The sequence below is a fragment of the Heliomicrobium gestii genome, assembly GCF_009877435.1.
Lineage (GTDB): Bacteria > Bacillota > Desulfitobacteriia > Heliobacteriales > Heliobacteriaceae > Heliomicrobium > Heliomicrobium gestii.
The window spans coordinates 1-57671 of the sequence record NZ_WXEX01000006.1 but is presented as its reverse complement, the minus strand read 5'-3'; the positions used below and the strand labels follow the sequence as shown (position 1 = coordinate 57671).

Sequence of the window (57671 nt, the reverse complement as noted above, 5' to 3'; positions counted from 1 at the left end):
AATACGGCTATGGCGGCTACCGCTATGACGGGCGCTGGCGGAAGGTGGCCGAACGGATCGCCGAGACCTATGCCCTGCGTCCGGGGCAAGCGGTGCTTGACGTGGGCTGCGGGAAAGGGTTTTTGCTCTACGAACTGACCCAGGTCGTTCCCGGCCTCGTCGTGAGCGGCATTGACATCTCCGGGTATGCCGTCGCGAACGCCAAGGAGGAGGTTCGTCCCTTCCTGCAAGAGGGGAAGGCTCAGGAACTCCCCTATGCCGACGATGCCTTCGACCTCGTCATCAGCTTTGGCACGCTGCACAACCTGCCTGTCTATGACCTGAAAAAGGCGGTGCAGCAGATCCAGCGGGTCACCGGCCGGCATGCTTATATCATGGTCGAAGCCTACCGGAACGAGCAGGAGAAGATCAACCTGCTCAACTGGCAGTTGACCTGTGAATCCTTCTATTCCCCCGAGGAGTGGGCCTGGCTCTTTGCCGAGTGGGGCTACCAAGGGGATTACGGCTTTATTTACTTTGAATAGGGACGAGAGGAGGCCCCTTTGCATTGAATCAGCGTGTGGTTGCCGTTCCGGCATGCAAGTTGTGCGGTCAAGATGACTTGGAGCGGGTATTGGAACTGACGCCCACCCCCGTTGCCGACGATTATCATCCCCGCAGTCATATTCACATCCCCCAGGACACCTATCCCCTCGATGTCTGCCTGTGCAAAAGCTGCGGCAATGTCCAGTTGGGGCACATCGTCAATCCGGAATCGATCTATAAACAGTACAACTACATGACCCAGAGCTCACCGGGATTGCTGGAGCATTTCCGGGGCTATGTGACGGAAGCCCTGGGCAAGGCGCAGCCGGAACCGGGGAAACTGGTCGTCGACATCGGCAGCAACGATGGCACCCTGTTGCGGGAATTCCAGGCCAAAGGGATGCGCGTCTTGGGGATCGACCCGGCCGAGGCGATCGCCCGCAAGGCGACCGAGGAAGGGGTCGAGACCATTGGCGACTTCTTTACGCCCGCGCTGGCCGACCAAATCGTGGAAAAATACGGGCAAGCCCATATCATCACGGCCAACAACATGCTGGCCAATGTGGAAGATGTAAAAAGTGTCATTGAAGGGATCCGCCGTTTGCTCGCGCCGACGGGCGTTTTCATTTTTGAGACCGGTTATGTGGTCGATCTGGTCCAACATGGCGTATTCGACAACATCTATCATGAGCACCTGTACTACTTCTCGGTGAAACCGCTGGAACGGTTCTTTGCGGAGAACGGCCTTGCCTTGTATGATGTGCAGGCGATCCCAACCAAGGGCGGCTCCATCCGGGGATTTGTCCAGCACGCCGCTGGCGGTCGACTGCGCACAGAGGCCGTGCAGCGATTCCTGGACCGGGAAGCCGCTGTAGGCATCCACCAGCCGGAAGCGTTTCACCGGTTGGGCGCCAAACTCGATGAGGTCCGGGAGCAACTGCACCGCCTGCTCGGAGAGATCCGGGAACAGGGGAAAACGGCCATCGGCTATGGCGCTTCCCACAGTGTGACGACCCTGATCTACCATTTCGGCCTCGGCGACAAGCTCGACTATCTGGTCGACGACAACCCCCGGAAGATCGATCTCTTCAGCCCCGGCTATCGACTGCCGGTGTTGAATCCCAGCGTCATCTACGAACGCAACCCCGATTACATCGTCATCCTGCCCTGGCGATTCGCCGATCTGATCATCGGCAAACACCAGCGCTACCTCGAGCAGGGCGGGCGGTTCGTTGTGCCCCTGTCCGAGTTCCGCATCGTGGAATAGACAGAGGGGACAGCGATGATGAAAGTGGGGTGTTCCTATGAATGCCATCCGTTGGTGGCGCACGAAGTTAGGGGACAATGAGGGGCAACGGATCGTCGCCAGCATTGAACAGGAGTGCCTCAGCCAAGGCGCGGTGACGGCGGAATTGGAGCGGCAGGTTGCGGCTTCGATGAACGTTTCCTATGCCGTGGCGACGACAAGCGGGAGCATGGCGTTGCTGATGGCTCTGCTGTCTCTGGGCATCGGTCCCGGCGACGAAGTGATCGTCCCCAACCGGACCTTTATCGCCACAGCCCATGCCGTCCTCTTGTGCGGCGCGACCGTCGTCTTGGCCGATACGCGGCAAGACCTGCCGTTGATCGACCTGGAACAAGCGGAACAACTCATCACCAAGCGAACGAAGGCCATCATGCCGGTTCATCTCTGCGGGCGGGACGCCGGCATGGCCGAGATCCGCCAGTTCGCGAAGGAACGAGGCCTTTTTGTCGTCGAAGACGCCTGCCAGGCCATGTTTTCACGCAACGGCGACGGTTTTTTGGGCACCCAAGGGGATATCGGCTGTTTTTCCCTCGGTGTGACCAAGCTGCTGACGACCGGCCAAGGCGGCCTCCTCGTCACCAATGACGAAGCGCTTTACCAGCGATTGAAGCTCCTGCGGATCCATGGGGTCAAAGACACCTTTGAGGCCGCCTATGGGCAGTTTGGCTTCAACTTCCGTTTCAACGATATTTTGGCCTCCATCGGCCTGGAACAGATGGCCCATCGCGCCGAAAAGGTTGAGCGGGTCAGGGCGATCTATGACCGGTACCGGGAGGGATTGCAGGATCTTGAGCCGGTTCGCCTGCTGCCCGTCCGCGAAACAGAGGGGGAGATCCCCCTGTATATTGAAGTGCTGTGCCAAGACAGGGAACAGGTGAGGCGGTATCTGGCCGAACAGCAGATTGAATCGCGTCCCTTTCTCCCCAACCTGCACCTGTCGCCCCATCTTCATGCTCAGGGGAAATACCCTAAGTCGCAACGCTTTCATGAGCAAGGTCTATTCCTGCCCAGCGGCCCTGCTCAGCCGATGGAGAACATTGATCAGGTCATTGCCTGTTTGCGGGCGTACGCCAAATCGTGTTAGGAGGGCGACTGCGCCATGACCAGCCAAGCCGATTTTTATAAACAGGAAGCCTTCAATCCCACTTCCTTTGACATTTCCGATGAAGAGACGTACCGGGATCATGCGCGCAAACGGATGAACCTGTATGTGAACCGGTTGAAGCTGCCACAGGCACTGTGGAAGGATCGCCAGGTGCTGGAGGTCGGATGCGCCTCCGGCGAAAACGCCCTTGTTCTCGCCGAACTGGGCGCTCGCTTCACCTTCGTGGAAGCCTTGCAGCCCTTTGTCGATCGGTTAGTCGCCTTGTTCCGAGAGCGAAAGCGAGAGCACCAGATCAGCGAGATCATCGTCGATGAAATCCAGAATGTCCAGTTACAGGACGACGCCTACGATGTGATCATCGCCGAAGGGTTTCTCTACACGATGCCGGACAGAAGTGCCGTGCTCAACCAACTTGTCGCGGCGTTGCGCCCGGACGGCCTGTTCTGTCTTTCCACCTTGGACCCTGTCGGCAACTTTGCCCAGTATTTTCGGAAAGTGCTGCTGGCCCAGTTGTGCCGCCAAGCAGGGGTGACCGACCTGGAAGGGAAACTGGCCATCGCGGAGCAACTCTTTGGCCGCGATTATGCCGCAATCCCCCACTCCCGCCCCTTTGCCTCGTGGGTGCGCGACAACTTCCTGAGTCCCAGCTATGACCGGCACTGTTTCTGGAGCATCGAGGAGATCCTGAAGAGCGTCGAAGGAGACGTCCGCGTATACAGCTCCTGGCCGCGGATCGAACACGCCAACGACAACACCTGGTACAAGCGGGTAGACAGCGCCGATGGGGAGATGCAAAGCAACCTTCAAGCCTATACGCTCCGCCTGCCCGGCTATTTGCACGGTCAAACCCTGGCAGACGGCTTTCCCCTGCCGTCCATGGAGGAAGCGGCGCGTTTTTCGGAAGCGGCCACGAAGACGATGGATGCACTCTCTGCCGTCCTGCATGGCGAAGGGTTGACCATGGACGCCGCCATGCCCGCCCTGGACGAGTTGGCCCTTGCGGCAAAAGCGCTGCCTGATCATGATGTATTGCTGCCGATCATCGAAGACGCAAAAAACATCGCCAGAGAAGCCAGCATTGAACGCTATGTCCAGGCGTCGCGCCTGCGGCAGTGCTGGGGAGTCGGTTATCCCTATTATGTACTGCAAAAAACGAGGTAACGCCCTGGCGAGCCTTTTCTAGCGCATATGGAGGGAACGGCAATGTATCCTCGAAGCGAGCAAAATGACCAGCTGGCCGGCCGGATCGGGCTGACCGATCTGAGTCAATGCGAGTTGTTTCCCAAGTACTTTGAGATTGAGACGGTAAACCTGTGCAACGCCCGCTGCATCATGTGCACCATCGACAAATGGGAGAAAAAAGCCAGCCCCTTTATGTCCATGGAACTGTTCCACAAGTTTGCCGAGGAAGTGGGACAGTACCGTGATTGGATTGAGACGATCTGTTTGAACCGTGACGGGGAACCCACCTTGGACAAAGACCTGCCCCTGCGCGTCAAGATGTTGAAGGACGGGGGGATCAAACGGGTCACCATGTCGACGAATGGCCAGCGCCTTGATGCCGACTTGGCGGAACGCCTCCTGGCGGCTGGGCTGAACGACATCATGATCTCCATCGACGGCTGTACAAAGGAAACCTTTGAAGGCATCCGGCGGGGCTTGCAGTTTGAGACGGTCGTTGAAAACGCCCAAAACTTCATTCGCTTGCGGGACAAGGGGAACCATCTCTGCACGGTCCGCATTCGGATGGTCGTCATGGAAGAAAACCAGCATGAGGTGGAGCCATGGCTCGCCTTTTGGTCTCCCCTGCTCCGAGCGGGGGATAAGGCTTACGCCATGCCGGCCCACACCTGGGGAAACCAGTTGTCCCCGGAAGAGGAAGCCGAGATCAGCCGCTTCAGCGCCCATCCCTGCATCTCCCCCTTTTCATCAATGGCGATGCATGTCGATGGAACGGTGGGCATCTGCGCCGTTGATTACAATGTCAAATTTCCGATGGGGGATTTCCGGCGCCAGTCGATCAAGGAGATCTGGAACGGCGAGGCGTTCCGGAATGTCCGCTCCTTTCACGCGACCCAACGCCGAAACGAGATCGATTTCTGCCGCGGTTGCCATATCTGGGACCGGCAGTATCATTACGCCGATAAGGAATAAAGACACGGGGGACTTGGCAGCATGGACGTCTATGGGTTGATGCTCAGGCTGATTGAACGGGAGTATACAAAGAAGAGAAATAGATATGAAACAATCAGCAAGCAAAGACCGATTGCGATCTTTGGGACGGGAAGCGCCGCTTTGACCTACATCGAAACGTTTCCGTTACATATCGATTTTTTTCTCGACAATGACGCGAAAAAATGGGGGACTGTGATCGCCGGAAGGACGATCGTGAGTCCCTCTGATCTATCGGCCTCCGGACGGGAAAAACCCTTTGTGGTGATCGCCTCTTCCTACTTTACAGAAATCTCAGAACAACTGCGGCGGTTGGGCTTCATCGCAGATGTCGATTACATCAACGGGCTGGAAGACTTTGTGCCGATCCATGCCGACCTGGGAAAGGGCATTGAGGATGTCGCTGAGGTGGTGGAACGCCTCGTCAATGACAAAACCGTCATTCGCTTGTTTCGCCCCCTGACGGGAATGGCGAAATGGTTGCTGTCCATCGCAGGGATATCTGTCGATATTCGCTGTTTATGGACAAGAGCGATCGGACACCTGGCCTTGAACTCGGAGCTGTATTTTCGGAAGAAAACGATAACCGCCGGTAAAGCAGGACAACTCGATGTGTTGATCAGCCCGCAAAGGATCATCGCCAACCGGTATCTTTACGAGATGATCAAAAGAAAAAAAAGGGTTGTGGAAAACCCCTTCGCCATACTCTTTTGGATTTTGCTGACCAAAAAAGAGAACAAAAAATGGTCCTTTTACGATTACGTCATCCCCTATCTTCGGGAACATGCGGTGCTGCGAGAGGCGCCGCAGCCGCAGATCATCCAGTTCAATCCCGATGAAGAGCGAAAGGGCAGGCAGATCCTCGCCGAGATGGGCCTTTCACCGGCAGAGGCCTTTGTCTGTTTTCATAGCCGCGACAGCGCCTATCAAAATCAAACCTATGATAAGAACACCTATGATTGGAAAACAGCCAATTCGCGGAACAACAGCATTGAAAACTACCTGGCCGCAGCCGATTATCTGACCGGCTGTGGGCTTCCCGTCCTGCGCATGGGCGCCGTCGTGGAAAAAGCGCTCGCCACCGGCAACCGGCGCATCATCGATTACGCGTCGACCTGCCGGACCGAATTTGGCGATATTTATTTGCTATCGCGATGCAAATTCTTGTTGGGTTCCGATTCCGGGCCGACTTCCCTGGTCTGGGCAGCCAGTGTGCCCGCCGCTGTGGCCAATCAGACCATCATCCTCACGCCGCCCTTTGGCCCCAAGGATCTGTTCATCTTAAAAAAACTCTGGCATAACCGGGAGAAGCGTTTTCTCACCTTTAAGGAACAGATTGAATGGGAACTCCAGCTAAAAAATTACCTGGATCAGTTGTATGAACGGGAGATCACGCCCATTGAGAACAGCCCCGAGGAGATTCTCGACTTGGCCACTGAGATGAACGAACGGATCGACGGCAGATGGGTTCCAGCCGAAGAGGATGAGCAGTTGCAGCGAGCCTTCTGGGATCTCTTTCCCAAGGACAATCCCTGCCGGCATCATACAGCTCGTGTCGGCGCCCGTTTCCTTCGCCAAAACGTGGATTTGTTGAGAGGGTGAGAGGATGACCCACAAGCTGCTGGTCATCGGCGCTTCGGGATTGATCGGAAGGCATGTCTTTACCCTAGCGCAAAAAGAAGGGTTCGATGTGATCGGGACCCGATGCTCCAACGGGAACCCCGCCTTTCGCCCCTATAACCTGCTCGAAGACGATATCGCAGACGTAATGCCGGCGTCTTTTTTGCCCACCTCGGACGCCGCGTCCTGTCATGCGGTGATCTGCGCCGCAGTCCCCAAGATCGACTACTGTTTCACCCACCGGGAAGAGAGCAGGCAGATGCATGTGGAGCGAACCCTCCGACTGGTCAAGCGATTGGACGCCTGGGGCGTAAAGACGATCTACATTTCTTCCGATACGGTATTTGACGGGGTGCGGGGCTATTATGACGAATCGATGCCGCCCAATCCCATCTGCGAGTATGGGAGGCAGAAGGCAGACGTTGAAGCCGCCTATGAGGAGTTCTTTCCGAACCACCTCGTCCTGCGCCTCAGCGTGATCGTCGGGGACGATCCTGCCGAAGGGCACATCCTGTCGCGCTGGCATCAAAGCCGGGTCGCGACCGGGCAGATCACATGCATCGAAGGGCAGATCCTATCGCCGACCTATGTGGGCGATGTGGCGGAAGGTGTGATTCGCTCCATTGAGGGAAACCTGAGCGGCCTCTATCACCTGGCAAACAGCGAGTTCTTCACCGGTGAGGAGTTGGCGCGACAGTTTCTCTTCGGCCTCGGCGAGAGCGCGAAGGTCATCCCGAAAACGCCCGGCGAGATCGGTTTGCTCGATCGACGTCCGCAAAAAACCTACCTTAACGGGAGTCGCTTTCGTCAGGCCACAGCCATGTCCTTCACCTCGATGAGTGAGGTTTTCCGGCGATTTCGACAGCGCGCCGGCGCAGAAGAGGGTCAAATCAGTCTTCTTTAGATGTGAGGGGTAGCGATGAACGCCTACGCGCCGATCGCCTTGTTTGTCTATAAACGGCCCAACCACACCCGCAAGACGCTGGAATCGCTCCGGCGCTGCCCTGAGGCAGCGGAAAGCGAACTCTTTGTCTTTTGCGACGGCCCGAAAGCAGAGGATGACGGAGCGGCCATTCAAGAGACGCGGCAGGTCGTCCGAGAACAATCCTGGTGCAAAGAGGTCACCGTCATCGAATCCGACCACAACCGGGGGCTGGCCGCTTCGGTGATCGGCGGTGTGACCGAGATTGTCAACCGTTTCGGCCAGGTGATCGTCCTGGAAGACGACTTACGCCTTTCACCGGCCTTTCTCCGGTTCATGAACGCCTCCCTGGCTCGATACAGCGATGACCCCAAGGTGATGCATGTGTCCGGTTATATGCATCCTATCGATGTGGCATGGGCCAAAGATGCCTTGTTTCTCCCGATCATGTCCTCTTGGGGCTGGGCCACCTGGAAACGGGCCTGGGATCGCTTCGATCCCGACTGTGCCGGTGTGGAACGGCTCTTCCTCGATCACGGATTGCGCAGGGCCTTTGACATCGATGACGGCTATTCCCAGACGACCATGCTGTTGCGGCAGCTATCGGGCCAAATCGATTCCTGGGCGATCCGCTGGTACTGGTCCATGTTTACCCATGGCGGGGTCAGCCTGTTCCCGAAGAACAGTCTCGTCGTCAACCGGGGGATGGACGGAACGGGGACCCACTGCGCCGCCATCGACAGCGTCCAAGAACAGCGCATCGATGGCGGCGCGATCGGGCGGAAGGAGACCATCGACTTTCCCGAGACGACGGAATGGGACCCGGTGATCTTCGAACAGGTGAGCGCCTTTTTTCGCCGGACCTATGGGCACTACTGGACCGGCGATCTCGATATCGCGTCCTTGCGGACGCAACTGCTGGGACGGCCGGTGGCGATTTTCGGCTCTGGCAGCCTGGGAAGGCAGTTGTACACGCTCCTGAAGAAGGTGGGCGTGCCTGTCAACTGTTACGTCGACAATGACCGGTCGAAATGGAAGGAGACCTTGGACGGACTCCCGATCCAAAGCCCCGACGCCGTGGGGAGAGAGACCTTCTTTTTTATCGCCTCATCATGGAAGCAGGAGATCGCGGCGCAACTGACCGGCGCCGGCTATTCTGAAAAGAAGGATTTTCTTTGTTGGAACTGACACGATGGCACTCCTTTTTCTTGTGATATCTTGCGATTACGCTGACGTTCGGGGGCTGACGGGATGAAAAAACGCATGATCGACCATGTGCGCTTGTTGCTGGAAGGCAAAAACAAAAAAGTGGTCCTCTTTGGAACCGGCAGCGCCAGCCATAAAGTGGTCGCCTTATTGAAAGGCATCGGCTATGACATCCGGTTTTACGTGGACAACAACGAGACCAAATGGGGGCAAACCATCGGCGGCCTGCCCGTTGAAAACCCGGAGAAGCTGATCTCCCTCCCGTGCGATGAGTACATGATTTTCGTCTGCAGCAGCTACTACCCCGAGATCTCCCGGCAATTGAATGGGTATGGTCTCCTGGCGGAAGAGCACTATGTGAACGGCCTCGCCATCTATGAGGAAATGGCAGGACGGGATTCAGGCGAAAAGGAACGGCTGCTTGCCAATTCCATGCTGTTAGGGAAGCTGAATGCCGAGCGCGTCAAAGGGCTAAAGAACGTGGGCGCCTTGCGGGAAGCCGAGTTCAAGGTCTTTTCCCAATCGGGCGAAGACGGGATCATCCAGTACCTGCTGGCCAACACGGAGATCGACGACGAGGTCTTTGTGGAGTTCGGCGTCCAGGACTATACAGAAGCCAATACGCGCTTTTTGTTGCAAAATGACAACTGGAGAGGCCTGGTCCTTGACAATGATCCCTCTTATGTGGAGTCCATCCAGAACGACGCGATCTGTTGGAAGCACGACTTGTCGGTCCGTTGCGCCCATGTGACCAAGGATAACATCAATCAACTGATCGGCGATGCCGGCATCACCGGCGACATCGGCCTGTTGAGTGTCGACATCGACGGCAACGACTACTGGGTGTGGCAAGCCATCGAGGTCATCTCGCCGCGGATCGTCATCTGCGAATACAACAGCGTCTTTGGCGATACGCTGCCGGTCACCGTTCCCTATAACGAACAGTTTAACCGCACGACGGCCCATTACTCGAACCTCTACTTCGGCGCGTCCCTCCCTGCCCTGTGCCTGCTGGCAGAGGCGAAGGGCTATGACTTTGTCGGCTCCAACAGCATCGGCTCCAACGCCTTCTTCATCCGCAAGGATGTGCCTCATCGGCTCAAGGCGCTGACCGCCAAAGAAGGCTATGTGTGCAGCAAGTTTCGCGAATCGAGAGACGAGCGCGGGAAACTGAGCTATCTCTCCGGCGATGCCCGGCGCAAGGCGATCGAGCACCTCGATGTGGTCCATGTGCAAAGCCGGCAGGTGGCGCCGCTGTCGCATTTCATAGAAACCAGTAAGCCATAGACGGAAGAAGCAACGAGGCAGGATGTTACTATGCAAAAATAGGGCGGTGAATGGCTGTGGTGATCGACCGAATCGATGAGCATCAAGCCGTGATAAGCAAAATGAAGGAGAGCATCGAGCAACCGCTCTTGCAACTGGCAGCCGTGGCGACGGACACGCTCAGGCGGGGGAAGAAGATCGTCCTGCTCGGAAATGGCGGCAGCGCCGCCGATTGTCAACACATCGCCGCCGAACTGGTCGGCCGGTTCCAGCGACAACGGCGGGCCTTGCCAGCCATCGCCTTGACGACGGACACGTCGATCCTGACGGCGGTGGGCAACGACTTCGGCATTGAGGCGATTTTTGTCCGCCAAGTGGAGGCGCTCGTCCAGGAGAAGGACCTCGTTATCGCTCTTTCCACGAGCGGGAGCAGCCCCAACGTGCTCCTCGCCGTCGAAGCGGCGCGGGCGAAACAGGCCATAACGGCCGGGCTGACGGGCGCAAAAGGCGGGGCGCTGGCCGAGCTTTGCGACCTTGCGATCCAGGCGCCCTCCGATGTGGCGGCGCGCATCCAGGAGGCCCACATCCTGATCGGCCATATCCTCTGTGAGTTGATTGAAAAGGAATTTGCCGATGGTCGATGAAAAAGCAAAGCTGCTCCGCTTATTTTCCGAATCGACGCCCCGGACGATCGCCGTCATCGGCGATGTCATGCTGGACCGGTATTTCTTCGGCGACGTGCGGCGGATATCGCCCGAAGCGCCTGTGCCGGTCGTCAATGTGGAACGGATGGAGGAGACCCTGGGCGGGGCCGCCAATGTGGCATTAAACCTGTTGAAGCTGGGCTCCGTTGTCTGGATGGCCGGCGCTGTCGGCGACGACGCCGACGGCGCGAAGCTGTTGGCGGCCTTGCAGTCTGCCGACATCGACATCACCGGAATGGTGAAGAGCAAAAAACCGACGATCACCAAGGCGCGCGTCGTTGGGGGCGCCCAGCAGATGGTGCGCCTTGACTTTGAACAGACGACGCCGATAGAATCCGGTGAGGCCCAGGTCATCCTCGACTGGCTTGCCGGGTTGCTTTGCCGCCAGTCTATCGACGCGGTGCTCATCTCCGACTATGCGAAAGGAACCTGCACACCGGAGTTGTGCCAATCCCTCATCGCCCTGTGTCGCCCCAAGGGGATACCCGTCCTTGTCGATCCCAAGGGGCATGACTGGCATAAGTATCGGGGCGCCGATTATGTGACGCCGAATGTGAAAGAACTGGGCGACGCCTATGGGATTGCCCTGCCCAACCGGGACGACTGCCTGGTCCAGTATGGCGCCGGCGCGGTCCGTGAGTTTGGTGTCGACAATCTGCTGATCACCCGTTCGGAAAAAGGGATGACCATCATCGGTCCGGAGGGGGTTCATCATATTCCGACGCAGGCGCGGGAGGTCTATGATGTCTCCGGCGCCGGCGATACGGTCATCGCGACCACCGCCTGGGCCATCGCCAGCGGCGCATCCTTCCCGGAAGCGGCCACCCTGGCGAACATGGCCGCCGGCATGGTGATCGCCAAGCGAGGCACCTACGCCATCAGCAGGCAGGAACTCGTCGACCGCCTGCTCAACGAGGAGACTGCTGCGGAGGCGGCGGCCGGTTCTGTTGGCGACAAGGTTTTGACGAGAGAGGAAGCGGAACGGCGCGTCCAGCAGTGGAAAGCGGCGCAACTGCGCGTCGTCTTCACCAACGGCTGCTTCGACATCGTCCATCGCGGCCACATCGCCTACCTGGAAAAAGCGAGACGGTTGGGCGACCGCCTGATCATCGGCTTGAATTCGGACCGTTCTGTCTCGCGGATCAAAGGGGACAAACGGCCGCTCATCGCCGAAGGAGACCGGGCCTGGCTGTTGGCGGCCTTGCAGTTTGTCGACGCCGTCGTGCTGTTTGACGAGGACACGCCGCAGGAACTGATCAAACGCTTGCGGCCCGATTTTCTGGTCAAGGGCGGCGATTACTCGGTGGAAACCGTCTCCGGAAGGGAATATGCCGGGGAGACGGTGATCCTGCCCTATGAGGACGGCTGCTCCACGACCAACATCATCAAGAAGATACTTGAGGTTTATGGAACACATGAACGATACAAAGCCGAAGCGTAAGGCCGTCTTTTTCGACAGGGACGGTGTCATCAACCAGGACATCGGATACCTCTACAAAATCGAAGACTTTGTCTGGAACGAAGGCGCCCAGGCCGCCATCAAGCGCTTACATCAAGCAGGGTATCTGGTCATCGTGGTGACGAACCAGAGCGGTGTCGCTCGCGGGTACTACGAAGAGGCCCAGGTGGTTCAGTTGCATCAATGGATGAATGAGGAACTGGGCAAGGTGGGCGCCCATATCGACGATTTCTTTTATTGTCCTCATCACCCGGAAGCAAAAGTAGAGGCATATCGAAAACGATGCGACTGTCGCAAGCCCGCTCCGGGAATGTTGGTGCGTGCCCAAGCGAAGTGGAATATCGATTTTAACGATTCCTTTCTCGTAGGGGACAAGCCGAGGGACATTGAAGCGGCGAACAGGGCGAATGTTGCCGGATATCTATTCGAAGGGGGGAGTCTGTGCTCTTTTATTGATGGGATTCTTCGGAGCATCTATAAATCGTTGTAGATTTTCGCACATTAATCGCAGAACTTCGTCGCAGTAAAGAAAGGTGCTATGAATGAACCCCAATATTTTGCTCGTCGTTCCCCGATATATTTCTTATCCGGGGCAGTATTATGATTTCCCGAGTGGTCTGGGCTACGTCATCGCAGCATTGAAAAAACAGGGCTTTTCTGTTGGCTCTGTAAATCTAAACCACCACTGGGGACCGATCGAAACGGTGCTGAGAGAACACATCCACGCCGGTGATTACAATGTGTTGTGCACCGGCGGTTTGAGCCTCACCTACAATCTCATCGAAGAAGTGCTGTTGGCTGGCAAGGGCATCTGTCCCGATATTGTCACCGTCATCGGCGGAGGTCTCGTCACCAGCGAGCCCGAATTCGTCTTGCGGCAAATGCCGCAGGCCGATATCGGTGTTTTAGGAGAAGGGGAACGCACGATTGTCGAACTGGCGCAAGCGTGGAAAGAAGAGCGCTCCCTATCGAGCGTGCGAGGGATCATCTACCGGGAAAAGGGCGATCTAATTAAAACAGCAGAAAGAGAAACCATAGCGGATATCGACGACATCCCCTTTCCAGACTACGAAGCCCTGGAACTCGGGGCTTATCTGGATCAGCAACACTGCTGTGACGACATCTATTTGTCTTACGCTCTCGATCACCCGCGGATGGTACCGATACTGGCAAGCCGCAATTGCCCCTACAAATGTACCTTTTGCTACCATCCGCTCGGTTCCCGCTACCGCCAACGTTCCTTAGATAATGTCTTTGAGGAAATCGATTACTTAATTGAGCACTATCGAATCAACGCCATTATGTTCTTTGACGATCTCTTTACAGTGAACCGAAAACGAGTGATCGAATTTTGTGAACGGATGGAACCGCTGAAGCTCAAGTATTACATTCAGGTCAGGGTCGACAATGTCGATGAAGAACTGTTGGAACTGCTGAAAAAATCGGGTTGTGTATGCATCAGCTATGGGATCGAGTCGGCGAGCAACAAGGTCTTGCAGAGCATGAAAAAGAAAATCACGGTGGAGAAAATTGAAAAAGCGTTGGAACTGACCTATCAAAAGGGGATTGGCATTCAGGGCAACTTCATCTTTGGCGATCCTGCGGAAGATGAAGAAACAGTTTCCGAAACCCTCGACTGGTGGCTCCAACATCAGAAGTATCGCATCAACCTGAGTTTCATCCGGCTGTACCCCAAAAGCGAGTTGTATATGCTGGCTGAACAAAAGGCGATCATCCATGATCACAACAAATTGGAAGTGATTCGCAACGGAGGCTTGTTGAAGGGAGAGCTGATCAATATCAGTTGTCTTCCCGGCGAACAATATCATCAATTAAAACAAAAGGTCATCGACATGGATCGGCAAATCAAACTGCCAGGGCTCTTAAAAAAGATTCACTTTTCCGACTATCACCCGGACAAGGGGCATGTGATCTCCCTCCAATTTTGCTGCTTTCACTGCAGCAAAGAGGTGGAATATCACAACATCATCTTCAACCCCGTTCCGCGGGTCGGTAAGACGGTGATCATCGCTTGCCGGCACTGCAATCAACGCTCAGAACTGCTTTTGCCGCCCTATGATCAGAGGAAAGCGATTCAGGACTATGAAGATTATGTGAATGGTGAATGGGCCGGCGAGATTCGGAATATACAGGACCTGGTTGCGCCGCCGATCCCCAACCTTGCCAACAACGAACCGCTGGAGCATCAAGCCCATGCCCGCTCGATCGAGTTGGTCAGGAAACACAGCGGCTCCCGTCCTCTTGCCGTATTTGGCTCAGGCGCCTATGGTCAGATCGTCATCGGGTTGCTGCAGGACGCGAGTATGAGCGTTCAGAGGCTCTATGACAACAATCCCGGCCGCTGGGGAGAAGAATTGTTCGGTGTGAAGATAGGAGATCCTGGCGAAATTGACGAAAACATGTATGTCGTGATCGCCTCCGGGTGGGCGAAAGAGATCGCGGCCCAGTTGACGAGTTTGGGATTGCGCCACGGCACGGACTTTACTGTTTTTCATTATAGTCATTGATCTCATAAGGCCATAGGGATGTAGACAAAGGAGAAATGCCCCATGCTTTCTTCCCATGAGTTGCGAACGGCCCTCAAGGTCGCCGCCTGGATCAAGGAAAAGAAGATCCTGGTCTTTGGGACCGGTTCGGGCGGGCAACGGTTTACCGAGGCGGTGGCCCCGATAGGCGCGATGGTGATCGGCTACGTCGATAACAACCAGGCGAAGTGGGGGACGACCTTTTTGGACAAGCCTGTGTTTCCCCCGAGCCGCCTCACGGAAGCAAAGAGCGATGAAGTCGTCTTCATCGCCAGTACATATTACGACGCCATCTCACAGCAGCTGACAGAGATGGGTCTCCGGGAGAACATCCACTTTTATGACGGCTTGGCCGTCTTTTCCGAATGCTACACCTGTTCCGAGACTTCGAAGGTGCGCGATGACCTGCGCCGCTTCTGTGTCGGCAACGGGCTGGACATCGGCTTTGGCGGCGATCCGATCGTCGACAGCGCCATCTGCATGGACATGCCCAAGCGCTATGTGAGCTACAACTACTACCCGCAACACCTGCACGGCGATGCCAACCATCTCTGCTGGTTTGCCGATGAATCCCTCGATTATATCTACTCGTCCCATGTGCTCGAGGATTTTCGCGATACCGCCCAGGTGCTCGACGAGTGGCTGCGGGTGCTCAAACCGGGCGGCCACCTGATCCTCTTTTTGCCCGATGAACCGCTGTATCGCCAGTATTGCCGCGAGCGGGGAGAGGCGTCCAACCCCTATCATATCCATGAGCACTTTGGCCCGGACTACCTCAAAGACATCCTCGACGGCCGTGACGATGTGGAAATCATCCATGAGCGCTATCCCAGCCACATCTATAACTTTGAGATGGTGTTGAGGAAGAAAAGGGCTTCGGAATGAACCGTTTCAGAGAACGGTCGCCGCTGTGGGATAAAAAACTGGTGATATTCGGCACAGGCGACGCCAGCCGGCGGCTGGTCCCTTTGTTGCCGTCTGCGATCGCCTACTATGTCGATAACGCCGCGGCCCAATGGGGGCAACGGATCGACGGATGCCCGGTCCAGCCGCCGGCAAAGCTGCTGGAAGAGGAGCGTGACGAACTGGCCGTGCTCGTGGCCAGTTCGTACTATGATGAGATCAGCGCCCAGTTGTGTTCGATGGGCTTTACGGAACATATCCACTTTTTTCGCGGGGAGCAGGTCGCCCTTCACCTCTTCCAGGCGCTGATCGAAGAGCGCCACGCTCGCGCCTGCCTGCAAAAAAGGGAAGTGACTGAAGCGACTGGGGAAGCCGAAGGGGTTTCCGGAAGCGTCGTGGAAAGGATCGCCGTAGGCGGTGAGCGCGTCGAAGGCGGCAACGGCGGCAAGGGAGAGCAGAAAAAAAGGATCCTCTTCGTTCGCGTCGACGCCATCGGGGATTCGATCCTTTGGCTTGATTCCATCCGGGGGTACCTGGCCTTGTACTCGCCGGACCGGCACGAATACCTCTTGGCCTGCAACGAGGCAAGCGTCGATCTCTGGCAGTCGACGGGATACTTCCGGAAGATCATCCCGGTCAACCGGAAACGCTTTTTGGTTGACAAAGCCTACCTGACAGATACCCTGGATGGGATCGCGGCACTGGCCGCCGATGTGGCGATTCAACCGACCTATTCGCGGGAATTTCGCTGCGGCGACGCCATCGTCTACGCCAGCGGCGCCGTCGAGCGGATCGGCTGGGACGGCGACGGCGCGAACCTGACCGCGGAGGAGCGGCGGATCAGCGATCACTGGTACACCCGCCTGATCGCGGCAACCGAACCGGCCTTGATGGAACTGGAACGCAACGCGGCCTTTGTGCGCGCCCTCGGGTTGCCGGAGCACCAGGCGGCCATTCCCAAATGGCCGCTCCCCCTGGAGACCGTAGAGGGCCGGCCCTACTTTATCATCTTCCCCGGCGCTGGCAACCGGCGGCGCTGTTGGCCCATTGACCGGTTTGCCGCCATCGCCCGGCGTCTCCATGAGGAGAGCGGATGGGACTGCTGTCTCTGTGGCGGCCCGGGGGAGGAGGAACTGGGCCACGCTTTTCTGGATCAGGCGGGCGGCGGCATGGCCGTCACCAATCTGATCGGAAAGTTGTCGCTGTCTGAGTTGGCCAACTGGATCCATGGCGCCAAGCTGGTGATCAGCAACGAAACGAGCGCCGTTCACATGGCCGCCGCCGTAGCGACGACATCCCTCTGCCTATTGGGGGGCGGCCATTTCGGGCGGTTTGTCCCCTACACGGCCCCGGGAGAGCATCCACCGATTTCTGTCTATCACCGGATGGATTGTTTTGACTGCAACTGGACCTGCCGCTTTGCATTGAAGGGCGATCAGCCCTGGCCCTGCATCGAGGGGATCAGCGAAGCGGATCTGTGGCAGCGGATCGCCGCGCTGCTTCCCTAAGAAATGAAGGTGCGAATGATGAGAGTTCTCGCGATCGGAAACTTCAGTCACCGCTATATGGAGCATTGCTGGCGAGCGCCGCTGCGCCGCCTTTATCCCGACAGCCTGGTCGTTGATACGGCCCCCTTGTTGGCCGTCGGCGACGGCAGAGGCCGCTTTTGCCACCAGTACATTCTGGGGTTGCTTCGCAACGACACCGTCGATTGCGTTCTTTTTTTCACCGATGGCGGCATCGCCAATGATTTTCCGGACGCTTTTTTCGCCGCCCTGCGGCAGAGCCAGATCCCCGTTATCGCCATTCATGGCGACGACGAACCGGAGGTCTGGTATGAGCGCAACCGGCGCTTCGATCACCGCTATGACATGGTGGCGACCCATTCCCGCCGTAGCTGCGAGCGGCGGCGAGCCGAGGGGTGGGGGGAACGGGCGCTGTATCTCCCCTGGGGGTACAATCCGGCTGTCTTTCGACGCATGCCGGATGCGGAGAAAAAATACGACATCGTCTTTGTCGGGAAAAACAAACAGTCGGGCCGGCCGGAGGACTGGTTTGAAGACAGCCGCCTGCGGGCCGATTCGCTCGTGCGCCTCTATGAGCTTTGCCGGCGCCAGGGACTTCGTTTCGGCTTGTTCGGAATGGGCTGGGAAGACCATCCCATCCTCGGCGAGGCGGCGGGCGGTCTGGTGGAAGATGACGCCATGGTCCGCATCTTCAACGAGAGCAAGCTGGTCTTTAACCCCAGTTGGACCGCTGACAACGACTTTGCCTCCTATCAAAACAAGCTGCGCCTCTTTGAGGTGGCCGGCAGCGGCGCCTGTCAGTTGACCAACCATAACCCCGACTTTGCGGCCTCTTTTCCCGATGGCGGCGGCGCCGTCTATTTTTCGAATGTGGATGAATTGGAACAGAAGGTGCTCTACTACCTGCGCCATGAGGAGGAACGCGCCCGGATCGCCCTGTCGGCGCTTAAAGTCGCCCGGAGCGGTCATACGGCGGAACACCGGGTCGAGGCGCTGATGGCCCATGTTCGCGCCTGTTTTTCGAGCGAGGAAGGCGGGAAGGCGCGTGAGGATCGAACGGAGAAGGGGCCGGGAGGGGGCGCCGCGTCCGTATGGGCGGGACATCCTCAGCAGATTCAAGGGACGCCTGTCTGCGTCTACGGCGATGGGATTGCCGAGCCGGAGCGCGCTTTTGTCCATCTCTTGCCCCCGGAGTCGGATCTCCTGTCCATCGAGTCCGATTACCTGCCCATCCGGACCTTTCTCGGCAGCGATTCGCCGGCCGATGTGCTTACGGTGCGAACGATCGTCGAGTTTCCCGGCCAGGACGGCAACTTCATCCAAGTGAACAAAGAGAATTTCAACGGCTGCCTCTTGGACAGCGATGGCGATCAGGCGCTCGCGCTGTTGCCGCAAGACATGGCAGACCGGTTGATCCTGCCTGGCACAACAGCGTCGCCGCTGGTGGGGCTCAATTATCTCGTTCGCGCGTCCCGGCTGGACGATTTTATGGCTGCTGTTCGCTCCGGCTCTGGCTTCGGCTCCGCCGGTGTGGGGGCGGGTGCGGGCGCAGGTTTGGGGTCCGGCGCAGGTGCAGGCGCAGCTAAAGGCGGACGCGCAGACTTGCGCATCATCCATAGCCATCGCATCGTCAACCGCGTGCGCTTTCACCGGTCTGCCGGGAGGGCCTTCTCCTTTTTGAACCTGCGGGGAAAGCTCGACCGGTTGATGGCGGACCTGAAGGGACTGGGGAAATCGGTCATGATCTACGGCGGCCGGGGCGCGCTGCCGCCGGTGGCGCGGGAGGCCATCGAACGTCGCGGCGTCTCCTTTCTCGGCTATATCGACCGGGCGCTCGCCGGCAAGAGCCTGGACGGGCATCCCGTGTTTTCGGCCGATATGCTGGAATCGCTGCAACCGGACGTGGTGCTGGTGGCTGCCACCGTTTCGGGGCCGGAGATCTATGAGAACCTCAGCAAAAGCTTGGGCCGGTTTTGTGTCATCCCCTTGTATGAACTCGAACATCCCTCCTGGGAGATTGTCTATTAAAGGATAGAGTGGAAGCTGTCGATAGAATGGGGAGAAAGGATCTTTCAAAGGGCGTGGATTTGTGCGAATTTTGATGACAGGGATGCTGTCGAGCGTTTATATCAAGGATTGCTGGATCAAGCCGATGCAGGCGCTGTTCGACCCGACTTTTGTGGATATTACCCCCATTCAGGTGGTTCATAAAGCCCGTACCATCGAAAAGTACCTCTATTCGTTGATCCGCAAGGGCAATTACGATTTTTTCTTCTTCTATTCCGACGGCATCCAACAGGAACTGAGCGAGGACTTTTTTTCTGTCCTGAAACAGGCGGGGCTGCCCGTCGTCGCCTTTCATGCCGACGATGAGCCCGAAGTCTGGTATAAGAAAAATGAGCCTGTCGACCCCTTTTTCGATCTTATCGCCTCCCATTCGAAGCGCGCCGTGGCTCGTCGACAGGCCATGGGCTGGGGCGAGAGGGTCATGTATCTCCCCTGGGGCTTCAATCCGGCCGTCTTTCGCCCCCTTGACTGCGGCCCCGCGATCTACGACGTGGTGTATATCGGCAAAAACCTCTTTCAAAACAACGTGTTTTCCACCGAACATGAAGCTTACCGGCGCCAGCAAAACCTTGTCGACGTCTACGAGTTTTGTCAGAGCGCCGGCTTGAACTTTCGGATCTTCGGTTCCGGATGGGACAAGCACCCGGTGCTCCATGGCTGCAACGGCGGCGTCCTCACGACCGATGAGATGGTGCGCGTCTACCGGCAAAGCAAGATTGTCTTCAATCCCGGTTTTTCCGCCGACGGCGACGGCTATCAGACGAAACTGCGCCATTTCGAGGTGGCCGGTTGCGGCGTCTTGCAGATCACGAACCGCAACCCCGAGTTGGCCGAACTCTTCCGGGAAGGCGAGGAGATCGTCTTTTATGACGACGCCGCCGATCTCCAGGATAAAATCGCCTATTACATCGCCCATGAGGCGGAACGCCAGGCCATGGCTGAACAGGTGGGGGCGAGAGCCCATCGCGATCATACGACGACCCAGCGCCTGACCGAACTGTTTCAACGGGCCGCCGAACGTAACGGGGCGGGACACGGCAAAGGGCGAAACGGCGCCTCGAACCCTTGTCCGGTTCCAGCGCAGATGGGGACGGCTTCGCCGGAACAGATGGTCCGGCAGGTTATCCTGAAAGACCTCGGTGAGGTCGAACCGTTGCTTGGCGATGAGCGCTTGGCGGAACTGCTGCGCGACGAGGAGAGCCGCTATTTTCATTTCCTCATCGGTCAGTTTGCTGTGGAAAACATCGAATACAGCCTAGTGCGACCGATCATGGAAGGGGGGCGACCGCCCCTTATCGCCGTGCGGACCTTTTTAGAAACGCGCAAGCTCGATGACAACCGGGTCCAGCGATGGAAAGAGAACATCTGCGGCGTCCTCCTTCGAGAGACGGTGCGACCGGGCGATCTTCGCCCTGATCTGGCTGCCTTGGCCCAGCGGCGTTGTCCCGGTTTTGCCGGGGCAAGGGGCTTTCGACCGGTCCTCAACTACCTGGTGAGAAGAGACCATGTCCGGGAATGGCTGAGCGCGATCGCCAAGGGCGACGCCGCAGTGTTCGATCGATTGGCCGTGGATCACACCGGCCTGATCGTCAACGACCTGCGCATCGATGCCGCCGCCGACGGGGTGATCTGCGAACGTCCCTTCATCGAGCGGTTGCGTCCTGTGCTGGCCCAGTGGGAGCGGCTTGGCAGCAGGATCGTCATCTACGGCGCGCAAGGGCTGATGGCGGCGGCGGTGCTGGCGGTCCTCGCCGATTATCCCAAGTTGAACATGCTGGGCCTCGTCGACCGTCGCTTGGCCGGCGCCACCGTGTCGGGCCACCCCGTTTTTTCGGTGGATGATCTGGCGCGCCTGCAACTCGATGGGATTGTCATCGCTGCCGAATCGTCGGGACCGCAGATTTACCACAGCATCCGGGGGATGCAGGGGAGCGCGGTCGTAGCGCCGCTTTACGACTTGGAGGATCCCCTTTGGGAGTTGCTGCCGACGGTATGAACGAGGAAAGGAAGTTTAGGCAGTGCGCGTGCTTTTAGCAAACCTCCCCTGGCATGAGAAGCCGGAAGCCGGGAAGCCCGGTTGGCGCGGGATTCGCGCCGGGTCCCGCTGGCCCCATACATTCCAGTATTATGGCGGGGAACTGGTCGGCGGCGACATGCCTGTCCCCTTTTTCCTGGCCACAGCCGGCGCCATGCTGAAACAAGCCGGATTTACGGCCCAAGTCAGGGACTCCATCGCCCTTGGCGAAAGCTACGAGGATTTTTATGCCTTTGTGGCGGCCTTTCAGCCCGATGTGATCGTCGTCGAAACGTCGACGCCGAGCCTTGACCATGACTTGACGGTTGTGCAACGGCTGAAGGAGATGCGCCCGCAACTGCGCGCCGTCTTCTGCGGGATTCACTTTGAACTGGAGGATGAGCGGTTTTTCGCCGACCACGGGGTGATCGACTATGTCGTCTACGGCGAGTATGAGGCGCCGGTGACGCGGCTGCTGACGACGCTGCGCGATGGCGGCGATCTCGGCGCCGTGGCGAACCTGCTCTATCGAGACGGGCAAAAGGTCGTCAAAACGGGCGAGGGAGCGCTGACCGAACTGGATGGACTTCCCTGGCCCGACCGGACCGATCTCCCCAACGGAAACTATATCGATCACGGCCTCGGCCTGGAACGGCCGCAGCTGCAGGTGTACGCCACCCGCGGTTGTCCCTTTGGCTGCATCTTCTGTGTCTGGCCCCAGGTGATCTACCGCAGCCGCCGTTACCGGAAACGGAATCCGGAAGATGTGGTCGCCGAGATCGAGGCCCATCTCCGCCAGTATCCCTACCGGAGCTTTTATTTTGATGACGACACCTTCAACGTGGACCTGAACTATGTGCGCGCGCTGGCCCGGTTGTTGAAAGAGCGGGGGCTCGATCGCGTCCCCTGGGGCGCCATGGGGCGGGCCGACCTGATGACCCGCGAGGCCTTGCTGGAACTGCGGGCGGCGGGATTGCAAAGCATGAAGTACGGCGTGGAATCGGCCGATCCCAAGGTGCTCAATGACATCGGCAAGCGGATGAGCCTGGAGAAGGTCGTCGAGATGGTCAACTTCACCCGTGAGTTGGGCATCAAGGTGCACCTCACCTTTACCATCGGCCTGCCCAATGACACGGCGGAAAGCATCGAGCGGACCATCGATCTGGCCTGCCGGATGGAAGCGGAGTCGCTGCAGTTCTCCATCGCCACGCCCTTTCCGGGCACGCGGATGTATGCCCTGTACGAACGCAACGGGTGGATCACGACGAAGAACTGGTCTGACTATGACGGCGCCTTCAAGGCCGTCTCCCGGACGGAGACCTTCAGCGGCGAGGAGTTGGAGGCTTATGTGGCGTTGGCCTATCGCCGCTGGGCCGAGAGCAAGGTGCGCCGGGCTGTCGGAGCGCCGGCCTTCCAAGCCGCCTTTGCCGAGAAAGTGGCGGCGAGCGTCCAGCCGGGAGAACGGGTCCTTTTGCTGCAGGCGGCCAATGTCAACCTGACGGTGGCGCTGCTGGAACTGCTGAACCGCCTCGGCTATGAGGCCCATGTGTTGACTCACCAGCGATTTGTCGCCCATTTTGCGCCGCTCCTATCGCCGGAACGGATGCATGTCTTCGAGCAGACGGGCGATTTTCGCGCCTCCCTGCTGGGCGATTGGGCGAGGGCGCTGCAAAGCGAGTTTTCCTTCCGCGCCGCTGTGATCCCCTACACCAACCCCGATGGCCGCAATTATGAGGAAGTGGAGCAGGTCGCCCTGGCGGCGGCCCCGGTCATCGCCGCCGGAGTCAACATGGAAGGAACGATCATTCGATGACGAAAAGGGTGTTGTTGACCGGTGTGACCGGCTATGTGGGCGGCCTTGTCGGGCGGTGGCTTGACGGGCGGTATGACTGGACCGGCGTAAGCGCTCGTTGCGCCGCCGGACCTCGCCGGATCCCCTGCGATCTGACCGATCCCGCTGCCCTGGCGGCGCTGGCCCGACAGGTCAAACCTGACGTTATCATCCACGCCGCCGGTGTGAAAAACATCGGCCTTTGCGAGCGCGATCCCGCGCTGGCTGACGCTGTCAATCGCCAGTCCACGAGCAACCTGCTGACCGCCTTCCCGGATGCGCGGGTGATCTATATCTCCACCGATTATGTCTTTGACGGGGTGCGGGGGCGCTATCAGGAGACAGACCCGCCCGAACCGACCACCGTTTATGGAAGAAGCAAGCGGGCGGCCGAGAGGGAGGGACTCTCGCGTTCCGACTGTTTTTTTGTCCTCCGTTTGGCGGCCCTTTACGACAGGGAGGCGACGTTCCTGCAATTTCTCGACACATCCCTATCCAAAGAGGAGCCTGTCGATTGCTACCACGACGCCTACTACTCGCCGACCTTTTACGCCGATTTTCTCCACATCCTCGGGGCCTTGATCGACGGGGAGTCTTTTCAACGGCGCGTCTATCATGTCTGCGGGGAACGGCTGTCCCGGTTTGCTTTCGCCTCTGCCTATGCCCAGGTCTTCGGGCATCCCGCCGATCTCATCCGGCCCGTTTCATTGCAGGGGGCCGGTGGATTCCTCTTTCCCGATTTGTCCCTCTGTGATCAACGAACCCGGGAGGAATTCGGCCTGGAACGGACGAGCGTGCGTCGCTCCCTCGAAGCGATTTGGAAGGAAAAAGGGGAGGAGTGACGCTGTTGGAACTGGTGTCTGTTGTCATGTTGAACTGGAACCGTCGCGAAGATGTGCGGGAAGGGCTGACGCGGCTGCAGGAGCAGTCCTATCCCTATTTGGAGATCATCGTCGTCGACAACGGCTCCACTGACGGCAGTGTGGAGATGATCCGCGCTGAGTTTCCCCAGGTGCGTTTGATCGAAACGGGGAAAAACCTGGGTGTCGAGGGATACAACTACGGCTTCCGGGCGGCCCGGGGCGAGTACGTCCTGATCCTGGACGACGATTCCTTTCCGGCCTATGACGCGATCCGTCGCATGGTGGAGCGCTTTCAGGCAGACCCCCAACTGGGTGTCGTCGCCTTTGACGTGCGCAGCTACAGCCAGTTTGAAGCTGGGCAACGGCAGCAACCGGCCATGGGGGAGGCGGCGAAGAAGGCTCAGCCCCCTTCGAGCGGTGAAAAGACGAGTGGCGCCGCGAAACCGGTGGGTGTCGACTATTACATGAGTTTCAACGGCGCCGGCGCCGGCGTGCGGCGCCAGGTGATGGAACAAGCGGGCTATTACCCCGGCGAGTTTTTTCTCTACATGAACGAGATGGACATGGCCTTCCGGATCTGGGACGCCGGGTACCGCATCGAGTTCTTCCCCGACATCATCGCCTACCACAAGGCTTCGCCGGTCAATCGCCAGTCCTGGCGGGCGCCTTTTTTCTATACGCGCAACCTCTTCTGGCTCGTCTGGAAGAATCAACCGCTGCTGCGCGCCTGGGGTCTGACCCTGCGCCTGTTTTATTACTGCTGCTACTTTTCCTTGGAACAGTCGACTATGATTTATATCAAGGCTGCCTGGGCCGCCGCCGCCGGCATGACAACGATCCTGCCCTTGCGCAAGCCGGTGCGGGAGGAGGTCGCGCAAAAGCTGCGTGTCCCCTACCGGGTCAACTTTACCTTTTACCGATAAAGAGTTTGTTCCAAGAGGAGCTTGGGGGCCGGAAAAGGGGGCAGAGCCATGAAAGTGATTATTTTGGCGGGGGGCGGAGGCACACGCCTCTTTCCGCTGTCGCGGCAGGATTACCCGAAGCAGTTCTTGCAGATCGGCGGGGAGATGTCCCTGCTGGCGCAGACGGTGAAGCGTTTTCGCCAGCGCGTCAACCCGGAGGATATGGTCATCGTCACCAACCAGGCTTATTTTCATCATGTGCAAACGGAGTTGCGGCGGTGGGGGGCGGAGCGCGCCCATATCCTGTTGGAACCGGCGGCGCGGAATACGGCGCCGGCCATCGCCCTGAGCGCCCGTTACTGCCTTGATGTCTTGGGGTGCGACCCTGGCGAGGCGCTCTTTGTGGCGCCCTCGGATCACCTGGTTCGCCCGGAAGAGGCTTTTGCCGAACGGATCGAGGCGGCCATCGGCGCCGCCCAGACGGGACAGATCGTCACCTTCGGCATCGAACCGGCCAACGCGGAAACGGGATACGGCTATATCCAGGCGGGGGACGCCCGGGACATCGGCTTTGCCGTCCGCCGGTTTACGGAAAAACCGGATCGGACCACGGCTGAGTCGTTTCTAGCGGCAGGCGGCTATTACTGGAACTCGGGCATGTATGCCTTTACGATCGGCTGTCTTCTCGAAGAGATGGAGCGCCATCAACCGGATCTGGCGGAGATGGCCCGCTCCCCCTTCGATCAGATGCTCGACCGGTTTTCGGAAGCGCCGTCCATCTCGATCGACAAGGCGATCGCGGAAAAATCGGAGCGGGTGGTCGTGCTCCCCTTCGGCCTCTACTGGAACGACATCGGCTCTTGGGACGCTATCTTTGAGGCGTTGCCCAAAGACGCCGAGGGGAACGTCATTGAGGGGGACTGCATCCCCTTCGGATGCCGCGAGACGCTGCTGATGAGCCACGGCAGGCTGGTGGCCGGTGTCGGCCTGGAAGACACGTTGGTCGTGGAGACGCCTGATGTGATCGTCGTCGCCCGCCGCGGCGAATCCCAGAAGATCAAGGAAGTCGTCGAGCAGTTGAAGCGACGGCAACGGCGCGAAGCGGTGGAACACCCGAAGCAGTACCGGCCCTGGGGGAATTACACGATCCTCGTCGACGCGCCCGGTCACAAGGTGAAGCGCATCGTCGTTCAGCCGGGACAAGGGCTAAGCCTGCAGATGCATTATCATCGCTCCGAACACTGGATCGTCCTGGAGGGAACGGCGCGGGTGACCATCGGCGACGAGGCGCGGATGATCCACGAGAATGAAAGCATCTTTGTGCCGAAGTCAACGCGGCACCGACTGGAGAATCCGGGCAAAATCCCCCTGGTGATCATCGAGGTGCAAAACGGCAATTATCTCGAAGAAGACGACATCGTCCGGTTTACCGATACATACGGAAGAAGTTAAGGTCGAAGGGGAGCAGGGAATGAAGCAACGCACCGTTTTGTTCGGCGCCTCCAATCTGGGGCTGGCGGCCTATGACTACCTGCGCGGCGACTATGAGATCATCGGTTACTGTGACAATGACCCGAAAAAGTGGGGAACCCGATTCAACGGTCTGCCCATTTATCCGCCGAGCCATCTCTTCGAAGACCGGACGCTCCATGTGATCATCACGAGCAACTACTACAAGGAGATCGCCAAGCAGCTGACCGAAAACCAGGTGACGAAGTATGACGTCTTCGACCTGCACGAAATCAAGTTCAAGGAAGCTCTCGCGGAGAAACAGAAGAATAACGAAAAGATCCGGATCGTCATCGGCGCCAGCCAGATCTTTGAACAAGACTGGCTCCCCACGGAAATGAGCTTCCTGGATATCACCTCATCGGAACAATGGCGGAAGTACTTTGCGGAAGGCAGCATTGACGCCGTCATGGCCGAGCATGTCTGGGAGCATATGACCAAGGAAGAGGGGCAGGTGGCCGCCCAAAACTGCTACAATTTCTTAAAGCCGGGCGGTTATCTGCGCGTCGCCGTGCCCGATGGCTATCACCCTAACAAGGAATACATCCAGGCTGTCGATGTCGGCAAGGATGAACATCAATGCCTGTACACCTATGATGAGTTTTGTAAGATCTTCTTGCGAAGCGGTTTTGCCGTGAAACTGCTGGAGTACTGGGATGAGAACGGGGAATTTCATTATCGCGACTGGGATTGTCAGGACGGAATGATCCACCGTTCCCGCCGTTTTGACAGAAGAAATGTCGATGGACGCTTGGGCTATACGTCGATCATTGTGGACGCCATTAAAATCGAATAGCGTTTTTATTCGTAGCGTTTTTATAGGAAAATCGAAGACGGAAGGGTGTGCGTCGGGTGGGAGGAAACCCCTTTAAGGCCTATGACATCCGCGGCCGCGTCCCCGATGAGTTGAATGAAGACCTGGCCTACCGGATCGGTCGGGCCTATGTGCAGTTGTTTCCGGCGAAGCAGGTCGTCGTCGGCTATGATGTCCGTCCCTCCAGTCCCGCCCTGGCCCGCGCGCTGGCGGCAGGGCTGACCGACGGCGGCTGCGATGTCATCGACATCGGCTGCTGCGGAACGGAACAGGTCTATTTCGCCACCTTCCACTGGCAACTGGACGGCGGCATCATGGTCACGGCCAGCCATAATCCCGCCGATTACAACGGGATGAAGCTGGTGCGGTCCGAGGCCCGTCCTATCAGCGGCGACAGCGGCCTGCGGGACTTGGAGGCGCTCGCCACGGGCGCAAAAGGGGATCAATGGGCCTTTTCTCGGGTCGCGGAGGGCGAAGGGGCGGGAAAGGGCCGGATCCTTCGCCGCGATGACCTGATGGCCCCCTATGTGGCTCACCTGCTCTCCTATGTGGACCGCGCGGCCCTCCGCCCGCTGAAGGTGGTCGTCAACAGCGGCAACGGCTGCGCCGGGCCGATCATCGACGCCCTGGAAGCCCATCTTCCCTTTCAGTTTGTCAAGGTACACCATGAGCCGGACGGCTCTTTTCCGAACGGCATCCCCAATCCGTTGCTGCCGGAGAACCGGCTCTCCACGGCCGAGGCCGTCCGGAAGGCTGGCGCCGACGGGGGCATCGCTTGGGATGGCGACTTCGATCGCTGTTTTCTTTTCGATGAGCAGGGGCGCTTTATCGAGGGCTACTACCTGGTGGGCCTGCTCGGACAATCCTTCGCCCGCCGCAGTCCCGGCGCCCGGATCATTCATGATCCGCGCCTGACCTGGAACACCCGGGAGATGGTGACCGAGGCCGGCGGGTTGCCGGTGCAGTCCAAAACAGGCCATGCCTTCATCAAGGAGCGCATGCGCCTGGAGGATGCCCTCTATGGCGGGGAGATGTCGGCCCACCATTACTTCCGCGATTTCGCCTATTGTGACAGCGGCATGATCCCCTGGCTGCTCGTTCTGGAGACGATGAGCCGGGAAGGCAAGGCGCTGTCTGAACTGGTGGCGGAACGGATGGCCCGCTTCCCCTGCAGCGGCGAGATCAACCGCCGGGTGACCCAAACGGGGGCGGTTCTGGCCGAGATCGAGGGTCGTTTCACTTCCGGCGGCGTCGTCGACCGCACCGATGGTCTCAGCGTTGAATTTGCCGACTGGCGTTTCAACCTGCGAGCTTCCAATACAGAGCCCCTGCTCCGCCTGAACGTGGAGACGCGGGGCGATGAGGCGCTGCTCCGGCAAAAGACAGCAGAGATCCTGGCGGTTATCGACGGGAAGGGAGGGCAAGGATGAACGAATCAACGGAGAAATGGTGCCTGTTGATCCGTGCGGTCTCTTTTCAACAGATCGATAAGATCGTGCCGGCCCTCGTCCAGGAGTATCCCGGGATGAAGCTGGCCATCCTGACCCACGCCCATGGCCGGGACATGGCCGCCGGTTACGGCGAGGTCGATGAGGTGCTCGTCTACCCGGAGGTGGGGAGCTTTGACCCGGCGAAGGTGCCCGAGGCGGTCCGATCGCGCCGGTGGGACACCGTTGTGGCGCCGGTGGCCAATGTGTCCGGCTCCGGCTTTTACAACGTGCTGCGCTTCAGCTTGGCCATCCCGGCGCGGCAGCATGTGCAGATCAATCTCCCGGGCCAGCTTTCGCCGCTCACTTCAGCCGGCCTGATGGCGACGGGCGCGCGCAATGGCGCCTTTACCCTGTTGGCAGCGCTGGCGGCGGCGCTGCTCTGGCTGCCCTGGTTGATCGTCTTTTCGCTGATGGCGCTCTTTGTGCCCCACAAGCGGGAGGAACTCGGGCCGGGTTGAGTCGAACAAAGACGAAGCAAGACGAGATGTTGGAGAACCGTTTGAAAATATGGGGGATGGCGGATGTTCGATTACCTGATCGTGGGCGCCGGTTTGGCCGGATGCACCCTGGCGGAACGGCTGGCCAGCCAGCGGGGCGCCCGGGTGCTGCTGGTGGAAAAGCGATCCCACATCGCCGGGAACGCCTATGACGGCTACGACGACAGCGGCGTGCTGGTTCATCGTTATGGCGCCCACCTGTTTCATACCAATGACCGCGAGGTCTTTCAGTATCTGTCCTGGTTTACCGATTGGCATCATTACCTCCACCGGGTGCTGACCTGGGTCGATGGGCAACTGCTGCCGTTGCCGATCAACCTGGATACGCTGAATCAACTCTACGGCCTTTCCCTGACGGCGGAGACGATGGAGGCCTTCCTGGCGAGCCGGCGGGAGCCGCGAGAGGCCCGCAACTCGGAGGATGTCATCGTCAGCCAGCTGGGCCGGGAACTCTTCGAGAAATTTTTTGACCGCTATACGCGCAAGCAGTGGGGCATGGCGGCCTCTGAACTGGAACCGGAGGTTTGCGCCCGCGTCCCGATCCGCTTTAACCGCGATGGCCGCTATTTTGCCGACACCTACCAGGGGATGCCCAAGCAGGGGTTCACGCGCATGGTTGAGCGGATGATCGACCATCCCGGGATCAAGCTGATGTTGAATACCGATTTTGCCGAGATCAAAGAGGTCATCCCCTATCGCCGGCTGATCTTCACCGGGCCCATCGATGAGTACTTCCGGTACGCCCTGGGGCGTCTCCCGTACCGCTCGCTGCGGTTCGAGTTTGAACGGATCCAGCGGGAGCAGTTCCAGCCGGCCTGTGTCGTCAATTACCCCAACGAATTCGATTTCACGCGGATCATCGAGATCAAGCACGCCACGGGGCAGCAATGCCCTGTCACGACGATCGTGCGGGAGTATCCCATGGCCCATGGTGAACCCTATTATCCCGTTCCGGCTCGGAAGAACCGGGAATTGTATGAAAAATACGCCGAGGAAGCGGCCAAACTGAGCGATGTCTTTTTTGTGGGGCGACTGGGCCAGTACCGTTACCTGAACATGGATCAGGTCGTGCGGGAGGCCTTGAACCTGTTTGAGCGGCTCTGAGCGGCCCTACCCGTACCGCCGGCCTGTCGATGATGGTAAGATAAAGGAATGACTAGCGAGGGAATGCCCATGGGTTCATTTACGGTGGCCGGGCGGATCGTCGGCGCCGATGCGCCGCCGCTGATCGTGGCCGAGATGTCGGGAAATCACAACCACTCCCTGGAGCGGGCGCTCCAGATCGTCGAGGCCGCTGCCCGGTCGGGCGCCCATGCCTTGAAGATCCAGACCTACACGGCCGATACGATGACCCTTGATGTGGACAAGGCCGCCTTTCGCATCGATGATCCCCAGAGCCTCTGGGCCGGCAGGACGCTGCACCAGTTGTACGCCGAGGCGGCGACGCCCTGGGAGTGGCACGGCCCGATCTTCGAGCGCTGCCGCCAACTGGGCCTGATCGGTTTCAGCACCCCCTTTGACGCCTCTGCCGTCGATTTTCTCGAATCGCTCGATGTGCCCATGTACAAGATCGCCTCGTTTGAACTGACCGATCTGCCCCTGATCCGGCGGGTGGCGGCGACAGGCAAGCCCCTGCTGATGTCGACGGGGATGGCGACGGTGGCCGAGATCGATGAGGCTGTCCGCACGGCCCGGGATGCCGGCTGCTGTCACCTGGCCTTGCTCAAATGCACGAGCAGCTACCCGGCGTCGCCGGAAGCCAGCCACCTGCGGACGATCCCCCACCTGCTTTCCCTCTACGGAGGCGCCGCCCCGGAGGAGACAGCGGTGCAGGTCGGCCTGTCCGATCACACCCTGGGCATCGGTGTCGCCGTAGCTTCCGTGGCCCTCGGGGCGACGGTGATCGAGAAGCACTTCACCCTGAACCGGGCTGATGGCGGCGTCGATGCGGCGTTTTCCCTGGAGCCGGCAGAGATGGCGGCGCTGGTTGCGGAGACGGAACGGGCCTGGCAGGCGCTGGGCCGGGTGCATTACGGACCCCTCGGCGGCGAGGCCACATCGTTGAAGCATCGCCGTTCCCTCTATATCGGCGCCGATATGGGCGCCGGCGAACGATTCACGCCGGAGAACCTGCGGGTGATCCGGCCGGGCGACGGCCTGCCGCCGAAGTATTATGACCTGTTGCTCGGCAGGCCCCTCATCCGGGATGCGGCCAAAGGAACGCCGGTGACCTGGGACCTCCTCTTTCCGGAAGAGGAAGAAGCATAGGGTGACAAAGCGACGCCCCGGCGAAGCGGGCGATGGGAACGATGCGATATTTCATCGATATTTCATAGTGGAGAGGGGATTGTCATGACCCGGGACGCGATTGTACAAGTCATCGTGGATGCCCTGTCGGAACTCCTGGCGGAAGGCGACGGGCCGGTGAGCGGGCTGAACGAGGAGAGCAAGCTCTTTGGCAAGGAGGCCTTGCTCGACTCGGTCGGGCTGGTCACCTTGATCGTCGATGTGGAACAAAACATGGAGGACGCCACCGGCAAGGCGATCGTGCTGGCCGATGAGCGGGCCATGTCGCAACGGCAGAGCCCCTTTCTCACAGTCGGCTCCCTGGCCGATTACATCGTCACGCTGCTGTGACGGCCGATGCGGCTTTCGGAGGAAGGCATCCAAGCGGAGGGAGATCGGCTCCTTTTGAAGAAACCGAAGGCTGAGGTGCAGGACATGACATACGAGAATGAATCGAAGCCAGACGGTGGCGCGCCGGCTCAGGCGCCCCAGGTGATGCTGATCACGGGCGCTCGCAAGGGGATCGGCCGCAGCCTGGCGGAACACTATCTTAACGGCGGGTATTTGGTCGCCGGCTGCAGTCGCGAAAGCAGCGACCTGGTTCATGAGCGCTACTGGCACCTGCAGGCCGACGTGGCCGATGAGGCCCAGGTGATTGAGATGGTGACGTCGATCAAGCGACGGTGGGGCCGGCTGGACATCCTGATCAACAACGCCGGGACGGCAGCGATGAACCACACGGTGCTGACTCCCTGGAAAACGGCCGATCACATCCTATCGACTAACTTTGCCGGGACCTTTCTCTGCAGCCGCGAGGCGGCCAAGCTGATGATGCGGTCCCGCTGGGGCCGGATCGTCAACCTGTCGACCATCGCCGTGCCGCTCCGGATCGAGGGAGAGGCCGTCTATGCCGCCTCCAAGAGCGCCGTCGAGACCTTCACCCGTGTCCTGGCCAAAGAACTGGCTCCCTTCGGGATCACCTGCAACGCCGTCGGACCGACACCGATCGAGACGGATCTGATCCGGGGCGTGCCGAGGGCGAAGATCGACAGGCTCATCGAGCAGTTGCCCTTGCAGCGGCTGGGCGCCTTTGCCGACGTGGCGAACGTGGTGGACTTTTTTATCAGCGAACGCAGCGACTATATCACCGGCCAGGTGCTGTATTTGGGGGGCGCGTGACCGTGTTTTTGGACTGGCTGAAAGCAAAGATGGCCGCCCATGATGGGGCGGAGGCAATGATCTGGAACGGAAGGTCCTACAGCTACCGGTGGCTGCTGGACCGCATCGACGCCTGGCAGGGGGAGCTTGACGGCGCGCTCTCCCGTGGGGCGATCGTTGCATCGGCGCCCCACCCTGTAACCGGCAGACCGCCCATCACAGCCGGCATGGTTGTCGCTGTGGAAGGGGACTATACGCCGGAATTGTGCGCCCTGTTGCTGGCCCTCATCGACCGGGGCGTCATCGTGGTGCCCCTCACCCATTCGGTGCGGCGGCAGCGGGAGGAATTCCTGGCCATCGCCGAGGCGCAAGCGCTGTTCACCTTCGACGACGACGACCAATGGCGCCTTGTCTGGAAAAGCGGCAGTTGCTGGCGCGAGGGCGATGGGGCATTGAACGCGCTTGATGGGCTGGAGCCGCCCCAGAACCCCTTGCTGGTGAAGCTGATTGAGCGGGGACATCCCGGTTTGATCCTTTTCTCTTCCGGGTCGACGGGAAAAAGCAAGGCGGCGCTTCATGACCTGACGCTCCTGATGAAAAAATTTCAACAGCCCCGCCAGTCGAAGCGGATGCTGACCTTTTTGCTCCTCGACCACATCGGCGGATTCAATACGCTCTTTTATGTCCTGGCGAACGCCGGCACGATCATCACCGTGCCCGGGCGGACACCCGATCAGGTCTGCGCCAACATCGAAAGATACCGGGTCGAGGTGCTGCCCACGTCGCCGACTTTTTTGAACCTCCTGCTCATCTCGGAGGCGTACCGGCGGGCCGACCTCTCCTCGCTGGAGTTGATCACCTATGGGACGGAAGTGATGCCCGAGAGCACCTTGAAGCGGCTGCGGGAGGCGCTGCCCCAGGTCCGACTGCTCCAGACCTACGGGCTGTCCGAGTTGGGCATACTGCGTTCGAAGTCCCGATCGTCTGACTCGCTCTGGGTGAGGATCGGCGGCGAGGGGTTCGAGACCAAGGTGGTCGAGGGGATCCTCTGGATCCGGGCCGAATCAGCCATGCTCGGCTACCTGAACGCGCCGAGCCCCTTCGATGAGGAGGGCTGGTTTAACACCCAGGATGAGGTGCTCGTCGATGGCGAGTACCTGCGCATCCTCGGACGCCGCTCCGAGATCATCAACGTGGGCGGAGAAAAGGTGTACCCGGCCGAGGTGGAAAGCGTGCTCATGCAGATGGAGAACGTTGTCGACGCCGTCGTGACGGGAGAAAATAACCCTGTCACCGGTCAGATCGTCGTGGCCCGGCTGGCGCTGGAAAATCCGGAGGAGACGGCGGCGCTGAAACGGCGGGTGCGGGCGTTTTGCCGCCAGCGCCTGTTGCCCTATAAGGTGCCCGTCAAAGTGACGGTCCTTGAGCGAGCCGCCTTCAGCGAACGGTTTAAGAAGATGCGCCGCGAGGAACAGGGGAGCGGGAATGGCTGAAGCGATCATCACCGGACGTTTTGTCCGTCTGCGCCCCGTAGAGGAGCGCGATCTGGAGCGCATCCGCCAGTGGCGGAACAGCCCCGAGGTTTACTATCCCATGTATAACTGGGATCCGATCACGCCGGAGATGCAGATGAATTGGTACCGCCACCGGGTCTGTGATCGCGAGCGCCACCGGTTTTTTGTGATTGAGCGCATTCTTCCTGCCGAGCGGGCGACCGTAGACGGGATGGAAGCGGAGGAACCGCCCGTGACCGGCAGCGGGACTGGCCTGCGGCCGGTGGGGCTGATTTCGCTGACCCACATGGAGCCGCGCCACCGGCGGGCTGATTTAGGGTTTTACATCGCCGAAGAGCGCGATCGCCTGCCTGGTGTCGCCTTGGAGGCAGAGTATCTGCTCCTTCGCCATGGTTTTGGCGATCTGGGTCTGCACAAGATCTGGGCCGAGGTGCTCGAGGGAAACGAGGCGGTGGCGCGCATGCACCGGAACTATGGCTTTCTTGTCGAAGGAACGCTCCGGGAGCATGTCTGGCATGACGATCGCTTCAAAGATGTCATCTGCCTCGGGCTGTTGCCGGCTGATTTCTCGGCGACCCGGAAAAAGATCGAGACACTGCTGAAACGGTTGAAGTAAGGCCTGTCTTGCAGGCAACGCAATGGAGGAGGCGTCGTCGTTGACAAGGGCGATCATTGTCCAAGCCCGGATGGGATCGAGCCGCCTGCCGGGCAAGGTGCTCATGCCGCTGGCCGGCATGCCGCTGCTCTGGCATGTCTTGGAGCGGCTGAAACGGGTGCGCGAGGCCGATGTGCTCTGCCTCGCCACCAGCCGGGGGCGGATCGACGATCCAGTGGCCGATCTGGCCCGGTCAGCCGGCGCCTATGTGTTTCGCGGCGATGAGGCGGATGTGCTTTCCCGGTACGCCCTCTGCGCCAGGGAAGTCGACGCCGCGACGGTGGTGCGGATCACCGCCGATTGCCCGCTGATCGATCCGGACATCGTCGCCGCTGTCATGACCACCTACGCTGAGGCGGAGACCGATTACATGACCGTCGACCAGTGCCCGCGTGGGCTGGATACGGAGGTCTTTTCCCGGGAGGCGTTGGAACAGGCCTTTGCCGAGGCTCTCTACCCGGCGGCGCGGGAACATGTGACCTTCCATCTCTACCACTCCGGCCGGTTTGACGTGCAGCGCCACCTGGCGCCGGAGGCCTACCGGCGTCCCCAGTACCGTCTCTGTGTGGACGAAAGGAAGGACTTCCAACTCATGGAGGAGATCTACCGGCGCTTTTACCGGCCCGGCGGGATCGCGCCCGTGCCGGCGGTGTTGCGCTGGCTTGACGAGCACCCGGAATGGGGGGGCCTGAACAGCGATGTGTTGCAAAAAGCCGTCGATGTGACCGACGCGCCCTGATCTCACTCGCGAAGGGCGTCCTTGAATGACCGTCGAGATGGGGAAGGAATGGCGCGCCGAGGGGTCCAAGACCAGGAAAATGTGTTAAGTTTCCCCCTGTTTTTCTCGATAGGAAAGGCAGGAGGTGGTCAAGGATGACCGGAATTGACGCCTATCGCGCCAGCACTGCGTACCGTTCAACCACGACGACGTACCGGGGGAAACAGGAGGTTTCCCGCCAGGGCGCCAAAGAGGAAGGCAAAGCTCCTTCCACCGCGCCGGATGCTGCGACAAAGCCGTCGAAGGAAGGCGATGTCGGCGCCATCGTCGAACTGGGCCAGTCGGAGCCCAAAGGGACCTATCAGGTCAGTTGGGAGGAGATCAACCGGCTGAAGCAACAGGCGGAGCAGCAGTACAACCGTTTGATTGAAACGGTGCGCCACCTGATTGTTCAGCAGGGGAAATCCGGTAAAGACGGCGAAGATAGCGACGGGGAAATCGATGACCAGGACGAATCGGTCATCGACTCGCCGGAACTGAAGGCGGCCCGGGAACAGGCGGCCCGTGACATCGAAGATGGCGGCGAGTTCGGCGCCGACAAGGTGTCAGAACGGATCCTGAAGTTCGCCGTGGCGCTCTCCGGCGGCGATCCGAGCCGCCTGGACGTGTTGCGCAAGGGTTTCGAGGATGGGTACAAGAAGGCGGCCGAAGCCTTTGGCGGTGATTTGCCCGCCGTATGCCAGGACACCTACCAGAAGGTTATCGATGGTTTTGACAAGTGGGAAGAGACGGGAAAAGCGCCCGAGTTTTCCGATCCTGATGCATAGATGTCCCTTGACCCCGGTGTTTCCGGGGTTTTTCATCGTCCCTGCCGCGTTTGCCACGGAAACGATCGTGCAGGAGCGTCTTCACCGGCGTCGCCCACAGATACCTGCTGTAAGAAAGGATGAACCTCGTTGAAAATACTTGTCACAGGTGGCGCCGGTTTCATCGGCCGCTGGGTTGTTCTCCAACTGTTGCAAGCGGGCCACCAGGTCTGGACGATCGACGATCTCAGCAACGGGAGTGAAGGGAACCTCGCTTTTTCCAACGCCGAATTGGCGCCTCTGAAGCCGGCTGAAGCGATGGGGCGGCTGACCTACCGCCGGGGCGATATCCGCGACCGGGCGTTGTTGGCGGCCTGGTTCGCCGAGCATCGCTTCCCCCTTTGTTACCACCTGGCGGCGGAGATCAATGTCCAAAAAAGCATCGATCACCCGCAAGACACCTTTTCGCGCGATGTGGAAGGAACCTTCGGTCTCCTGGAGTTGTGCCGGGTCTATGGAACCCGCTTTGTCTTCATGAGCACCTGCATGGTCTATTCGCCGGCGCCGGAGACGGGCGGCATCGATGAAGGCCATCCTGTCCTGCCGGCATCGCCCTATGCCGGAGCCAAGCTCTCCGGCGAACACCTGGCGATCTCCTATTACCACGCCTACGGCCTGCCGGTGACGGTCATCCGGCCGTTCAACACCTACGGGCCCTGCCAAAAGACGAACGGCGAAGGCGGTGTCGTGGCCATTTTTGTCGAACGGGCGCTGCGCGGCGAACCCCTGCACATCTTCGGCGACGGGACCCAGACGCGGGACCTGCTCTATGTGGAGGACTGCGCCCGTTTTGTCATCCAGGCCGGCATCGATGAGGCGGCCGTGGGGCAGTTGCTCAACGCCGGGTCGGGCCGGGAGATCGCCGTTCGCGATCTCGCCTCTTTAATCGGCGAGGTGACCGGCGCCGGCGAGGGCTTCTCTGTCGATTGTGTGGCCCATCCCCACCCGCAGAGCGAGATCCGGCGACTTCTCTGTGACTACACCAAGGCGGAAACCTTGCTCGGTTGGCGTCCGCGCCTGTCTCTGGAAGAGGGGATCGCCCGCACAGCCGCCTGGCTGAAGGCGGTCAAACCGGAATTGAGGGGCGGCGAGCGATGACAGGGCAGGAAGAGTGGATTCCCTATGCCCGCCAGTCCATCGATGAAGAGGACATCGCCGCTGTGGCCGAGGCGCTGCGCGGCGACTACCTGACGACCGGTCCGGCCATCGACCGCTTTGAAGCGGCGCTCGCCCGCCGCGTCGGCGCCCGCTTCGGCGTCGCCGTCTCGTCGGGGACGGCGGCGCTCCATGCCGCTTATTTTGCCGCCGGCATCGGCCCCGGCGATGAGGTGATCGTCCCGGCCAACACCTTTGCGGCGACGGCCAACGCCGCCCTCTACCTGGGGGCCAAACCGGTCTTCGCCGATATCGAGCCGGACACGGGAAATGTGGACGTTGCCGCTGTGGCGTCGTTGATCACGGAGCGGACGCGGGCGATCGTACCGGTCCATTTCGCCGGATTGCCGGCGGATATTGCGGCGATCCGTGACATGGCCGAGCGATATGGCCTTCCGGTGATCGAAGACGCCGCCCATGCCCTTGGCGCCGCCGTGGAGGGCCGGCCGGTGGGAAGCCTGAGCGCCATGACCACCTTGTCCTTTCACCCGGTAAAACATATCGCCACCGGCGAAGGCGGGATGGTTGTCACTGACGACGAAGAACTGTATCGTAAATTGGTCCTTTTTCGCAGCCATGGCATCACGCGGGATCGGGCGTTCATGGAGGCGGACGAGGGCGCCTGGTACTATGAGATGCATGCCTTGGGGTACAACTACCGGATGACCGACATCCAGGCGGTCCTGGGGGAAAGCCAATTGAAGAAGTTGGACCGGTTCCTGGACCGCCGCCGGGAGATCGCCGATCGCTATGACCGGGAACTGGCCTGTCTCAATGAGGCCATCGCCCTTCCGGGGCGGCGTCGGGGACGGGAATCGGCCTGGCATCTTTATGTGATCCGTGTCGTAGCCGGTGAGGCGAGACGCAAAGCGTTCGTCGACTACCTCCGGGAACGGGGGATCCTGGTCAATGTTCATTACCGCCCTGTCTACCTGCATCCCTATTACCGGAATCTCGGCTATGGGCCGGGTCTCTGCCCGGCTGCAGAACGCTTCTACAGTCAGGCCGTCTCTCTGCCCATGTATGCCGGACTGACGGAAAGCCAACAAGCCAGGGTGATCGAGGCGGTCATCGAAGGAGCAAAGGCAACCTGATCGAGGTTGCCTCTTTTATTCCGCGACGGGGGAGGTCAAGTGATGGAGCGGACTGTCGCCTTTTACTTTGATGGGGGAAGCGGGGTCGGACTGGGCCATGTCATGCGCTGCGCCGCCCTTGGCGAGGCCTTTCGCGACCAGGGCCATCGCGTGCTGGCCGTCGGTCCCTTCGATCCGGCGGCCCAGATCCTGACCGGGGAGGTTTTTGAGTGGCGGCAGAGGGGGAACGGCGACACTGTCGAGGCGCTGTCAGAGAGCGGCGGCGCCATTGACGAAGCGCCGGACCGTTGGGCGGAGTGGCTGAAGCGACAGGGCGCTCCGCTATTGGTCATCGACTCCTATCGGATTCGACCGGAGACGGTGGGGGCGCTGCGTTCGGCAGGGCTGTTTGTGGTCTATCTCGATGATCACAACGCCTTTCCGATGACGGCGCACCTCGTGATTAACGCCGGTTTGGCGGCGGAACGGGAGAACTACCGCTTTCAAGAGGCCGGGAGAGCGCTCTTGGGACCCGCTTACACACTGCTTCGCCAGCGGGTGCTGGAAGCGAAAGAACGGCGGGAGCAACGTCTACGGCGTGAGCGTCCCCAATCGGGAGGGGCGGCGCGAATGCTTGTCACGCTGGGCGGCGGCGACCCGATGGGCCACCTGCCGCGACTGCTCGAGGCTGTGGAGAGGACGCAGCAGTCCGGACGGTCGCTGGAGGCCCATGTCATCGTCGGTCCCTATATGGGCTTTCCCGAAAGATACAGCCAGGCGCCTTGGCTCCGGCGATACGATCCCCCCACCGATATCATCGGCCTGCTGCCGGAAATGGACCTTGCCGTCACGGCGGCCGGAGTGACCCTGCAGGAGTTCCTGGCCGTGGGGATTCCTTCGGCCGTCGTCGTCCAGGCCGGCAATCAGGTTCCGGCCGCCCTTGAGGCCTGCCGCCGGGAAGCGGCGATCCCCTTGTTTCACCCGGCGCCTGCCCCTACAAGAGATGCCGTCCCGGAACCGCTTGCCACCGAGACCATCGCTCAAAGGCTGGCTCAACTGCTTGACAAGCCGGAGCGGACGAGGAGGTATGGCGAGAGGGGAAACCGGTTGATCGACGGCCACGGCGCCCGACGCTGTTATGAAGAGATCCTGAAAGAAATGCATAATTAAACAGCGTCTCGAGGGCCTGTGATTCACAACAAAGGGGGCTGCGCCGTTCCTTTATTGAGTGGAACAATCTTTTATTGTTCTTTCTTTCATCTAGCTGTATAATTATCGCAACTACATACCTATTCATGAAGAGGAGGAACTGTTCCAGTGAAAAAATGGTTAAAAACCGGAATGATGGGGCTCCTGACCCTGGGCTTGCTGGTCACCGCGACCGGCTGCGGCGGCGGTCAATCGGCCCAAGCGCCTGCTGCCTCCCCCGACAAAGCGGCCAAGAAGACGATCAAAGTAGCCACCGACGCCGCCTACGCGCCCTTTGAATGGAAAGATGAAAAAGGGCAAATCGTCGGCTTTGACATCGACCTGATCAAAGCGGTCGGCAAGGAGATCAACGCCGACATCGAACTGGTGGACACGCCCTTTGACGGCATCATCGCGGCGCTGACGAACAAGAACGTGGACATGGTCATCTCCGCCATGACCATCACGGACAAGCGCAAAGAATCGATCGACTTCTCCAAACCCTACTTCGTGGCCGTTCAGGCGATCGCCGTGAAGGAAGGTTCGCCGGTCAAGAAGTTTGACGACATCAAGGACCTGAAGGTGGGCGTCCAGAACTCGACGACGGGCCAGTATGTCGTGGAAAAACTGATGGGCGAGAAGAGCCCCAAGATTTTCCGCTATGACACCACGCCGATGGCGATGAACATGCTGGGCAACGGCGACGTCGATGTCGTCGTCGCCGATAAGCCGGTTGTGCAGCACTTCCTGAAAAACAACCCCAGCGCCAAAATGGCACTGATCGACGATGCCAGCTTTGAAAAAGAAGACTACGGCATCGCCGTCCGCAAAGGCGAGGCTGAACTGCAAAAGCAAGTCAACGACGCCCTGGACAAGCTGGAGAAGAGCGGCAAAATCAAGGAAATCTCCGATAAGTATCTGTCTGGGAAGTAATTTCTGGAATAGTGTCGAAGGGGCAATTTTTCGAGAGAAATCGGTTGGCTGAACCGGTAAGGTAGTGTATAGTATTAGGCGTATCAGGAGGAAAAGCCTGTTGCGCCTATTCTTTTTGTCTTCCATAGACCATTTACAACAGATCCTGCTGGGGCTGAACGCAAAATACTTCAGAGGAGCCAGTCGAAAACATGGATTTTAAATGGAACATCGTACAGGATTATGCCGACCTGTTTCTGGTGGGCGGGTGGACAACGGTCAAAGTGACGGCCATTTCGGTCATGATCGGCACATTCATCGGCCTGTTTATCGCGTTGGGGCGGCTCTCTCATTTGAAGCCGCTGCGCTGGCTGGCGACCCTTTACACCGACGTCATCCGCGGCACGCCCTTGCTGGTGCAGATCTTTATCGTCCACCTGGGGGCGCCGAAGCTGATCGGGCAATCCCTGCCGGCCATGACCTCAGGCCTCATCGCCTTGAGCGTCAACTCAGGCGCCTATGTGGCCGAGATCTTTCGCGCCGGGATCCAGTCCATCGACAAGGGGCAGATGGAAGCCTCCCGGTCATTGGGGATGACCTATGCCCAGGCGATGCGGTTCATCATCCTGCCCCAAGCCTTCCGGCGCGTCATCCCGCCCCTGGGCAACGAATTTATCGCCATGCTCAAAGACTCCTCCCTCGTCTCGGTCATCTCCTTGCCGGAACTGACCATGGCGGGGCGGACTGTCCTCGGTTCGACGGCGCGGGTGTGGGAAGCATGGTTGCCCGTTGCCGCCATCTACCTGACGCTGACACTGGTCTTTAGCCGCGTTGTGGCCTGGTACGAAGAAAAGTTGGCCGTAAAACCGCACCGCTAAAAGCGTTGGTTCGTCGAAGCCCGCTTCAGTGATACGTGGTGACGCAACGACGGCGACGACAGTAACAAGGGCGCCGATTACCTGACAAGTGATAGTTGAAAAACGAGGGGAATACAGATGCCGGCGATGATCGAAATCAAGGGGCTGCATAAGAAATTCGGTTCCCTCCATGTGCTGCGCGGAGTCGACCTGGAGGTGCAAGAGCGGGAAGTGGTCTGCATCATCGGTCCCTCCGGCTCCGGCAAGAGTACGCTCCTGCGCTGCATCAACCACCTGGAGGAACCGACGGACGGGCACATCACCGTCGACGAGATCGCACTCACCCACAAGGAGACCGACATCAACCGCGTCCGCGCCGAGGTGGGGATGGTCTTCCAGCGCTTCAACCTCTTTCCGCACATGACGGTGCTGGAGAACATCACCCTGGCGCCGGTGCAGGTGCGCAAGATGACCAAGGACGAGGCAGAGCGCCTCGCCCTGGAACTGCTGGCCAAGGTGGGCCTGTCGGAAAAAGCGAAAGCCTATCCGGAGCAGCTCTCGGGCGGTCAGCAGCAGCGGGTGGCCATCGCCCGGGCGCTGGCCATGCGCCCGAAGATCATGCTCTTTGACGAACCGACGTCAGCCCTCGATCCGGAGATGGTCGGCGAGGTCCTCAACGTCATGAAGGACTTGGCCCGCGAGGGCATGACGATGGTTGTCGTGACTCATGAGATGGGCTTTGCCCGTGAGGTCGGCGACCGGGTGATCTTCATGGACGAAGGGATCATCATGGAATCTGGCACGCCCGAGCAGATCTTCGGCGGCGCCCAGCATGAGCGGACGCGCGCTTTCTTGAGCAAAGTATTGTAAAGTCCATCGTTGCATAAGGCTAAGAGAGCGCCGGATTGTCCGGCGCTCTCGTGATATCCCGCCGGAGTTGCGACTGGCCTCCGGCGTCGTTGCGGTTTCAAAGGAGGAAGCTCGCGTGGCTTTTATTCCGCCCGCCTATGCGCGCTTTTTTAGCGATCCGATCTTCGAGGCCAATCTCAAGGCGCTGGCCTCTGTGCAACCGCCGCTGGCCGAGCGGATGGCCCGGTACAAGGCGCCCTATAACCAGCCTTTTGCCGTCGAGCCCGCCCGGTCCGGCGACCTGACACTGCTCTGCGCGGTCGAGGACCGGCGGCTCTACCTGCACTCGCCGGAGGATCCGCAGCAGCAGGCTCGGGAATGGGTCGCCGAATTGGCCGGCGATCCGGGGAGCGCCTTTGTCGTCTTCGGTTTTGGCTTGGGATATGCCTTGCAGGTCCTTCGGCAGGTGTTGCCGCCGAGGGTCAAAGTGCTCGTCGTCGAGCGTTCGATCGAGATTTTTTGGCTGGCCCTCTGGACCGTCGACCTGCGGGAGGTCTTGGGCGACCCGCGCTTCCGGTACGCCATCGATGTCGACGCCGGAGCGATCACGCCGATCCTGCACCAGATCAACATCTCGGCATGGGAGGCGCTGACGGCGCAGCTCTACGAGTTCAATCACCTGCTGACGCCTTTTGACGACTACTATGAGCAGGTGAAGGCTCAACTGTCGGATTTTTTTCAGACCCAGCAAATCATCGCGGCGACGGAGAACCACTTCGCCCTGATCTGGGCCTGCAATTTTTTGCGCAATCTTCCGGTGATGTTGGAGTCGGCGCCAGTCAAGCACCTCTTCGAGCGGTTTTCCTCGCTCCCCGCCGTTGTTGTTTCGGCGGGGCCGTCGCTGGAAAAGAATATGAACCGACTCGCCGACTTTGCCGAACGGGGCGTGGTGATCGCCACCAGTCCGACGCTGCGCTCGCTGCTCAAAGCGGGGATTCGCCCGCACCTGGTCATCTCCATCGATGGCGGCGAGCCGAATTACATGCATTTTCATGATTTGCCTGATGACGATGTGCCCCTTGTGTTCGATACCACCTTTTTGCCCAACATCACCGTCATCTATCGAGGCGGCGGGCGCCGCTTTGCTCTCTTCGCCCCCGATAAGGAGGAACTGTTTTCTCTCGTCGGCGATCATGTGGACGTGCGGGGTTCGTTGCTCAACGTGGGCGCTTCAGTGGCCAACCTGGGTCTGCACCTGGCCTATCGCATGGGTTGCGATCCCATCGTATTTGTCGGCCAGGATCTGGCCTACACCGGTGACGCCACCCATTTCAGCGGTTCTGTCTTTGCCGGCAGTGCTGACTCAGTCAAAGACGGGAGCGCGCGGATCGAAGCGGTCGATATCTACGGCCAAAAAACCTACACCCAGGAGATCTGGTTGGCCTTCCGGGAGTGGTTTCGCCTCTTCATCGCCGGTCATCCGGACCGTCGCTACATCAATGCCACCGAAGGCGGCATTGGCATCCCTGGCGCGGAAAACATCGCCTTGGCCGATGTGCTCGCTTCGTTGCCGATCGCCGGCGGGGGCGAGGGATCGCGTCGCGAAAGGATCGCATCCCTGGTGAATGAGGCCTTCACTGCCGGGGAAGGGGATTTTTCGCAGGCAGCGACCGCTATTGCCGGCGAACTGAAGCGCCTGTCCCGTCACTTGAAGACGATCAGCCGCCAATGCCGGAAGGGAGTCGAACTCGTCCGGCGGTACCAGATGAATGTCGATCGCGCGAGGGATGTATCGGCGACGATGCTCCCATACTATGAGCAACTGGCCAAAATCCAGCGCGGCCTGGAGGCGGACGGGAAAGCGATGGCCTTTCTGCGCCTGCCCTTTCGGCCCGTCGTCTCCCAGATCGAGCAGTCGCTGGTGTTGGCGGGCGTTGTCGATGAACGGCAGGCGGTGCGCAATGATTTGGCTCGCGCCGAGGCTTTTTTTGTCGAGATTGGACGGCGCGCCGCAGTGATTGAGCAGGTCGTTGGCGAGGTACTGGGCAGGGTGACGCAAGGTCGTGAATGATCGTGCCGTTATTTTGAATGTTTAGGCAGGAATTTCCGCACCGTTCGGGGAATATTACTGGTGAGAACAGCCACAACGATAAGGAGATGATGTTGAATGAACATCCAAGTTCGTGGCAAGAACATTGAGGTCACCAACGCCCTGAAGGAGTATGTCGTCAGACGCCTGTCCAAGCTGGAAAAGTACTTTAGCAACATCGGTGGCGCCAGGACAACGCTGGCTGTCGAAGGGGACATGGCCAAGGTGGAAGTGACTGTTCCGGCGGGCGATCTGGTCCTGCGGGCCGAGGAATCCCATCCGGACATGTATGCCGCCATCGATCTGGTCTTTGAAAAACTGGAAAAGCAGGTTGACGCCTATAAAACGAAACTGTCCCGCCGCCTGAAAGGGCAAGGGTTCAAAGAATTCGTCCCGGAAAAGAACGGCCCCGTCGCCTCAGAGCCCCGGATCGTGCGGTCCAAGCGGTTCGCCTTGAAGCCGATGCCTGTCGATGAGGCGATCATGCAGATGAACCTGATCGGTCATAGCTTCTTTGTCTTCTCCAATGCGGAAACGGAGCAGGTGAACGTGGTCTACCTGCGTAAAGACGGCAACTATGGGCTGATCGAACCGGAATTTGACTGAATAGACCGGCTGTGGTGATGTTGAGAAGGGCGCCCGATGGGCGTCCTTTTTTGATGGGCATATTTGCCTTCCATTGCATCCCCGGACCTCGGAATGATACAATAGTACTGTTTACGAGTGAATCGGAAACCAGCCGATGGATAGGCCCAGGGGGGGAGCTATCCCGTCGGATACCTGAAAGGGGTCATTTTTTTGTTTGGTTTTTTAAAGAACCTCCTCGACGACAACGCCAGGGATGTTCGCCGGATGCAGAAGACTGTCGACCGGATCAACAGCCTTGAACCGGAATGGCAGGCGCTCAATGACGCCGACCTGCAGCACAAGACCGTCGAGTTTCGCCAACGGCTGGAAAACGGAGAAAGCCTGGACGATCTGCTGCCTGAGGCCTTTGCCACTGTTCGCGAAGCCTCCCGGCGGGTGCTGGGCATGCGCCACTTTGACGTGCAGTTGATCGGCGGGATGGTCCTGCACAACGGGCGCATCGCTGAGATGCGGACCGGTGAAGGCAAAACGCTGGTGGCGACCTTGCCGTCATACCTGAACGCGTTGACCGGTCGCGGCGTTCACGTAGTCACCGTCAACGACTACCTGGCCCGGCGTGACGCCGAATGGATGGGCCGGATCCACCGCTTCCTCGGCCTTAAGGTGGGACTCGTCGTCCACGGCCTGGATTTTGACGAGCGCCGCGATTCCTATGCCGCCGACATCACCTATGGCACGAACAACGAGTTCGGCTTCGACTACCTGCGCGACAACATGGTCATTCAGCCGCAGCACATGGTGCAGCGGGAACTGAACTACGCCATCGTCGACGAAGTGGACTCGATCCTCATCGACGAGGCCCGGACGCCCTTGATCATCTCGGGGCCGGCGGACAAGCCGACGGAAAAATACTACGCCGTCGCCCGCATCGTGCCGCGCTTGAAAAACGAAGTCGATTACAAGGTCGACGAGAAGGCCCACTCGGTCGTCTTGACCGATGAGGGCGTCGACCGGGTCGAAAAGTTGCTCGGCATCGACAACCTGGCCGATTCCCTCGACTGGGCCCACCATGTCAACCAGGGGCTGAAGGCCCATGCCTTGATGAAACGGGACCGCGACTATGTCGTCAAGGACGGCGAGGTCATCATCGTTGATGAGTTCACCGGTCGCCTCATGTTCGGACGCCGGTACTCGGAAGGGCTGCACCAGTCCATCGAGGCGAAAGAGAACCTCAAAATTCAAAACGAGTCGCAGACGCTGGCCACCGTCACCCTGCAGAACTACTTCCGCATGTATGACAAGCTTTCCGGCATGACCGGCACGGCCAAGACGGAAGAGCCCGAATTCATGCAGATATATAAGATGGATGTCGTTCAAATCCCGACGAACAGAGCCACTCAGCGTCAGGATCAGGCCGACATCGTCTACCGGACGGAAGAGGGCAAATTCAACGCCGTTGTGGAAGAGGTCGTGGAAGCCTTCCGCTGCGGTCAACCGGTCCTGGTCGGCACCGTGTCCATCGTCAAGTCGGAACAGCTCTCCGACAAGCTGAAGAAGCGCGGCGTCCCCCATCAGGTGTTGAACGCCAAACATCATGAGAAGGAAGCCGAGATCATCAAAAACGCCGGTCAGCGGGGCATGGTCACCATCGCCACCAACATGGCCGGCCGGGGGACCGACATCCTCCTCGGCGATGGCGTCGACGAACTGGGCGGTCTCTATGTCATCGGCACCGAGCGCCATGAGGCGCGGCGTATCGACAACCAACTCCGGGGCCGCGCCGGACGCCAGGGCGACCCCGGCAAGACCCGTTTCTATGTGTCGCTGGAAGACGATCTGATGCGTCTCTTCGGCGCTGAAAACATTCAAGGCCTAATGGACCGCCTGGGCATGGACGACTCGATGCCCATCGAGTCGGGCATGATCTCCAAAGCCATCGAGAACGCCCAGCGCCGCGTTGAGGCGCGCAACTTCGACATCCGCAAACACGTGCTCCAGTATGACGATGTGATGAACCAACAGCGGGAAGTCATCTACGATCAGCGCCGGAAGGTGCTGAACGGCGAGAACCTGCGCGACACGGTTACCGACTTTATCGACACCCTCGTCGAGAACATGGTCAACCGCATTGCCGGTGAAGAGAAGTACGTCGAAAACTGGGATCTGCCGGCCATGCTCGCCTACGCCGAGGAGACCTTCCACATCGGCAGCGCCGTTACGGCGGAAGAGCTTCAGGAGATGGAGAAGGAAGAGATCATCGCCTATCTCCAGGAAAAGGCCCAGGAGCGCTACGGCCTGCGTGAGCAGGAACTGGGCGAGGAGACGATCCGTGAACTGGAGCGGATCATCCTCCTGCGTGTCGTCGACTCCCACTGGATGGATCACCTGGACGCCATGGATCACCTGCGCCACGGCATCGGTCTGCGCGCCTACGGCCAGAAGGATCCCCTCGTGGAGTACAAATACGAGGCCTACAGCATGTTCCAGGAGATGATCGCCAGCGTCCAGGAGGAATTCCTGCGCTACATGTTCCGGGTCAGCGTCGTTGTCGCACAGGCCGAGCCGGTCGCCCAGGAAGCCGAAGAGGAACGGACGCTCAAAAACGCCGTCGAAAACCGTTCCGACGACTCGCTGCCGAAAGAGCCCGTCAAGGCGGAGCCCCAGATCGGCCGCAACGATCCCTGCCCCTGTGGCAGCGGCAAAAAGTACAAGAAGTGCTGCGGTGAAAACGGGTAACGCGAAAAGGGGTAACTGGCCAAGGGTTTTCCCATAAGCTGAACAATGATTTCTCGATGAGGCAGGGATGCATCGGGGCGCCGATTTGCGCACGATGCATCCCGAACTTTATGAAGGCCTATCTCACTGTAGAGGCGCTTAGATTGGCCGCTTTTCCGGGCAGACAGAAGAACTCACAAAAACGAAGGGAACGATCGCCGGTGTTTAGTGAAGTGAAACGTGAACTGGGGCTCCTGGAGACCAGGTTGGACGAACTGAGGGATTCACTTTGACCTGGCGGTCAAAGAGGAACGCATCGCCGAACTGGAGCAGATGATCCTGGAGCCGGGCTTCTGGGACGATACGGAACGGGCGCAGAAGACCATGCAGGAACTGACCGGGTTGAAGGACAAGGTCAAAGCCTACCAGGATCTGCGCGGCCACTGGGAGGACCTTGGCGTCCTCCGCGAACTGGGCGCCGAAGAGGAAGACGCCGATACCCTGGCCGAGATTGAGGCAGGGATCAAGGAGATCACGGCGGAACTGGATCGCTGGCACTTGGAACTGCTGTTGAACGGGCCTTATGACCGCAACAACGCCTTGCTCACCCTCCATGCCGGCGCCGGTGGCACCGAAGCGATGGACTGGAACGAGATGCTCCTGCGCATGTACATCCGCTGGGGGGAGAAGAAGGGCTACAAGGTGGATCTCCTCGATTCCCTCCCCGGCGACGAAGCAGGGATGAAGTCGGCCACCATCTCTGTCGCCGGCGAGAACGCCTACGGCTATCTGAAGGGCGAGATGGGCGTCCATCGCCTCGTGCGCATCTCGCCCTTCGACTCCTCCGGTCGTCGTCACACCTCCTTTGCCTCTCTTGAGGTGTTGCCCGAGGTCAGCGAAGACGCCGAGATTCTGATCCGTTCGGAAGATCTGAAGGTCGACACCTACCGCGCCAGCGGCGCCGGCGGCCAGCACGTCAACAAGACCGAATCGGCCGTCCGCATCACCCACGTCCCGACGGGGATTGTCGTGGCCTGCCAGAGCGAGCGCTCCCAGATCCAGAACCGGGCGACGGCCATGCGCATGCTGCAGGCCAAGCTCTTTGAACGGCAACGGCAGGAGCAGGAGGCTGAGGTCAACCGGCTGAAGGGCGATCAGCAGGACATCGCCTTCGGCAGCCAGATCCGCTCCTATGTCTTTCACCCCTACAACCTCGTCAAAGACCACCGGACCAACACCGAGGTAGGGAACGTCTATGCCGTCATGGACGGCGAACTGGACGATTTCATTTCGGCTTATCTTGTCTGGTCGACGAAACAATAAATCGATCCCGATGAAACCTCGCTTCCCGATGGGGGGCGGGGTTTCCATATTTTCCGGAGCATGGATAAACCGTTGTCAGGGTTTGGTGTCCCGTAAACGATTTCGTCAACGACCGCCCGGTGGTAAAATTTCCGGCTTTTTCGTTTTTCCATGCCAAAAGACGCAGGATTTGGCTGAAATGGTGCAGAATATTGTCGAGATTGCTTGCTATAGGGTTTCTTTGCAGAAGGGAGTATCGCAGAATGAGTGAAGCCATCACACAGCGTCTCGAATCGACGGCCCGGCAGATCCGCCAACACATCATCGCCATGACCCATGCGGCGAACAGCGGACACCCCGGCGGGTCCCTCTCGGCGGCCGACATGGTGACAGCGCTGTTTTTCAAAGAGATGCGCATCGATCCGCAAAATCCCCGGTGGACGGAACGGGACCGCTTTGTTCTGAGCAAGGGCCATGCCGCCCCCGTCCTCTACGCGGCGCTGGCGGAACGAGGTTTTTTCCCTGTGGAAGAGCTGAAAGGCTTGCGCCAGACGGGCCATTTTCTGCAGGGCCATCCGGATATGAAAAAGGTGCCCGGAGTGGACATGTCGACCGGTTCCCTCGGACAGGGCTTGTCCGCCGCCATCGGCATGGCCTTGGGCTTGCGCCTCGACGGCAAGGACGCCCGCGTCTGGGCGATCCTCGGCGATGGGGAACTCCAGGAGGGCCAGGTGTGGGAAGCCGCCATGGCGGCCGCCCACTACAAGCTGGACAAACTGGCGATTTTTGTTGACATCAACGGCCTGCAGATCGACGGTCCTGTCGAAGAGGTCATGTCCAGCTTTCCTGTGCTGGAAAAGTTCCAGGCTTTCGGCTGGAACACCATCGAGATCGACGGCCACTCCATGCCGGCCATTCTCGACGCCATCGAGGTCGCCAAGGCGACAACGGGCCGTCCCACCTGCGTCATCGCCCGCACCATCAAGGGCAAGGGCGTGTCCTTCATGGAAAACCAGGTCGGCTGGCACGGCACAGCGCCCAATGCCGAACAAGCCGCCACAGCCTTGAAGGAACTGCAGTGAGGGAGGTTGCCTGATGAGTAAGATTGCCACCCGTGACGCCTATGGCCGCGCCCTGGCCCGCCTGGGCGCTGAGAAGGCCGATGTGGTCGTCCTCGATGCCGACCTGGCCAAATCGACAAAAACCATCGACTTCGCCAAGGTCTATCCCGAACGGTTTTTTGATATGGGCATCGCCGAACAGAACCTGATGGGGACCGCCGCCGGCCTGGCTGCCATCGGCAAGATCCCCTTTGCCAGCACCTTTGCCATGTTCGCCACCGGCCGCGCCTTTGAACAGATCCGCAACTCCATCGCCTATCCGAAGCTGAACGTGAAGATCGCCGCCACCCATGCCGGTATCACCGTCGGCGAGGACGGCGCCTCCCACCAGACGGTGGAGGATATCGCCCTCATGCGGGTGCTGCCCAACATGACTGTCCTCGCGCCGGCGGACGGCCCCGAGACGGAAGGGGCGATCCGCTGGGCCGCCGAACACACCGGTCCTGTGTACATCCGCCTGGGCCGCCTGGCCGTGCCGGTGATCAATGAGGAAAACTACGTCTTCACCCCCGGCAAGGCTGTCACCCTGCGGCAAGGGAAGGACGTCACCATCATCGCCACGGGTCTGATGGTCAGTGTCGCCCTCGAAGCGGCGGAAGCCCTGGCTGCCGAGGGAATCGGGGCCGAGGTGCTGAACATCCACACGATCAAGCCCATCGACGCCGAGGCGATTCTGGCGTCGACCGCCCGGACCGGCTGTGTCGTCACGGCGGAGGAGCACTCCGTCATCGGCGGTCTTGGCTCTGCAGTGGCTGAGGTGCTGGTGGAAGGGCAACCGGTTCCGATGGAACGGGTGGGTCTGAAAGACACCTTCGGCGAATCGGGGAAACCGGCGGAACTGCTGAAGAAATATGGCCTGACGGCAGAAGCCGTCGTCGCCGCCGCTCGTCGATCCATGGAGCGGAAGAGATAGGAGAAATTAAAGTGGGAATTTATCCCTTTTTGGGCGAAAAGCGTAACCCGAAAGAGGATATGTCGCATTTTTGTCGAACAACCTCCAGATGGGGGTTGTTATTTTTATGATACAGATGTTTAACGTCTCAAAGACCTATGCCAACGGGGTAAAGGCGCTTGTGGACGTGAACGTTCGCATACAGAAGGGGAGCTTCGTCTTTCTCGTCGGCCCTTCGGGCGCGGGAAAATCGACCTTCACCAAGCTGATCTTCCGGGAAGAGGCGCCGACACGCGGCCAGATCCTCTTCGACGGCCGCTCCCTCGTGCGCATGCGCGACGCCGAGGTGCCCTACCTGCGCCGCCAGATCGGCGTCGTCTTCCAGGACTTTCGCCTGCTCCCCAACAAGAGCGTCTATGACAACGTCGCCTTTGCCATGGAGATCGTCGAAGCGCCGTCGAAACGCATCCGCCAGCGGGTGCCTCAGGTGTTGGAGATGGTGGGCCTCGGCAAAAAAGCCGACCTGCAGCCGAGCCAGCTCTCCGGCGGCGAGCAGCAGCGCGTCTCCATCGCCCGGGCCATTGTCAACGAGCCCATGCTGATCATCGCCGATGAACCGACGGGCAACCTCGATCCCGAGACGGCTCAGGAGATCATGAATCTCCTGCTCGAGATCAACCGGCGGGGCACCACCATCATCATGGCCACCCATGCCAAGGACATTGTCGACAGCATGCGCAAACGGGTCATTGCCATCGAAGGCGGCCGCATCGTTCGCGACGAGGAACGGGGCGCCTATGAACAGGAGCGGGGGGTGATCCGGTGAAAGCGCGCACCTTCGGCTACTTTTTTCGGGAGGCCTTTCGCTCCATGTGGCACAACGGCTGGATGAGCGTCGCCTCCGTCTCGACGGTGGCCATCTCCCTGCTGATCCTGGGCATCTCCCTGCTCGTGGTGATGAACACCCACTATGCCGCCGCTTCCATCGAATCGGATCTGGAGATCATCGTGTCCCTGAAAAACGACATCGACGCCAAGCAGACCCAGTCTGTGGCCGATAAGCTGCGCGGCAACCCCCGTGTGGCCGAAGCGACCTTTGTCTCCAAGAATGAGGCCATGTCGGCCATGCGCAAGCAGTTGAGCGACCGGCCCGAGCTTTTCCGCGCCCTTGGTGAAGAGAACCCCTTCCCGGATCTGTTCCGGGTGAAGGCCAATGATCCCAATGATGTAAGTTCTCTCGCCCAGGAGTTCACCAAGATTCCCGGCGTCGAGCGGGTGAAATACGGGCAGGGTGTCGTCGAGCGGCTGCTCAAGCTGACCCAGTGGGTGCGCGTCGTCGGTCTCTCGGTGATGGGCTTGATCGGCCTTGCCGCCGTCTTCCTCATCTCGACGACGATTCGCCTGACCGTCTTTGCCTGCCGTCGCGAGGTCAGCATCATGAAGTTCGTCGGCGCCACCAACTGGTTCATTCGCTGGCCCTTTTTGCTGGAGGGCACCGTCTTGGGCTTTCTCGGCTCCCTGACGGCGGTGATCCTTGTGTACAGCCTGTATACGCCTGTCGCTGACTATATGCGCACATCGCTGCCCTTTGTCCCCGTGCGGGCCGATGCCGGCTTCCTGCTGACCATCAGCGAGATCATCCTGGCCACCGGCGTCTTTATCGGCGCCCTGGGCAGCATCATCTCCTTGCGCAAGTTCTTGAAGGTGTAACGGAAGAACGGTCGCAACGAGGGAAGCGCATCTAGCCATCGGTCTGACAGGGTTCCTATGATCAACAAAAATCCGGTGAAGGCAAGGGGAAGGAGAGGACCGATGCGACAACGCCTGATTCGCGGTTTCGTCGCCCTTTTGACGACCGCCGTCTTGCTGGGCATCGCAATGCCGGGCTTCCGCCTGGTTCCCATCGGTGTCGCCGCAGCCGATGATATCGACAGCAAGCGGCAGGAACTGGACGAAGTGAAAGGAATGATTGAAAATACCCGCCGTGACCTGCGAGCGAAAGAGCAGGAGCGCCAGGGGGTGCTGGCTAAGCTCACAGCCGTCAAGGAAGAGATGAACCGGACCGAGGTGACCCTGAACGACCTGAGCCGCAAGACAAAGGATGTGGAGGGGCGCATCGGAACGGCCGAAAAAGAGATCGCCGAAGCGCAGAAGCGCCAGGCCAGCCAGGCGGAGGCCTTAAAGGCGCGCCTGAAGGACATGTACATCAACGGCAGTGTCTCTTACCTGGACGTGATCTTGCAAGCCAGCAGTTTTATGGACTTTTTGTCCCGCATGGACCTGTTGGAGAAGATCGTCGACAGCGACGCCCGCCTGATCGCCGCCATCGAAGCGGAGGAGAAGGCCATCGCCGACCGCAAGGCCGACCTGGAGGCGCGGCGCAGCGAATTGGCCCAACTGCGCGAGCAGACGGAGGCCCAGAAAGTGGTCCTGGCCCAACAAAGTCAGGAGACGCAGAAGGTGCTCGCCCAGGTCGTCAACGAAAAGGATTCCATCGCCCGCATGCTTGATGAGGAGGAGTCGGCCTCCCGGCAACTGGAATCGGTCATCCGAGCCATGCAGAGCAAGCAAAACCGGCCCAAGATGGGCAACGGGCCCATGACCTATCCCCTTCCGAACAACACATCCGTTTCTTCTCCCTATGGACCGCGCGTCCATCCCGTCTTGAAGCAGGCGCGCTTCCACACCGGCGTTGACTTCCCCGCCCCGTCGGGCACGCCGATCCATGCGGCCCAAACAGGGGTCATCTCCATGGCCGGGTATTATGGCGCCTACGGCAACACGGTCATCATCGACCATGGCGGCGGCACCGCCACCCTCTACGGCCATATGTCTGTGATCAATGTGAGCGAAGGTCAGACGGTGCAAAAGGGCGATGTCATCGGGTTCGTCGGTTCGACCGGTTGGAGCACCGGACCGCACCTGCACTTTGAAGTTCGTGTCAACGGCAACCATACGAACCCCATGCCCTACCTGGGCGGCTGATTTTGCATAAGGGACCGTCCCTGCGAATACAGTGAAGAGAAGCGGAAAAACATGTAAGGTGGTTGAACGCATTGGCCGGTCGTCGAAGCGGTATCGTCATTGCCGCCGTCCTCGTCATCCTTCTCAGCGTCATCCTGACCGGTTCCCTGATGGTGGCTGTGCTGGGCAACGCGCAGAATGTGGGCAATCTAATCAAGGTCATTCGGCTGGTGACCACCGATTATCTCGAACCGGTGTCTGTGAACGACCTGGTCAATGGGGCCATGAAAGGCATGGTGGCCTCTTTAAAGGACCCCTACTCGGTCTATATGGAACCGCAGGAATTCAAGCATCTGGAGGAACAGATCGAAGGCGCCTTTACAGGCATCGGCGTCTATATCAGCAAAAAAGACACCAATCAGATGGTCGTTGTGTCGCCGATCAAAGGCGGTCCGGCGGAACGGGCCGGACTCAAAGCGGGCGATGTGATCGTCAAGGTCAATGGCGAAGATGTGGCTGACATGGATGTCGATGTGGCCGTATCCAAGATCAAGGGACCTGAAGGGACCGAGGTGAACCTGACCGTCTTCCGGGAAGCCGCCAAGAGCCTCCTTGATTTCAAGATCAACCGGGAAAAGGTCAACATCCCTGTGGTGACGGCGGAAATCGCCAAGAAAGACAACCGCGTTGGCGTCCTGCGCATCACCCAGTTCAACACGACCGCTTACGGCGAGGTTGACCGGGCCATCCAGAGTTTCAAGGAGAAAAAGGTCAAAGGGATCATCATGGACCTGCGCGACAACCCCGGCGGCGAACTGAACGCGGCCGTCAACATCGCCTCCCACTTCGTCCCCAAGGGGACGGTCGTCTCGGTGGTCGATCGCGAAGGTCGCAGCGACAACTATGAGACGACACGGGATTATCTCGATATCCCCGTCGTGGTGCTGATCAACGGCGGCTCGGCCAGCGCCTCTGAGATCGTCTCCGGGGCGATCAAAGACTACGGCACCGGCGCCCTGGTCGGGACGAAGACCTTCGGCAAAGGGGTCGTCCAGACCATCATCCCCCTCAGCGGCGGCGCCGGCGTCAAACTGACCATGTACAAGTACCTGACGCCGAAAGGCAACGACATCCACAAGCTCGGCATCGAACCGGATGTGAAGGTGGAACCGGAGAAATCCAACGGCGCCGCCGCCCACACCGGCGAAGAAGCCGATGTCCAGTTCGACAAAGGACTGGAAACGCTGCGAACAATGATGCGATAAAAATGATGAAATAAAGGTTGGCGGTCTCTCCGATGGAACCTTGGGATCTGATCCAACTGGTCCTGGAGGGGATGGAAGTCCTCCTCTTGCAACCGCAGGAATACCCGACCTTCTGGGTATTCCTTTTCATCATCGCCCTGCTCTACCGGCGCCAGAGCCGGATGAAAGCGGAGCTGTTTCAATTGAAACAGGAAGGCTGGTGGCGTCCGGTCCTCTACTCGGCCGCCTTCGGTGTCCTCGCCGGCTTCCTGGGTTCGCTTTTGATGCTCGCCTTCGGGATCACCATCGTGGCCGATGGATTTGTCTACCTGCTGCCGGTGGCCTTGCTGCTCGCCGTCATCCATGTGCGCTACATGTGTTACGCCTATGCGGGGGGCCTGATCTCGCTGGCCGCCATCGTGATGGGCTGGCATGAGGTCAGCGCGGCGCAGATCATGGGCATGGTGGCCATCCTGCACCTGATTGAGGCGCTGCTGATCTATCTTTCCGGTCATCTGAGCCGTCTTCCCGTCTTCATCGCCCACCGGCGGGGGATGACGGTGGGCGCCTTCAACCTGCAGAGCTTTTGGCCCATCCCGCTGCTCGTCTTGACCCTGCTGCCTATCCCCCTGGACAGCGGCCTGCCCTTTCAGGAGATCGCCACGCCCGACTGGTGGCCGCTGATCCAGCAGCCGCCCATCGACTATGATGCGGCCAAGGAGGCTGCTGTCCTCTTCCCGCTGCCGATCGTCGCCCTCCTGGGCTATGGCGACCTGGCCGTCACGCGACAGCCGGAGGAACACGCCCGCCGCTCGGCGGCGCTGCTGGCCCTCTACAGCAGCCTGCTGCTGGCATTGGCCGTTTTGGCGTCGAAGGTCCCAAGCCTGGCCCTTCTCCCCGCCCTCTTTGGCCCCCTCGGCCATGAAGCGCTGATTCTCTGGAGCCAGCGGCGGGAGATGAGCGGTCCACCGCTCTTCGCCCCGTCCCTGCGCGGGCTGCGAGTGCTCGACACGGGCGCCGGTTCGCCGGCCGAGAAACTGGGCCTGCGCGCCGGCGATGTGGTGGGGCGGATCAACAGCATGACTGTTCTCAACCAACGAGATCTGGCCATTGCCCTCTCCTGGTCGCCCATCGATGTGGATGTGGAGTACCTGCCCGGCGGGGAGGGAGCGGCCTGGCGTCGCGAGATGGTCACAAAAGGCTGGAATGAACCGCTTGGCCTGATCGCCGCGCCGGAGCCGGAGGAAGCGCCGCTGGTCACGTTGCAGGCGAACGGGGGGATTTTGACGCGGCCGCTGGCGAGGTTGCTCGCGGCGTGGAGGCGGCGGAGGAGGACCGAGTGAACGGCGACTCACCTCGGTAGGGGGAACTCACAAAAGGAACAGGAAAAGAAGACACCCCCTATGGTAGAAGTTATTGAACTCTACCCTAGGGGGTGTCTCACTATGGTTGAAGGGTTTTTGAAATTGTTCCATCTAGAGCGGTTTTCCGGGTAACAGCAAAAAAGCCGACACCGCACAAAACGATGTCAGCTTTCCATACATCCCATGATTCGCCTTCCCTGGATCGGCGATACCCTCGGTCCGCCTTATCCTCGCATCCCCAGATTGAAACTGAGCACCTCCAGGTTCACCGTCAGGTCGATGTTGCGGCACTCCACCTCAGAGGGGACATTCAGCACTGTGGGCGCGAAGTTGATGATCGCGGTGATGCCCGCCTCGATCAGCGTTTCGGCCACCGGCTGGGCAGAGGCGGAGGGGACGGTGATGATGCCGATGCGGATATCCTTCTCCCGCACCGTCTCGGCCAACTTCTCCATGGGCAGGACAGGCAGGCCGTTGGGCAACTCGCCCTGTTTGGCCGGATTGGCGTCGAAGAGGGCGATCACATCGAAGCCGCGATCCTGCAATCCCCGGTAGCCGCTCATGGCCAATCCCAAATGGCCGGCGCCGATGATGACGACAGGCCAAACCTGATTGACACAGAGCAATTTATCGACTTGTGAGCACAACTCTCTGACACGGTAGCCGACGCCGCGGATACCGAACTCGCCAAAGTAGGAGAGATCCTTGCGAACCTGGGCCGACGGAATGCCGACGGCGGAGCCAATCTCATCGGAGGAAATTATGTCAATGCCTTTGCTGCTAGCCTGATTTAAAAATCGAGAATATAGGGAAAGCCGGACCACGGTCGGTTCAGGGATCTTTAACATCTTCATCTGGGAAACCTCCGGTAACGTTTGTACTTCTAGGTCTAGCATCATATCTTTAGTATAATA

Annotated in this window: 50 protein-coding genes (1 of these 50 running past the window's edge); 49 read left to right on the top strand and 1 reads right to left on the bottom strand. The window is 59.6% G+C overall.

Annotated features, from left to right (window positions below):
• From GTO89_RS08260 to GTO89_RS08020, 49 genes are all read left to right on the top strand, one after another.
• Positions 1 to 524 carry the 3' portion of a class I SAM-dependent methyltransferase gene (locus tag GTO89_RS08260; protein ID WP_161261605.1) on the top strand. Its footprint begins 139 nt before the window's first position, so only the last 524 of its 663 coding nucleotides appear in the window; the start codon falls outside the window, past its left edge; its stop codon occupies positions 522 to 524.
• Between the two features lie 23 nt (positions 525 to 547).
• Positions 548 to 1792 (top strand): class I SAM-dependent methyltransferase, encoded by a 1245-nt coding sequence (locus GTO89_RS08255; protein ID WP_161261604.1) that lies wholly within the window; start codon positions 548 to 550, stop codon positions 1790 to 1792.
• 37 nt (positions 1793 to 1829) lie between these two features.
• Complete coding sequence (locus GTO89_RS08250) at positions 1830 to 2915, top strand: DegT/DnrJ/EryC1/StrS family aminotransferase (protein ID WP_161261603.1); 1086 nt, start codon at positions 1830 to 1832, stop codon at positions 2913 to 2915.
• A 15-nt stretch (positions 2916 to 2930) separates the two neighbouring features.
• Positions 2931 to 4097: a class I SAM-dependent methyltransferase gene (locus GTO89_RS08245; protein WP_161261602.1), complete on the top strand. Its 1167-nt coding sequence runs from the start codon at positions 2931 to 2933 to the stop codon at positions 4095 to 4097.
• 42 nt (positions 4098 to 4139) lie between these two features.
• Positions 4140 to 5090, top strand: coding sequence for a radical SAM/SPASM domain-containing protein (locus GTO89_RS08240; RefSeq protein ID WP_161261601.1), 951 nt, complete (start codon positions 4140 to 4142; stop codon positions 5088 to 5090).
• 141 nt (positions 5091 to 5231) lie between these two features.
• Positions 5232 to 6710, top strand: a complete 1479-nt coding sequence (locus GTO89_RS08235) for a TIGR04372 family glycosyltransferase (protein ID WP_161261600.1) — start codon at positions 5232 to 5234, stop codon at positions 6708 to 6710.
• A gap of 4 nt (positions 6711 to 6714) precedes the next feature.
• Entirely contained in the window at positions 6715 to 7632 is a 918-nt protein-coding gene (locus GTO89_RS08230) for an SDR family oxidoreductase (RefSeq protein ID WP_161261599.1), read from the top strand.
• Positions 7633 to 7647: 15 nt separating this feature from the next.
• Positions 7648 to 8838 carry a glycosyltransferase family protein gene (locus GTO89_RS08225; protein ID WP_161261598.1) on the top strand — a complete coding sequence of 397 codons (1191 nt, stop codon included), beginning with the start codon at positions 7648 to 7650 and terminating at the stop codon, positions 8836 to 8838.
• A gap of 63 nt (positions 8839 to 8901) precedes the next feature.
• Positions 8902 to 10143 (top strand): nucleoside-diphosphate sugar epimerase/dehydratase, encoded by a 1242-nt coding sequence (locus GTO89_RS08220; protein ID WP_204758200.1) that lies wholly within the window; start codon positions 8902 to 8904, stop codon positions 10141 to 10143.
• Positions 10144 to 10193: 50 nt separating this feature from the next.
• A complete protein-coding gene (locus GTO89_RS08215; protein ID WP_161261597.1) occupies positions 10194 to 10766 on the top strand; it encodes a D-sedoheptulose 7-phosphate isomerase in 573 nt (190 codons plus the stop codon).
• On the top strand, positions 10756 to 12267 hold the full coding sequence (rfaE1, locus tag GTO89_RS08210; protein WP_161261596.1) for a D-glycero-beta-D-manno-heptose-7-phosphate kinase: 1512 nt from the start codon (positions 10756 to 10758) through the stop codon (positions 12265 to 12267). The genes GTO89_RS08215 and rfaE1 overlap by 11 nt, the downstream gene beginning before the upstream one ends.
• The gene (gmhB, locus tag GTO89_RS08205) at positions 12242 to 12775 is read left to right on the top strand and encodes a D-glycero-beta-D-manno-heptose 1,7-bisphosphate 7-phosphatase (RefSeq protein ID WP_161261595.1); all 534 of its coding nucleotides are present in this window, start codon (positions 12242 to 12244) and stop codon (positions 12773 to 12775) included. The genes rfaE1 and gmhB overlap by 26 nt, the downstream gene beginning before the upstream one ends.
• A gap of 52 nt (positions 12776 to 12827) precedes the next feature.
• Positions 12828 to 14813 carry a B12-binding domain-containing radical SAM protein gene (locus GTO89_RS08200; RefSeq protein WP_161261594.1) on the top strand — a complete coding sequence of 662 codons (1986 nt, stop codon included), beginning with the start codon at positions 12828 to 12830 and terminating at the stop codon, positions 14811 to 14813.
• Positions 14814 to 14855: 42 nt separating this feature from the next.
• The gene (locus GTO89_RS08195; protein ID WP_161261593.1) at positions 14856 to 15716 is read left to right on the top strand and encodes a class I SAM-dependent methyltransferase; all 861 of its coding nucleotides are present in this window, start codon (positions 14856 to 14858) and stop codon (positions 15714 to 15716) included.
• Complete coding sequence (locus tag GTO89_RS08190; RefSeq protein ID WP_161261592.1) at positions 15713 to 17242, top strand: glycosyltransferase family 9 protein; 1530 nt, start codon at positions 15713 to 15715, stop codon at positions 17240 to 17242. The genes GTO89_RS08195 and GTO89_RS08190 overlap by 4 nt, the downstream gene beginning before the upstream one ends.
• An 18-nt stretch (positions 17243 to 17260) precedes the next feature.
• Positions 17261 to 19288: a glycosyltransferase family protein gene (locus GTO89_RS08185; protein WP_161261591.1), complete on the top strand. Its 2028-nt coding sequence runs from the start codon at positions 17261 to 17263 to the stop codon at positions 19286 to 19288.
• Between the two features lie 61 nt (positions 19289 to 19349).
• Positions 19350 to 21323 carry a CgeB family protein gene (locus tag GTO89_RS08180; RefSeq protein WP_161261590.1) on the top strand — a complete coding sequence of 658 codons (1974 nt, stop codon included), beginning with the start codon at positions 19350 to 19352 and terminating at the stop codon, positions 21321 to 21323.
• A gap of 22 nt (positions 21324 to 21345) precedes the next feature.
• On the top strand, positions 21346 to 23154 hold the full coding sequence (locus GTO89_RS08175; protein ID WP_161261589.1) for a B12-binding domain-containing radical SAM protein: 1809 nt from the start codon (positions 21346 to 21348) through the stop codon (positions 23152 to 23154).
• Entirely contained in the window at positions 23151 to 24014 is an 864-nt protein-coding gene (locus tag GTO89_RS08170) for an SDR family oxidoreductase (protein ID WP_161261588.1), read from the top strand. The genes GTO89_RS08175 and GTO89_RS08170 overlap by 4 nt, the downstream gene beginning before the upstream one ends.
• A gap of 14 nt (positions 24015 to 24028) precedes the next feature.
• On the top strand, positions 24029 to 24958 hold the full coding sequence (locus tag GTO89_RS08165) for a glycosyltransferase family 2 protein (protein WP_328793886.1): 930 nt from the start codon (positions 24029 to 24031) through the stop codon (positions 24956 to 24958).
• Positions 24959 to 25006: 48 nt separating this feature from the next.
• Positions 25007 to 26389 (top strand): mannose-1-phosphate guanylyltransferase/mannose-6-phosphate isomerase, encoded by a 1383-nt coding sequence (locus GTO89_RS08160; RefSeq protein ID WP_161261586.1) that lies wholly within the window; start codon positions 25007 to 25009, stop codon positions 26387 to 26389.
• Between the two features lie 19 nt (positions 26390 to 26408).
• On the top strand, positions 26409 to 27242 hold the full coding sequence (locus GTO89_RS17350) for a methyltransferase domain-containing protein (protein ID WP_235920332.1): 834 nt from the start codon (positions 26409 to 26411) through the stop codon (positions 27240 to 27242).
• Positions 27243 to 27298: 56 nt separating this feature from the next.
• Positions 27299 to 28690: a phosphohexomutase domain-containing protein gene (locus GTO89_RS08150; protein ID WP_328793880.1), complete on the top strand. Its 1392-nt coding sequence runs from the start codon at positions 27299 to 27301 to the stop codon at positions 28688 to 28690.
• Positions 28687 to 29208, top strand: a complete 522-nt coding sequence (locus GTO89_RS08145) for a glycosyltransferase family 9 protein (RefSeq protein WP_161261584.1) — start codon at positions 28687 to 28689, stop codon at positions 29206 to 29208. Before GTO89_RS08150 ends, GTO89_RS08145 begins: the two co-directional genes overlap by 4 nt.
• Before the next feature lie 63 nt (positions 29209 to 29271).
• On the top strand, positions 29272 to 30351 hold the full coding sequence (gene glf / locus GTO89_RS08140; protein WP_161261583.1) for a UDP-galactopyranose mutase: 1080 nt from the start codon (positions 29272 to 29274) through the stop codon (positions 30349 to 30351).
• Positions 30352 to 30420: 69 nt separating this feature from the next.
• Entirely contained in the window at positions 30421 to 31515 is a 1095-nt protein-coding gene (gene pseI, locus GTO89_RS08135) for a pseudaminic acid synthase (protein ID WP_161261582.1), read from the top strand.
• 84 nt (positions 31516 to 31599) lie between these two features.
• Positions 31600 to 31884 carry a hypothetical protein gene (locus GTO89_RS08130; protein ID WP_161261581.1) on the top strand — a complete coding sequence of 95 codons (285 nt, stop codon included), beginning with the start codon at positions 31600 to 31602 and terminating at the stop codon, positions 31882 to 31884.
• A 54-nt stretch (positions 31885 to 31938) separates the two neighbouring features.
• Positions 31939 to 32712, top strand: a complete 774-nt coding sequence (locus tag GTO89_RS08125) for an SDR family NAD(P)-dependent oxidoreductase (RefSeq protein WP_235920331.1) — start codon at positions 31939 to 31941, stop codon at positions 32710 to 32712.
• A gap of 2 nt (positions 32713 to 32714) precedes the next feature.
• Positions 32715 to 34184, top strand: a complete 1470-nt coding sequence (locus GTO89_RS08120; RefSeq protein WP_204758201.1) for a long-chain fatty acid--CoA ligase — start codon at positions 32715 to 32717, stop codon at positions 34182 to 34184.
• Positions 34177 to 34821 carry a GNAT family N-acetyltransferase gene (locus GTO89_RS08115; protein ID WP_161261580.1) on the top strand — a complete coding sequence of 215 codons (645 nt, stop codon included), beginning with the start codon at positions 34177 to 34179 and terminating at the stop codon, positions 34819 to 34821. Before GTO89_RS08120 ends, GTO89_RS08115 begins: the two co-directional genes overlap by 8 nt.
• A gap of 40 nt (positions 34822 to 34861) precedes the next feature.
• The gene (locus GTO89_RS08110) at positions 34862 to 35599 is read left to right on the top strand and encodes a cytidylyltransferase domain-containing protein (protein ID WP_161261579.1); all 738 of its coding nucleotides are present in this window, start codon (positions 34862 to 34864) and stop codon (positions 35597 to 35599) included.
• A 134-nt stretch (positions 35600 to 35733) separates the two neighbouring features.
• Positions 35734 to 36405: a hypothetical protein gene (locus tag GTO89_RS08105; RefSeq protein ID WP_161261578.1), complete on the top strand. Its 672-nt coding sequence runs from the start codon at positions 35734 to 35736 to the stop codon at positions 36403 to 36405.
• Between the two features lie 129 nt (positions 36406 to 36534).
• Positions 36535 to 37542, top strand: coding sequence for a dTDP-glucose 4,6-dehydratase (locus GTO89_RS08100; protein WP_161261577.1), 1008 nt, complete (start codon positions 36535 to 36537; stop codon positions 37540 to 37542).
• A complete protein-coding gene (gene pseC / locus GTO89_RS08095) occupies positions 37539 to 38693 on the top strand; it encodes a UDP-4-amino-4,6-dideoxy-N-acetyl-beta-L-altrosamine transaminase (RefSeq protein WP_161261576.1) in 1155 nt (384 codons plus the stop codon). Before GTO89_RS08100 ends, pseC begins: the two co-directional genes overlap by 4 nt.
• A 42-nt stretch (positions 38694 to 38735) precedes the next feature.
• Positions 38736 to 39842 carry a PseG/SpsG family protein gene (locus GTO89_RS08090; protein ID WP_161261575.1) on the top strand — a complete coding sequence of 369 codons (1107 nt, stop codon included), beginning with the start codon at positions 38736 to 38738 and terminating at the stop codon, positions 39840 to 39842.
• 147 nt (positions 39843 to 39989) lie between these two features.
• Positions 39990 to 40793, top strand: a complete 804-nt coding sequence (locus GTO89_RS08085) for a basic amino acid ABC transporter substrate-binding protein (protein WP_161261574.1) — start codon at positions 39990 to 39992, stop codon at positions 40791 to 40793.
• Positions 40794 to 40984: 191 nt separating this feature from the next.
• Positions 40985 to 41650, top strand: coding sequence for an amino acid ABC transporter permease (locus GTO89_RS08080; protein WP_161261573.1), 666 nt, complete (start codon positions 40985 to 40987; stop codon positions 41648 to 41650).
• A 126-nt stretch (positions 41651 to 41776) separates the two neighbouring features.
• Entirely contained in the window at positions 41777 to 42499 is a 723-nt protein-coding gene (locus GTO89_RS08075; RefSeq protein WP_161261793.1) for an amino acid ABC transporter ATP-binding protein, read from the top strand.
• Between the two features lie 115 nt (positions 42500 to 42614).
• Positions 42615 to 44549 (top strand): motility associated factor glycosyltransferase family protein, encoded by a 1935-nt coding sequence (locus GTO89_RS17345; RefSeq protein WP_161261572.1) that lies wholly within the window; start codon positions 42615 to 42617, stop codon positions 44547 to 44549.
• Between the two features lie 96 nt (positions 44550 to 44645).
• Positions 44646 to 45173 carry a ribosome hibernation-promoting factor, HPF/YfiA family gene (hpf, locus tag GTO89_RS08065; RefSeq protein ID WP_161261571.1) on the top strand — a complete coding sequence of 176 codons (528 nt, stop codon included), beginning with the start codon at positions 44646 to 44648 and terminating at the stop codon, positions 45171 to 45173.
• A gap of 246 nt (positions 45174 to 45419) precedes the next feature.
• Positions 45420 to 47891, top strand: coding sequence for a preprotein translocase subunit SecA (secA, locus tag GTO89_RS08060; protein WP_407929492.1), 2472 nt, complete (start codon positions 45420 to 45422; stop codon positions 47889 to 47891).
• A gap of 200 nt (positions 47892 to 48091) precedes the next feature.
• A protein-coding gene (gene prfB / locus GTO89_RS08055; RefSeq protein ID WP_161261569.1) for a peptide chain release factor 2 occupies positions 48092 to 49193 on the top strand; the annotation gives its coding sequence in 2 pieces (ribosomal slippage) (positions 48092 to 48160 and positions 48162 to 49193; 1101 coding nt in all).
• A gap of 242 nt (positions 49194 to 49435) precedes the next feature.
• Entirely contained in the window at positions 49436 to 50254 is an 819-nt protein-coding gene (locus tag GTO89_RS08050) for a transketolase (RefSeq protein WP_161261568.1), read from the top strand.
• 13 nt (positions 50255 to 50267) lie between these two features.
• Positions 50268 to 51206, top strand: a complete 939-nt coding sequence (locus GTO89_RS08045; protein ID WP_204758202.1) for a transketolase family protein — start codon at positions 50268 to 50270, stop codon at positions 51204 to 51206.
• A gap of 106 nt (positions 51207 to 51312) precedes the next feature.
• On the top strand, positions 51313 to 52011 hold the full coding sequence (gene ftsE / locus GTO89_RS08040) for a cell division ATP-binding protein FtsE (RefSeq protein WP_161261567.1): 699 nt from the start codon (positions 51313 to 51315) through the stop codon (positions 52009 to 52011).
• Positions 52008 to 52895, top strand: a complete 888-nt coding sequence (gene ftsX, locus GTO89_RS08035; protein WP_161261566.1) for a permease-like cell division protein FtsX — start codon at positions 52008 to 52010, stop codon at positions 52893 to 52895. The genes ftsE and ftsX overlap by 4 nt, the downstream gene beginning before the upstream one ends.
• Positions 52896 to 52997: 102 nt before the next feature.
• Entirely contained in the window at positions 52998 to 54170 is a 1173-nt protein-coding gene (locus GTO89_RS08030; protein WP_161261565.1) for a murein hydrolase activator EnvC family protein, read from the top strand.
• Positions 54171 to 54241: 71 nt separating this feature from the next.
• Positions 54242 to 55414: a S41 family peptidase gene (locus GTO89_RS08025; protein WP_161261564.1), complete on the top strand. Its 1173-nt coding sequence runs from the start codon at positions 54242 to 54244 to the stop codon at positions 55412 to 55414.
• Between the two features lie 32 nt (positions 55415 to 55446).
• Positions 55447 to 56736, top strand: coding sequence for a PDZ domain-containing protein (locus GTO89_RS08020; protein WP_161261563.1), 1290 nt, complete (start codon positions 55447 to 55449; stop codon positions 56734 to 56736).
• A gap of 245 nt (positions 56737 to 56981) precedes the next feature.
• Here the strand turns inward: GTO89_RS08020 and GTO89_RS08015 are convergent, their stop codons facing one another.
• Complete coding sequence (locus GTO89_RS08015; protein ID WP_161261562.1) at positions 56982 to 57611, bottom strand: redox-sensing transcriptional repressor Rex; 630 nt, start codon at positions 57609 to 57611, stop codon at positions 56982 to 56984.
• Between the last annotated feature and the right edge of the window lie 60 nt (positions 57612 to 57671).

Coding starts and splice junctions, on each gene's coding strand:
- GTO89_RS08080 (WP_161261573.1), top strand. CDS start 40,985: ATGGATTTTAAATGGAACATCGTACAGGATTATGCCGACCTGTTTCTG.
- GTO89_RS08250 (WP_161261603.1), top strand. CDS start 1,830: ATGAATGCCATCCGTTGGTGGCGCACGAAGTTAGGGGACAATGAGGGG.
- secA (WP_407929492.1), top strand. CDS start 45,420: ATGCAGAAGACTGTCGACCGGATCAACAGCCTTGAACCGGAATGGCAG.
- GTO89_RS08105 (WP_161261578.1), top strand. CDS start 35,734: ATGACCGGAATTGACGCCTATCGCGCCAGCACTGCGTACCGTTCAACC.
- GTO89_RS08030 (WP_161261565.1), top strand. CDS start 52,998: ATGCGACAACGCCTGATTCGCGGTTTCGTCGCCCTTTTGACGACCGCC.
- GTO89_RS08215 (WP_161261597.1), top strand. CDS start 10,194: ATGGCTGTGGTGATCGACCGAATCGATGAGCATCAAGCCGTGATAAGC.
- GTO89_RS08230 (WP_161261599.1), top strand. CDS start 6,715: ATGACCCACAAGCTGCTGGTCATCGGCGCTTCGGGATTGATCGGAAGG.
- GTO89_RS08115 (WP_161261580.1), top strand. CDS start 34,177: ATGGCTGAAGCGATCATCACCGGACGTTTTGTCCGTCTGCGCCCCGTA.
- GTO89_RS08195 (WP_161261593.1), top strand. CDS start 14,856: ATGCTTTCTTCCCATGAGTTGCGAACGGCCCTCAAGGTCGCCGCCTGG.
- GTO89_RS08045 (WP_204758202.1), top strand. CDS start 50,268: ATGAGTAAGATTGCCACCCGTGACGCCTATGGCCGCGCCCTGGCCCGC.
- GTO89_RS08225 (WP_161261598.1), top strand. CDS start 7,648: ATGAACGCCTACGCGCCGATCGCCTTGTTTGTCTATAAACGGCCCAAC.
- GTO89_RS08240 (WP_161261601.1), top strand. CDS start 4,140: ATGTATCCTCGAAGCGAGCAAAATGACCAGCTGGCCGGCCGGATCGGG.
- GTO89_RS08190 (WP_161261592.1), top strand. CDS start 15,713: ATGAACCGTTTCAGAGAACGGTCGCCGCTGTGGGATAAAAAACTGGTG.
- GTO89_RS08185 (WP_161261591.1), top strand. CDS start 17,261: ATGAGAGTTCTCGCGATCGGAAACTTCAGTCACCGCTATATGGAGCAT.
- GTO89_RS08200 (WP_161261594.1), top strand. CDS start 12,828: ATGAACCCCAATATTTTGCTCGTCGTTCCCCGATATATTTCTTATCCG.
- GTO89_RS08050 (WP_161261568.1), top strand. CDS start 49,436: ATGAGTGAAGCCATCACACAGCGTCTCGAATCGACGGCCCGGCAGATC.
- GTO89_RS08160 (WP_161261586.1), top strand. CDS start 25,007: ATGAAAGTGATTATTTTGGCGGGGGGCGGAGGCACACGCCTCTTTCCG.
- pseC (WP_161261576.1), top strand. CDS start 37,539: ATGACAGGGCAGGAAGAGTGGATTCCCTATGCCCGCCAGTCCATCGAT.
- hpf (WP_161261571.1), top strand. CDS start 44,646: ATGAACATCCAAGTTCGTGGCAAGAACATTGAGGTCACCAACGCCCTG.
- pseI (WP_161261582.1), top strand. CDS start 30,421: ATGGGTTCATTTACGGTGGCCGGGCGGATCGTCGGCGCCGATGCGCCG.
- ftsE (WP_161261567.1), top strand. CDS start 51,313: ATGATACAGATGTTTAACGTCTCAAAGACCTATGCCAACGGGGTAAAG.
- GTO89_RS08245 (WP_161261602.1), top strand. CDS start 2,931: ATGACCAGCCAAGCCGATTTTTATAAACAGGAAGCCTTCAATCCCACT.
- glf (WP_161261583.1), top strand. CDS start 29,272: ATGTTCGATTACCTGATCGTGGGCGCCGGTTTGGCCGGATGCACCCTG.
- GTO89_RS17350 (WP_235920332.1), top strand. CDS start 26,409: ATGAAGCAACGCACCGTTTTGTTCGGCGCCTCCAATCTGGGGCTGGCG.
- GTO89_RS08015 (WP_161261562.1), bottom strand. CDS start 57,611: ATGAAGATGTTAAAGATCCCTGAACCGACCGTGGTCCGGCTTTCCCTA.
- GTO89_RS08130 (WP_161261581.1), top strand. CDS start 31,600: ATGACCCGGGACGCGATTGTACAAGTCATCGTGGATGCCCTGTCGGAA.
- GTO89_RS08075 (WP_161261793.1), top strand. CDS start 41,777: ATGATCGAAATCAAGGGGCTGCATAAGAAATTCGGTTCCCTCCATGTG.
- GTO89_RS08145 (WP_161261584.1), top strand. CDS start 28,687: ATGAACGAATCAACGGAGAAATGGTGCCTGTTGATCCGTGCGGTCTCT.
- GTO89_RS08090 (WP_161261575.1), top strand. CDS start 38,736: ATGGAGCGGACTGTCGCCTTTTACTTTGATGGGGGAAGCGGGGTCGGA.
- rfaE1 (WP_161261596.1), top strand. CDS start 10,756: ATGGTCGATGAAAAAGCAAAGCTGCTCCGCTTATTTTCCGAATCGACG.
- GTO89_RS08020 (WP_161261563.1), top strand. CDS start 55,447: ATGGAACCTTGGGATCTGATCCAACTGGTCCTGGAGGGGATGGAAGTC.
- gmhB (WP_161261595.1), top strand. CDS start 12,242: ATGAACGATACAAAGCCGAAGCGTAAGGCCGTCTTTTTCGACAGGGAC.
- GTO89_RS08220 (WP_204758200.1), top strand. CDS start 8,902: ATGAAAAAACGCATGATCGACCATGTGCGCTTGTTGCTGGAAGGCAAA.
- GTO89_RS08170 (WP_161261588.1), top strand. CDS start 23,151: ATGACGAAAAGGGTGTTGTTGACCGGTGTGACCGGCTATGTGGGCGGC.